The sequence below is a fragment of the Rhizobium tumorigenes genome (assembly GCF_003240565.2).
Lineage (GTDB): Bacteria > Pseudomonadota > Alphaproteobacteria > Rhizobiales > Rhizobiaceae > Rhizobium > Rhizobium tumorigenes.
On sequence record NZ_CP117255.1, the window covers coordinates 1,520,548 to 1,578,218 of the forward strand.

Annotated in this window: 46 protein-coding genes and 1 riboswitch (1 of these 47 running past the window's edge); of the genes, 17 read left to right on the forward strand and 29 right to left on the reverse strand. The window is 62.3% G+C overall.

Annotation, left to right across the window (positions count from 1 at the left end; translation table 11 throughout):
• Positions 1–164, reverse strand: partial view of a hypothetical protein gene (locus tag PR017_RS07610; RefSeq protein ID WP_111221869.1) — the start only. The gene continues 379 nt to the left of window position 1, outside the view; the window shows 164 of its 543 coding nt (coding positions 1–164); its start codon is at positions 162–164; the stop codon falls past the left edge of the window.
• Between the two features lie 229 nt (positions 165–393).
• Between PR017_RS07610 and PR017_RS07615 the strand changes: the two genes are divergently transcribed.
• Positions 394–1,605, forward strand: coding sequence for an NADP-dependent isocitrate dehydrogenase (locus tag PR017_RS07615; RefSeq protein WP_111221868.1), 1,212 nt, complete (start codon positions 394–396; stop codon positions 1,603–1,605).
• Between the two features lie 78 nt (positions 1,606–1,683).
• Positions 1,684–2,130 (forward strand): GNAT family N-acetyltransferase, encoded by a 447-nt coding sequence (locus tag PR017_RS07620; RefSeq protein WP_111221867.1) that lies wholly within the window; start codon positions 1,684–1,686, stop codon positions 2,128–2,130.
• A gap of 74 nt (positions 2,131–2,204) precedes the next feature.
• Here the strand turns inward: PR017_RS07620 and alaS are convergent, their stop codons facing one another.
• Both alaS and recA read right to left on the reverse strand, forming a co-directional pair.
• Positions 2,205–4,865 (reverse strand): alanine--tRNA ligase, encoded by a 2,661-nt coding sequence (gene alaS / locus PR017_RS07625; RefSeq protein ID WP_111221866.1) that lies wholly within the window; start codon positions 4,863–4,865, stop codon positions 2,205–2,207.
• Positions 4,866–5,028: 163 nt separating this feature from the next.
• The gene (gene recA, locus PR017_RS07630) at positions 5,029–6,117 is read right to left on the reverse strand and encodes a recombinase RecA (protein WP_111221865.1); all 1,089 of its coding nucleotides are present in this window, start codon (positions 6,115–6,117) and stop codon (positions 5,029–5,031) included.
• Between the two features lie 240 nt (positions 6,118–6,357).
• On the opposite strand from recA, the gene PR017_RS07635 reads away from it, so the two are divergent.
• The 3 genes from PR017_RS07635 (at position 6,358) to PR017_RS07645 (ending at position 9,253) form a co-directional block, all read left to right on the forward strand.
• On the forward strand, positions 6,358–7,302 hold the full coding sequence (locus PR017_RS07635; RefSeq protein WP_111221864.1) for a carbohydrate kinase family protein: 945 nt from the start codon (positions 6,358–6,360) through the stop codon (positions 7,300–7,302).
• Positions 7,303–7,348: 46 nt separating this feature from the next.
• Positions 7,349–8,275: a pseudouridine-5'-phosphate glycosidase gene (locus tag PR017_RS07640; protein ID WP_111221863.1), complete on the forward strand. Its 927-nt coding sequence runs from the start codon at positions 7,349–7,351 to the stop codon at positions 8,273–8,275.
• A 93-nt stretch (positions 8,276–8,368) separates the two neighbouring features.
• Positions 8,369–9,253, forward strand: a complete 885-nt coding sequence (locus tag PR017_RS07645; protein ID WP_111221862.1) for a DMT family transporter — start codon at positions 8,369–8,371, stop codon at positions 9,251–9,253.
• Between the two features lie 17 nt (positions 9,254–9,270).
• Here the strand turns inward: PR017_RS07645 and cckA are convergent, their stop codons facing one another.
• Positions 9,271–11,877 (reverse strand): cell cycle histidine kinase CckA, encoded by a 2,607-nt coding sequence (gene cckA / locus PR017_RS07650; RefSeq protein ID WP_111221861.1) that lies wholly within the window; start codon positions 11,875–11,877, stop codon positions 9,271–9,273.
• A 333-nt stretch (positions 11,878–12,210) separates the two neighbouring features.
• Between cckA and PR017_RS07655 the strand changes: the two genes are divergently transcribed.
• Complete coding sequence (locus PR017_RS07655; RefSeq protein WP_111221860.1) at positions 12,211–13,311, forward strand: flagellar biosynthetic protein FliO; 1,101 nt, start codon at positions 12,211–12,213, stop codon at positions 13,309–13,311.
• A gap of 89 nt (positions 13,312–13,400) precedes the next feature.
• On the opposite strand, the gene dksA is transcribed toward PR017_RS07655, so the two are convergent.
• A complete protein-coding gene (dksA, locus tag PR017_RS07660; protein WP_111221859.1) occupies positions 13,401–13,820 on the reverse strand; it encodes an RNA polymerase-binding protein DksA in 420 nt (139 codons plus the stop codon).
• Between the two features lie 281 nt (positions 13,821–14,101).
• On the opposite strand from dksA, the gene PR017_RS07665 reads away from it, so the two are divergent.
• The 4 genes from PR017_RS07665 to PR017_RS07680 all read left to right on the forward strand — a co-directional run bounded on the left by PR017_RS07665 (position 14,102) and on the right by PR017_RS07680 (position 17,894).
• Positions 14,102–14,611: a SixA phosphatase family protein gene (locus PR017_RS07665; protein ID WP_111221858.1), complete on the forward strand. Its 510-nt coding sequence runs from the start codon at positions 14,102–14,104 to the stop codon at positions 14,609–14,611.
• A gap of 79 nt (positions 14,612–14,690) precedes the next feature.
• On the forward strand, positions 14,691–16,166 hold the full coding sequence (locus PR017_RS07670; protein WP_111221857.1) for a YcjX family GTP-binding protein: 1,476 nt from the start codon (positions 14,691–14,693) through the stop codon (positions 16,164–16,166).
• Positions 16,163–17,239 carry a YcjF family protein gene (locus PR017_RS07675; RefSeq protein WP_111221856.1) on the forward strand — a complete coding sequence of 359 codons (1,077 nt, stop codon included), beginning with the start codon at positions 16,163–16,165 and terminating at the stop codon, positions 17,237–17,239. The genes PR017_RS07670 and PR017_RS07675 overlap by 4 nt, the downstream gene beginning before the upstream one ends.
• Before the next feature lie 103 nt (positions 17,240–17,342).
• Positions 17,343–17,894 carry a hypothetical protein gene (locus PR017_RS07680; RefSeq protein ID WP_111221855.1) on the forward strand — a complete coding sequence of 184 codons (552 nt, stop codon included), beginning with the start codon at positions 17,343–17,345 and terminating at the stop codon, positions 17,892–17,894.
• Between the two features lie 55 nt (positions 17,895–17,949).
• Here the strand turns inward: PR017_RS07680 and folK are convergent, their stop codons facing one another.
• From folK to folP, 3 genes are read right to left on the reverse strand one after another with little or no spacing between them, the layout of a single operon-like run.
• On the reverse strand, positions 17,950–18,468 hold the full coding sequence (gene folK / locus PR017_RS07685) for a 2-amino-4-hydroxy-6-hydroxymethyldihydropteridine diphosphokinase (RefSeq protein ID WP_240539104.1): 519 nt from the start codon (positions 18,466–18,468) through the stop codon (positions 17,950–17,952).
• Entirely contained in the window at positions 18,461–18,829 is a 369-nt protein-coding gene (folB, locus tag PR017_RS07690; RefSeq protein ID WP_111221853.1) for a dihydroneopterin aldolase, read from the reverse strand. The genes folK and folB overlap by 8 nt, the downstream gene beginning before the upstream one ends.
• Positions 18,826–19,677, reverse strand: coding sequence for a dihydropteroate synthase (folP, locus tag PR017_RS07695; RefSeq protein WP_240539109.1), 852 nt, complete (start codon positions 19,675–19,677; stop codon positions 18,826–18,828). The genes folB and folP overlap by 4 nt, the downstream gene beginning before the upstream one ends.
• A 110-nt stretch (positions 19,678–19,787) precedes the next feature.
• Here folP and PR017_RS07700 point away from each other — a divergent pair, with 110 nt between their 5' ends.
• A complete protein-coding gene (locus PR017_RS07700; protein ID WP_111221852.1) occupies positions 19,788–20,417 on the forward strand; it encodes a DUF922 domain-containing Zn-dependent protease in 630 nt (209 codons plus the stop codon).
• Positions 20,418–20,712: 295 nt separating this feature from the next.
• Here PR017_RS07700 and PR017_RS07705 read toward each other — a convergent pair whose 3' ends face one another.
• Complete coding sequence (locus tag PR017_RS07705; protein ID WP_111221851.1) at positions 20,713–21,033, reverse strand: 2Fe-2S iron-sulfur cluster-binding protein; 321 nt, start codon at positions 21,031–21,033, stop codon at positions 20,713–20,715.
• Positions 21,034–21,193: 160 nt separating this feature from the next.
• Entirely contained in the window at positions 21,194–21,562 is a 369-nt protein-coding gene (locus PR017_RS07710) for an Hpt domain-containing protein (protein ID WP_111221850.1), read from the reverse strand.
• Between the two features lie 471 nt (positions 21,563–22,033).
• On the opposite strand from PR017_RS07710, the gene PR017_RS07715 reads away from it, so the two are divergent.
• Positions 22,034–28,915 (forward strand): apolipoprotein A-IV repeat region-like domain-containing protein, encoded by a 6,882-nt coding sequence (locus tag PR017_RS07715; protein ID WP_111221849.1) that lies wholly within the window; start codon positions 22,034–22,036, stop codon positions 28,913–28,915.
• A gap of 95 nt (positions 28,916–29,010) precedes the next feature.
• Here PR017_RS07715 and PR017_RS07720 read toward each other — a convergent pair whose 3' ends face one another.
• The 10 genes from PR017_RS07720 to PR017_RS07765 form a co-directional block, all read right to left on the reverse strand.
• On the reverse strand, positions 29,011–29,313 hold the full coding sequence (locus PR017_RS07720; RefSeq protein WP_111221848.1) for an RcnB family protein: 303 nt from the start codon (positions 29,311–29,313) through the stop codon (positions 29,011–29,013).
• Positions 29,314–29,470: 157 nt separating this feature from the next.
• Positions 29,471–31,078 (reverse strand): glycoside hydrolase family 43 protein, encoded by a 1,608-nt coding sequence (locus PR017_RS07725; protein ID WP_111221847.1) that lies wholly within the window; start codon positions 31,076–31,078, stop codon positions 29,471–29,473.
• An 84-nt stretch (positions 31,079–31,162) separates the two neighbouring features.
• Positions 31,163–32,194, reverse strand: coding sequence for an L-glyceraldehyde 3-phosphate reductase (gene mgrA, locus PR017_RS07730; RefSeq protein ID WP_111221846.1), 1,032 nt, complete (start codon positions 32,192–32,194; stop codon positions 31,163–31,165).
• A 64-nt stretch (positions 32,195–32,258) separates the two neighbouring features.
• Positions 32,259–33,392, reverse strand: coding sequence for a Gfo/Idh/MocA family protein (locus PR017_RS07735; protein ID WP_111221845.1), 1,134 nt, complete (start codon positions 33,390–33,392; stop codon positions 32,259–32,261).
• A 14-nt stretch (positions 33,393–33,406) separates the two neighbouring features.
• Entirely contained in the window at positions 33,407–34,168 is a 762-nt protein-coding gene (locus PR017_RS07740; RefSeq protein WP_111221844.1) for a sugar phosphate isomerase/epimerase family protein, read from the reverse strand.
• An 87-nt stretch (positions 34,169–34,255) separates the two neighbouring features.
• The gene (locus tag PR017_RS07745; RefSeq protein WP_111221843.1) at positions 34,256–36,712 is read right to left on the reverse strand and encodes a beta-mannosidase; all 2,457 of its coding nucleotides are present in this window, start codon (positions 36,710–36,712) and stop codon (positions 34,256–34,258) included.
• A 95-nt stretch (positions 36,713–36,807) separates the two neighbouring features.
• Complete coding sequence (locus tag PR017_RS07750; RefSeq protein WP_111221842.1) at positions 36,808–37,899, reverse strand: ABC transporter ATP-binding protein; 1,092 nt, start codon at positions 37,897–37,899, stop codon at positions 36,808–36,810.
• A gap of 2 nt (positions 37,900–37,901) precedes the next feature.
• Complete coding sequence (locus tag PR017_RS07755; protein ID WP_111221841.1) at positions 37,902–38,840, reverse strand: carbohydrate ABC transporter permease; 939 nt, start codon at positions 38,838–38,840, stop codon at positions 37,902–37,904.
• Complete coding sequence (locus PR017_RS07760) at positions 38,833–39,729, reverse strand: carbohydrate ABC transporter permease (protein ID WP_111221989.1); 897 nt, start codon at positions 39,727–39,729, stop codon at positions 38,833–38,835. Before PR017_RS07760 ends, PR017_RS07755 begins: the two co-directional genes overlap by 8 nt.
• Before the next feature lie 64 nt (positions 39,730–39,793).
• On the reverse strand, positions 39,794–41,032 hold the full coding sequence (locus PR017_RS07765; protein WP_111221840.1) for an ABC transporter substrate-binding protein: 1,239 nt from the start codon (positions 41,030–41,032) through the stop codon (positions 39,794–39,796).
• A 445-nt stretch (positions 41,033–41,477) separates the two neighbouring features.
• On the opposite strand from PR017_RS07765, the gene PR017_RS07770 reads away from it, so the two are divergent.
• Entirely contained in the window at positions 41,478–42,518 is a 1,041-nt protein-coding gene (locus tag PR017_RS07770) for a LacI family transcriptional regulator (protein ID WP_111221839.1), read from the forward strand.
• Positions 42,519–42,609: 91 nt separating this feature from the next.
• On the opposite strand, the gene gndA is transcribed toward PR017_RS07770, so the two are convergent.
• Positions 42,610–44,037 carry an NADP-dependent phosphogluconate dehydrogenase gene (gndA, locus tag PR017_RS07775; RefSeq protein ID WP_111221838.1) on the reverse strand — a complete coding sequence of 476 codons (1,428 nt, stop codon included), beginning with the start codon at positions 44,035–44,037 and terminating at the stop codon, positions 42,610–42,612.
• 205 nt (positions 44,038–44,242) lie between these two features.
• On the opposite strand from gndA, the gene PR017_RS07780 reads away from it, so the two are divergent.
• A complete protein-coding gene (locus PR017_RS07780; protein ID WP_111221837.1) occupies positions 44,243–44,650 on the forward strand; it encodes an SRPBCC family protein in 408 nt (135 codons plus the stop codon).
• Here PR017_RS07780 and PR017_RS07785 read toward each other — a convergent pair.
• Genes PR017_RS07785 through PR017_RS07800 form a run of 4 tightly spaced genes read right to left on the reverse strand, consistent with a single transcriptional unit; the run spans position 44,647 to position 48,694 of the window.
• The gene (locus PR017_RS07785; RefSeq protein WP_111221836.1) at positions 44,647–45,258 is read right to left on the reverse strand and encodes an ABC-type transport auxiliary lipoprotein family protein; all 612 of its coding nucleotides are present in this window, start codon (positions 45,256–45,258) and stop codon (positions 44,647–44,649) included. The genes PR017_RS07780 and PR017_RS07785 overlap by 4 nt on opposite strands.
• 32 nt (positions 45,259–45,290) lie before the next feature.
• On the reverse strand, positions 45,291–46,661 hold the full coding sequence (locus PR017_RS07790; protein WP_111221835.1) for an MlaD family protein: 1,371 nt from the start codon (positions 46,659–46,661) through the stop codon (positions 45,291–45,293).
• Positions 46,662–46,665: 4 nt separating this feature from the next.
• Positions 46,666–47,487 (reverse strand): ABC transporter ATP-binding protein, encoded by an 822-nt coding sequence (locus PR017_RS07795; protein WP_111221834.1) that lies wholly within the window; start codon positions 47,485–47,487, stop codon positions 46,666–46,668.
• A gap of 46 nt (positions 47,488–47,533) precedes the next feature.
• Positions 47,534–48,694: an ABC transporter permease gene (locus PR017_RS07800; protein WP_111221833.1), complete on the reverse strand. Its 1,161-nt coding sequence runs from the start codon at positions 48,692–48,694 to the stop codon at positions 47,534–47,536.
• A 109-nt stretch (positions 48,695–48,803) separates the two neighbouring features.
• Between PR017_RS07800 and dgcA the strand changes: the two genes are divergently transcribed.
• On the forward strand, positions 48,804–49,787 hold the full coding sequence (gene dgcA, locus PR017_RS07805) for an N-acetyl-D-Glu racemase DgcA (RefSeq protein ID WP_111221832.1): 984 nt from the start codon (positions 48,804–48,806) through the stop codon (positions 49,785–49,787).
• On the opposite strand, the gene PR017_RS07810 is transcribed toward dgcA, so the two are convergent.
• Positions 49,739–50,962: an MFS transporter gene (locus PR017_RS07810; RefSeq protein ID WP_111221831.1), complete on the reverse strand. Its 1,224-nt coding sequence runs from the start codon at positions 50,960–50,962 to the stop codon at positions 49,739–49,741. The two genes, dgcA and PR017_RS07810, sit on opposite strands and share 49 nt — an antisense overlap.
• A gap of 108 nt (positions 50,963–51,070) precedes the next feature.
• On the reverse strand, positions 51,071–51,937 hold the full coding sequence (locus PR017_RS07815; protein WP_111221830.1) for a UDP-2,3-diacylglucosamine diphosphatase: 867 nt from the start codon (positions 51,935–51,937) through the stop codon (positions 51,071–51,073).
• A gap of 235 nt (positions 51,938–52,172) precedes the next feature.
• Here PR017_RS07815 and PR017_RS07820 point away from each other — a divergent pair, with 235 nt between their 5' ends.
• Both PR017_RS07820 and PR017_RS07825 read left to right on the forward strand, forming a co-directional pair.
• Positions 52,173–54,485: an NADP-dependent malic enzyme gene (locus tag PR017_RS07820; RefSeq protein ID WP_111221829.1), complete on the forward strand. Its 2,313-nt coding sequence runs from the start codon at positions 52,173–52,175 to the stop codon at positions 54,483–54,485.
• Between the two features lie 213 nt (positions 54,486–54,698).
• Positions 54,699–55,793, forward strand: a complete 1,095-nt coding sequence (locus tag PR017_RS07825) for a DUF2865 domain-containing protein (RefSeq protein ID WP_240539103.1) — start codon at positions 54,699–54,701, stop codon at positions 55,791–55,793.
• A 4-nt stretch (positions 55,794–55,797) separates the two neighbouring features.
• Here PR017_RS07825 and bluB read toward each other — a convergent pair whose 3' ends face one another.
• Positions 55,798–56,487 carry a 5,6-dimethylbenzimidazole synthase gene (gene bluB, locus PR017_RS07830; protein WP_111221827.1) on the reverse strand — a complete coding sequence of 230 codons (690 nt, stop codon included), beginning with the start codon at positions 56,485–56,487 and terminating at the stop codon, positions 55,798–55,800.
• Between the two features lie 44 nt (positions 56,488–56,531).
• Positions 56,532–56,731: riboswitch (cobalamin riboswitch) on the reverse strand.
• Between the two features lie 38 nt (positions 56,732–56,769).
• Complete coding sequence (locus tag PR017_RS07835; protein ID WP_111221826.1) at positions 56,770–57,600, reverse strand: TolB family protein; 831 nt, start codon at positions 57,598–57,600, stop codon at positions 56,770–56,772.
• Between the last annotated feature and the right edge of the window lie 71 nt (positions 57,601–57,671).

Here is a 57,671-nt window from a genome sequence, read left to right on the forward strand (position 1 = left end):
GCGTCGAACATGTCCTGCCAGTCGCTGTCGCCGCCAGCCCAGTTGGCCACCGTCGCATCCATGATAGTCTTCACCGGAGAAACGGCAGGATCTGCGGCAAAGGCGCCGGGCGCCTGGATAACGACGAGGGCGGCGATGAGGTATGCAGGCAGCGATCGGGGCATGGCAATGTCCGTAAACACACAAGATATCATTGTAAAATCGGCTATATCGGCGAGCCTTACAAGCGCCTCGCACTAGAAAAGCGGTGATTGGCCAGGCAGATTTGACGCGCAAAAAGGCGAATTCTGCGCCCTTCCCGGCTTTGCCTCGGCGCCCCGCGGTGCTATAGCGCTCGAGACTTCAAGTCCAACACACCGGGCCGCCCGGCCATCAGCAGAACGAGGCAGATATATGGAAAAGATCAAGGTTGCAAACCCCGTCGTCGATCTCGACGGCGACGAGATGACCCGCATCATCTGGCAGTTGATCAAGGATAAGCTCATCCTTCCCTACCTCGACCTCGACATCCAGTATTACGATCTCTCGGTCGAAAATCGCGATGCCACCAACGACCAGGTAACGATCGACGCAGCCCACGCCATCAAGAAATACGGCGTCGGCATAAAGTGCGCGACGATCACGCCGGACGAAGACCGCGTCAAGGAATTCAACCTGAAGCAGATGTGGAAGTCGCCAAACGGCACCATCCGCAACATCCTCGGCGGCGTCATCTTCCGCGAGCCGATCATCTGCGAAAACGTGCCGCGCCTGGTTCCCGGCTGGACCAAGCCAATCGTCGTCGGCCGTCACGCCTTCGGCGACCAGTACAAGGCCACCGACTTCAAATTCCCCGGCAAGGGCAAGCTGTCGATCAAGTTCGTCGGCGAAGACGGCGCGGTCATCGAGAAGGAAGTCTACGACGCGCCGGGCGCCGGCGTGGCTCTCGCCATGTACAACCTCGACGAATCGATCCGCGATTTTGCCCGCGCTTCGCTGAACTACGGCCTGATGCGCAAGTGGCCTGTCTACCTGTCGACCAAGAACACCATCCTGAAGGCCTATGACGGTCGCTTCAAGGACATCTTCCAGGAAGTCTTCGACGCTGAATTCAAGACGCAGTTCGATGCCCTGAAGATCACCTACGAGCACCGCCTTATCGACGACATGGTCGCCTCGGCTCTAAAGTGGTCCGGCGGTTATGTCTGGGCCTGCAAGAACTACGACGGCGACGTCCAGTCCGACATCGTCGCCCAAGGGTTCGGCTCACTCGGCCTGATGACCTCGGTGCTGCTGTCGCCAGACGGCCAGACCGTCGAAGCGGAAGCAGCCCACGGCACCGTGACCCGTCACTACCGCCAGCACCAGAAGGGCCAGGAGACTTCGACGAACTCGATCGCCTCGATCTTCGCCTGGACACGTGGCCTCGCGCATCGCGCCAAGCTCGACGACAACGCAGCACTCGCCAAGTTTGCAGCGACGCTCGAAACCGTCTGCGTCGACACGGTCGAAAGCGGCTTCATGACCAAGGATCTGGCCCTGCTCATCGGCCCCGACCAGCCCTGGCTGTCGACGACTGCCTTCCTCGACAAGGTCGATGAAAATCTCCAGAAGGCAATGGCATAAGCCATTTTCTTAATGTGATCGGCAGACGGCGGGGACTTCCCCGCCGTTTCCATATCTGCAGCCCGGAGACCGGATCCGATGCCCAACACCATTCGTCCGCTGAAGCTTGACGACCGCACCGCCTGGGAGCCGCTGTGGCAGGCCTACCAGCGCTTCTACGAGGTCGAGATTCCGCCGGAAACGACAGACCGGACGTGGGCGCGATTTCACGATCAGAGCGAGCATATGCAGGCGCTCGGCGCTTTCGATGACGCCGGACGTCTGGTCGGCATCGTCCACGCCATCTTCCACCGCTCGACGTGGATGCCGGAATGGACCTGCTATCTGCAGGACCTCTATGTCGAGAACGATCAACGCGGCAAGGGCACGGGTGCAGCCCTTATCGAGGCTGTGGCGGACCTCGCCCGGGCCAACGATGCCGGTCGCCTGTACTGGATGACCCATGAAACCAATACCGCAGCCCAGCGCCTTTATGACCACATCGCGGCGCGATCCGGCTTCATCCAGTATCGCAAGGCCCTGTAGCAAGCCTTTGTAGAACGAAAAACGGCGGAAGCTAATCGCTCCCGCCATTCCAAATCCTAAAATCTCAGCACCTGTCAGACGGCGAGTGCTGCTGCTACGGCCGCGATCGCCTCGTCGGCTTTGGAGCCATCGGGACCGCCGGCCTGCGCCATGTCGGGCCTGCCGCCGCCGCCCTTGCCGCCAAGCGCCGCAGACGCGATGCGCACCAGATCGACCGCGCTGAAACGGGCGACCAGATCTTCGGTGACGGCTACGACGGCGCTCGCCTTGCCATCCTCGGAGACGCCGACGAGCACGACGACGCCTGAGCCGAGGCTGGTCTTGCCTTCGTCGGCCATGCTCTTCAGATCCTTCGGATCGACGCCGGCGATAGCCCTTCCGAGGAACTTGACGCCGCCGATGTCGCGGACAGCATCGGCGCCATCGCCCTGCCCGCCGCCCATCGCAAGCTTGCGCTTGGCATCCGCGAGCTCACGCTCCAGTTTGCGGCGCTCATCCATCAGGGCTTCGACGCGGGTGACGACCTCGGCAGGCTGCACCTTGAGCGCTGCTGCCAGAGCCTTGACGCGGTCATCCTGCTCGGCCAGATAATCGCGCGCCGAAACGCCCGTGACGGCCTCGATACGGCGCACGCCGGCGCCGACGGCGCTCTCAGAGAGCACCCGGATCAGGCCGATCTGGCCGGTCGCCGTCACATGTGTTCCACCGCAGAGTTCGATCGAATAGGGCTTGGCAGCCTTCTCGCCGCGCACCGCCGTGCCCATCGAGACGACGCGGACCTCGTCGCCGTATTTTTCGCCGAACAGCGCCATCGCGCCTTCGGCAATCGCATCGTCGACGCTCATGAGGCGCGTCGATACCGGCGCGTTCTGCAGTACGATCTCGTTGGCCATTTCCTCGACGACCTTCAGTTCCTCGACGGACATAGGTTTCGGATGCGAGAGATCGAAGCGAAGGCGTTCTGGCGCGACCAGCGAACCCTTCTGGGCCACATGCGTGCCGAGCACCTCGCGCAGCGCCTCGTGCAGCAGATGGGTCGCCGAGTGGTTGGCGCGCAGCCGGCCGCGCCGGTCATGATCGACCGTCAGCACGACGGGGTCGCCGACCCTGATGGTGCCGGTTGCGACGGTTGCCACATGGGCAAACAACCCGTCGCCGCGCTTCTGCGTATCGGACACGGTGAGCTTGACGCCCTCGCCGGCAATCACGCCGGTATCGCCCATCTGGCCGCCGGACTCGGCGTAGAAAGGCGTCTGGTTGACGACGATCTGCACCGTCTCGCCTTCGGCAGCGCTGTCGAGAGACACGCCATCGCGGACGATCGCCTGGATGACGCCTTCAGCCGTCTCGGTGTCGTAGCCCAAGAATTCAGTCGCACCGTTCTTGTCCTTCAGTTCGAACCAGACGGTCTCCGTCGCCTTGTCGCCGGAGCCGGACCAATGGGAGCGTGCCTCCGCCTTCTGGCGGGCCATCGCATCGGTAAAGCTGCCGACGTCAACGGCGATGCCGCGCTCGCGCAGCGCATCCTGCGTCAGGTCAAGCGGGAAGCCATAGGTGTCGTAAAGCTTGAAGGCCGTCTCGCCATCGAGCATATCGCCCTTGCCCATGGTGGCGGTGGCGTCGGACAGCAGCGACAGACCACGGTCTAGGGTCTTGTGAAAGCGGTTTTCCTCGAGCTTCAGCGTTTCCGAAATCAGCGATTCCGCCCGCACCAGCTCAGGATAGGCGCGGCCCATCTCCTGCACCAGCGTCGGCAGCAGCTTGTACATCAGCGGATCGCGGGCACCGAGCAGCTGTGCATGGCGCATGGCGCGGCGCATGATCCGACGCAGCACATAGCCGCGACCTTCGTTTGACGGCAGTACGCCGTCGGCAATCAGGAAGGCCGACGAGCGCAGGTGATCGGCGATGACCCGGTGGCTGGCCCGGTTATCGCCGATAGCCATCACGCCGGTTGCTTCCTCGGAGGCCTCGATCAGCGCCCGGAAAAGATCGATGTCGTAATTGTCGTGCTTGCCCTGCAGCAGCGCCGCGACGCGCTCCAGGCCCATGCCGGTGTCGATCGACGGACGCGGCAGGTCGACCCGCTCGTCCTTTGAAAGCTGCTCGAACTGCATGAAGACGAGGTTCCAGATCTCGATGAACCGGTCGCCGTCTTCGTCGGCGGAACCGGGAGGCCCACCCCAGATATGGTCGCCGTGATCGTAGAAGATTTCGGAACAAGGGCCGCAAGGGCCTGTATCGCCCATCGCCCAGAAGTTGTCGCTGGTCGGAATGCGGATGATGCGGTCGTCGGACAGGCCGGCGATCTTCTTCCAGAGGTTAAAGGCATCGTCGTCGGTGTGGTAGACCGTCACCAGCAAGCGCTTGGCGTCGATGTCGAATTCCTTGGTGATCAGGTTCCAGGCAAGCTCAATGGCCTGCTCCTTGAAATAATCGCCGAACGAGAAATTGCCCAGCATCTCGAAGAAGGTGTGATGGCGGGCGGTGTAGCCGACATTGTCGAGGTCGTTGTGCTTGCCGCCGGCGCGCACGCATTTCTGTGCCGAGGACGCTGTCTTGTAGGGGCGCTGTTCCAGCCCCGTGAAAACGTTCTTGAACTGCACCATGCCGGCGTTGGTGAACATCAGCGTCGGGTCGTTGCGCGGCACGAGCGGGCTCGACGGAACGATCTCGTGCCCATTCGTCTTGAAGTAGTCGAGGAAGGTCGACCGGATTTCATTTACGCCGCTCATGCTATGCCCTTATCGCTGCCGTCGGCAGTCCCCATACAAAATCCACTGGCTTTTATCGCTCGCTCTCGATCCTGTCCAGCCGCACGAACGAAAGCGGCCGCACATCCCGAAAGACGTGCGGCCGGCAGCTTCAACCTACCCTTCGACCTTGCGGCCGGGACCGTTACATATCGGCGGCAACGTCGCCGTCGTTGGCATCGGGACCGCCGTTCACCAGCAGCTTGTCGGCGATCAGGCCGGCACTCTGGCGCAGCATCGTTTCGATCTCCTTTGCCAGTTCCGGGTTGTCGCGCAGGAAAATCTTGGCGTTCTCGCGACCCTGCCCGAGACGCTGGCTGTTATAGGAGAACCAGGCACCTGACTTCTCCACGATGCCGGCCTTGACGCCGAGATCGACGAGTTCGCCGGTCTTCGAGACGCCTTCGCCATACATGATGTCGAACTCGACCTGCTTGAAGGGAGGCGCCATCTTGTTCTTGACGACCTTGACGCGCGTCTGGTTGCCGATGACCTCTTCGCGATCCTTGACGGCACCGATGCGGCGGATGTCGAGGCGAACAGAGGCGTAGAATTTCAGCGCGTTACCGCCAGTCGTCGTTTCCGGCGAACCGAACATTACACCGATCTTCATGCGGATCTGGTTGATGAAGATGACCATCGTGTTCGACTTCGAGATCGACGCGGTCAGCTTGCGCAGCGCCTGGCTCATCAGGCGAGCCTGGAGGCCTGGCAGGCTGTCGCCCATTTCGCCTTCGATTTCAGCCCGAGGCGTCAGGGCCGCAACGGAATCGATGACCAGCACGTCGATGGCGCCGGAGCGTACCAGCGTGTCGGTGATCTCGAGCGCCTGCTCGCCGGTATCTGGCTGCGAGATCAGAAGGTTCTGGAGATCGACGCCGAGCTTGCGGGCATAGACCGGGTCGAGCGCATGTTCGGCGTCGACGAAGGCGCAGATGCCGCCCTTCTTCTGGGCTTCGGCAATGGTCTGCAGCGCCAGCGTCGTCTTGCCCGAGCTTTCCGGCCCATAGATCTCGACGATACGCCCCTTCGGCAATCCACCGATGCCAAGTGCGATATCGAGGCTCAGGGAGCCCGTGGATACTGTCTCGATCTCGACGATGCTTTCATTCGAACCGAGCTTCATGATCGAGCCCTTGCCGAATGCCCTCTCGATCTGAGAGAGTGCGGCTTCGAGCGCCTTGCTTTTGTCCACCGATTTTTCCTCTACGAGCCGCAAACTATTCTGTGACATGAGATCCACCTTTAGGTTATTGAAGCCGCACAGGCAATGAAGCAGTTGATGTCGTTTTTGTACTTGATTTGTTCCGGTTCCGCAAGGGGCCTTCAAATAATTGAAACAAAAAGGTAAAATGACCTTTGTTCTATTTTTGTTTTCCTTTTTTGCCGCAAAGACTTAGGCGATCCCCAGCAGGCTTTCCCGGGTTCGCAAATGCGGGTCGATTCGGCTCTTTCGAAATGACCGGGGCTGGGTATGTCTAAGCAGATTCTCGTGCTCGGCGGCGCTCACATCGACAGGCGTGGCCGCATCTTCGGAGAGACCGATCCAGGCGCCAGCAATCCGGGCGCTTGGTTCGAGGAACCGGGCGGCGGCGGCTTCAATGCGGCCCGCAATCTCGCCCGGCTTCACCACGACGTGCGGATGATCTCGCCTCGCGGCGGCGATGCTCTTGGCGACATGGTGGCGGCCGCCGCTCGCGAGGCTGGCGTCGACGACCGCCCGTTCGTCTTTCTCGATCGCACGACGCCGAGCTACACGGCGATCATCGAAAAAGACGGAAACCTGGTCATCGCGCTGGCCGATATGGAGCTCTACAAGCTCTTCAGCCCTCGCCGCCTGCTGATCCGCGCCATCCGCGATTCGTTCGCATCGGCGGACCTTATTCTTTGCGACGCCAATCTGCCGGCCGAAACACTGGCAGCGATTGCCCGCAAAGCGGTCGATCTCGGCAAGCCGCTGGCAGCCATTGCCATCTCCCCGGCCAAGGTAGTGCGCCTCAAACCCTGCCTTGCCGATATCGACTATCTGTTTCTCAACCAGTCGGAAGCCGCCGCCCTCACCGGCAGCAGGCCGGACGATCCGCTGCAGTGGGTGAGCCAGTTGCAGGCCCTTGGTCTCAAGGGTGGCGTCATCACGCGAGGGCAGCAGCCTCTCGTCGCCTTTGACGGCCGCATCACCCTCACCCTGGAGCCGCCGACTGTGGACGACGTCGCCGACGTCACCGGCGCCGGCGACTCTCTGGCGGCCGGGGTGCTTTCGGCGCTGATGGACGGTCTCGATCTCGCCGAGGCGGTGCGCCACGGCGCCGCAGCGGCCGCGATCACGGTTCAGTCGCCGTTTGCAACGGCCGCCAATCTGTCGCCGGAGCATCTTCGTCAGGTTCTCGCCCTTGTCGGCGCGCCCAAAATACTGTCATGAAGGCCCATCCCGCCCATCAAACCCGCACACTCAGGTGGACAAGACCATGACCAAACCATTTTCCGCTCTGTTGCCGATCTCATATTCAAGTGAAGTCGCAGCCGCCAAGGCACGCGGCGCACCGATCGTCGCGCTCGAATCGACAATCATCACCCATGGCATGCCCTATCCCGGCAACATCGACATGGCCCGCAGCGTCGAGGCGATCATCCGCGAAGAAGGCGCCGTGCCGGCAACCATCGCAGTCATCCACGGAACGTTGCACATCGGCCTTGAGCCGGCCGAGCTCGAGAGCCTCGCCCAGACCACGGACGCGATGAAAGTGTCGCGCGCCGATTTAGCCTTTGCCATCGCCGAGCGCCGCACCGGCGCAACCACGGTTGCTGCCACGATGATTGCAGCAGCAAGGGCCGGTATCAAGGTGTTTGCCACCGGCGGCATCGGTGGCGTGCATCGCGGCGCCGAGACCAGCTTCGATATCTCGGCCGACCTTGAGGAACTGGCCCGCACCGGCGTCATCGTCGTCTGCGCCGGCGCCAAGGCCATCCTCGACATTCCGAAGACGCTGGAAGTGCTGGAAACCCGCGGTGTTCCCGTCGTCACCTTCGGCAGCCCGGAATTCCCGGCCTTCTGGTCGCGAGCCTCCGGCCTGCCAAGCCCGCTGACGCTGAACAGCCCGGCAGCAATCGCCAATTTCCAGACGGTGCGCGAGCAGCTGGGCATCGATGGCGGCATGCTGATCGCCAATCCCGTGCCGGAGGAAGACCAGATCGAGCGCGAGGAGATGGAGATTTACATCGAGCGAGCGCTCGACAGCGCCGAGCGCGAGGAAGTGGTCGGCAAGGCAGTCACGCCCTACCTGCTCAGCACCATCTTCGACATCACCGGCGGCCGCAGCCTGAAGACCAACATCGCGCTGGTCGAGAACAATGCGCGCCTCGCTGCCGAAATCGCCGTCGCTCTGGCGGATTAAGCAGAGACATCATTTGCCGAAGCTGCCGCGCCGGTCTCCGGCGCGGTTTTTCGTTTTAAGGGCTCCAGTAGGAAACCTCCCGTGCCAGATATCATGCCCCCAGCCGCTGCAGTACAGCGCGACAGCCGCATAGCGCTGGCAGCCCTGATTGTTGGCGGTGCTGCCATCGGGGGCTCGCCGATTTTCGTACGCCTGTCTGAGGTGGGTCCGCTTGCCACGGCATTCTGGCGGGTGGCGCTGGCGCTCCTGCCGCTACTTCTCGTCTCACTCGCCAGCCGCCGGAAGTCCGCCGTCCAACCGAGTAACTTGTCGGAATGCTTCATGCTCGTCCTGCCGGGGCTGTTCCTCGCCACGGATCTCGTCACCTGGCACCTCTCCATCCACATGACCTCCGTTGCCAATGCGACGCTGCTTGCCAATCTGGCGCCGATTTTCGTCGCAGCCATCGGCTGGCTGTTCCTCGGCGCGCGGATCACCAAGCTTTTTCTGCTCGGGCTGGCGACTGCGTTGGTCGGTATCGTCACCCTGAAGGGCGGCCTTTCCGGCCTAGCCAACGGCGATCTCAGGGGCGATGGCCTGGCAACAGTCGCAGCGCTGTTCTACGCCGGATATATTCTGGTGATCGGCAGGCTCAGAACCCGGTTCGACACGCTGCAGATCATGGTCTGGAGCACGGCCGCCGCAACCATCTGTCTTTTCCCCGTAGCCTTCATGATCGAGGGAGTCATGCTGCCACCAAGCCTGTTCGGCTGGCTCATGCTGATAGGGCTGGCCTTCATCAGCCATGCCGGTGGCCAGGTGGCGATCACCTATGCGCTCGCCTATCTGCCTGCCGCATTCTCATCGCTGACGTTGTTGCTGCAGCCGGTGGTCGCCGCGGTACTTGCCTGGGCGCTGCTGAGTGAAACCATCGGCCCGCTGCAGGCGGTCGGTGGCGCCATTGTGCTGGCCGGCATCCTGATCGCCCGACGCGGCTGAAGCGTCACGCTTGCCGATCAGCTGTCCAGCATCTCGCGAACAGCGACCGCCAGTTGCTTCAGCGAAAACGGCTTCGGCAGGAAGCCGAACTTCGAATCCGCCGGCAGGTTGCGCGCAAACGCATCCTCGGCATATCCCGACACGAAGATGAACTTCATATCCGGATAGATCTTGCGCAATTCGCGCAGCAGCGTCGGCCCATCCATTTCCGGCATCACCACGTCGGAGACGACGACATCGACCTTGCCTTCGAGTTCCTCGAGGATTTCCAGCGCCTCGACGCCGGATCCAGCCTCGTGCACGGTGTAGCCGCGCGTTTCCAGCATGCGCTTGCCGCCGCGCCGCACGGCCTCCTCATCCTCGACCAGAAGCACGACCGCCGATTTGCCGGTGAGGTCTGCCTGCTCGACGTCGGCAAGTGCGGCGCCCTCGCCCATTGGCGGGGCGTGCGGCGCTTCCTGCGGGCTTTCGCCGGGCAACAGGATGTCCATCACGTGACGCGGCAGGAAAACGCGGAAGGTGGTGCCCCTGCCAACTTCGGAATCGGGCTGGATGTAACCGCCGGACTGCTTGACGATGCCGTAGACCATGGCAAGGCCGAGTCCCGTGCCCTTGCCGACATCCTTGGTGGTGAAGAACGGCTCGAAGATCTTGTCCATGATTTCAGGCGCGATACCGGTGCCGTTATCGGTGACTTCCACCAGCACCATGTCCTCGTTCGGCAAGTAGGCAGAGTTGAATGCGGCCATATCGTCCGCTTCGACATTGCGGGTGCGCAGCAGCAGCGTGCCACCGTCCGGCATGGCATCGCGAGCGTTGACGCAGAGGTTGATCAGCACCTGCTCGAATTGCGACAGATCCGTTTTCACCGGCCACAGATCGCGCCCGTAGTCGACCTCCAGCTTGACGCGGGTACCCGACAGCAGCCGCTCGACCAGCATGCGGAGATCGCCGATGACATCGGTCAGGTTGATGATTGTCGGGCGCATTGTCTGCTTGCGCGAAAAGGCCAGCAACTGGCGCACGAGCACGGCCGCACGATTGGCGTTGCGCTTGATCTCCATCAGGTCGGCAAAGCTTGCATCGGCCGGCCGAGCCTGCAGCAGCAGATGGTCGGACGATAGCAGGATCGCGGTCAGCACGTTGTTGAAATCATGGGCGATGCCGCCGGCAAGCGTACCCACCGCATTCATCTTCTGCGTCTGCGCCATCTGCGCCTCGAGCGCCTTCTGCTCCGTCACCTCGACGGCGTAGACGATGGCAGCCTCTTCCGGCGCCTCGTCGCTCTGCTCGATGACCGCATTGATGTAGAAGCGGAAATGCCGTGTCTCATCCTTCGGATTGCGGGAATCGATCGACGGAATATCGCCTTGCCGGTCCTTGGCAGCGGCAAATGCCTGCGCCAGCAGCGGCCGTTCGCTTTCGCTGAAGATCGTCTCCAGCGTCGCGCCGCGCTCGATATCGTCGCGCGAAACAACGTTGGAAAACAGCTTCAGGAACGGTGCGTTGGTGCGAAGTATACGCCCTGTCCCGTCGACCGAAGCAATCGCCATCGGCGTATTGTTGAAAAAGCGGGTGAAACGCATCGCCGCAACCGAGGCAGACTGGTCGTCGTCATCATCCTTCTGGCGGCCGAGAACGATCGTCCGGCTTTCGCCGGGGGCACCGTCGCGCATCGAGGTGACGCTGTGCACAAGACGGGCGGGCAGGCTCTGGCCATTGCCCTTGCGCAGGTCGAGATCGAGGGTAACGGTCTTCTTGAGGCCGGGCTCTGCCTGCACGGACTGGATGAGCGCGAGCCCCTCGCCGGCCACCAGGTCGCCGACTGTGATCGATCCCGGCGTGAACTTGGTGAGATCGAGACCCAGCCATTCCGCCAGCGTCGCATTGAGATAGAAGATCTCGCCCTTTCGTCCGGCCGAAAAGAAACCGGCAGGTGCATGGTCGAGATAATCGATGGCGTTCTGCAATTCTTTGAAGAAACGCTCCTGGTCGTCACGCTCCGAGGTGATGTCGGTGATCTGCCATACGTGCAGCGCCTTGCCGCGCGCCTGACCCGGTGGCAGCAGACGCGCTTTCAGGCGATACCAGTGGGCGCCGGAGCCGCTGGAGCCGACGGGACCGAGCGGCTTCATCAGCCGGAATTCCTCGCTGCCTTCCTTGCCTTCGCGCAACTCGTTCGAAAGCCGGTACAGGGCCTGGTTGGATTCGCGGTTGCGCGACAGCAATGTGTCGAGCGACTGGACCTCGGTGGTCTTGCTGGCGCCGGTCAGGTTGCCGTAGGCGAGATTGGCGTAGACGATACGGCCCTTGTCGTCGGTGATCAGCGTGCCATCGGGCTGGCTGTCCAGGAACGAGCGCGCAAGGCTGTCGGACTGGGTCTGCGGCATCACTTCGACGAAGCCGATGATCGATGAAACCAGGAAGAAGATGCCGACCATGGCAAGGATTCCGAGCGCACCGAGCACGATCTCGTTGTCGAGCTCGTTCTTGAACACGACAAATGCCGCCGCCGCGGCGATCAGCACCAGCGCCAGAAGAATGATCCGAAGCACGATACCGGAACGAACCCCGCGATCGACCAGCGGCATGCTATACTCGTCGGACTGACGCAGCTTGGTCATGAACCCCTCGTTGGCCCGCGCCGCATTCCGTCAATGTGTTGACGGATTTGGAATCAGGACTTTGACCTTCTTAGCAAGTTGCGGCATCGGCAAAAAGCGGCCGTTGGTGGAGAAAGGCTTGAATTCACAAGGAACTGCGCCAGCTTTCTTCAGAATATCGTTCAGAGTGATGACATCGGCGGTATTTTGGGTGCCGGCATCACAGAATGACCAATGGCATCTTGTTTAGGCGGGGATCATGTCCCAATGATTGCCGCCGGACACAAGCCTGGTCTGGCGGCTTCAGAGCCGTAGGCCAGACGGTGTAAACGTTGAAATCGGAGTATCGAAACTATGCTGGACGAGATCGCTGGAACCTATGGCAGCCGCCTGTTCGTCGCAGCCGGCGGCGTAGCGGCCGCCCTCCTCGTGCTGGTCGCTATATTGTGGCTGGTGCGCAACAGGGCGCCCTCGCCATTCGTGCGCGGCGGCAAGGGTCGCCAGCAGCGGCTGCAGGTTCTGGATGCCGCAGCCATCGACGCGAGACGCCGGATCGTCCTCATCCGCCGCGACGGCGTGGAGCATCTCGTCATGATCGGCGGCCCCACCGATATCGTCATCGAAAGCGGTATCGGCGATACATCGAGGATTGCGGCGCCCGCCCAGCCAATCGCCAGCGCCCCGCCCGTCCAAACAATCACGGCTCCGGAACCGGCCCCACGGCAGCTCGAAGCCTCGACGGAACCGTCGCCTATCGTCGGTCGGCGCCGGGAGCCGGCTGCTCTCTCATCCCCGCCACCCGCACCGCCGGTGCCAACAACCGAGATCGAACGACCTGCTGCCGCAGTCTCGTCGCCGGTGGCAGCGCCGGAGCCGAGGCAGCAGTTCACGCCGCTAAGCCCCACGCCTGGGCCGGAGGTCGAGACCGCCTATGTGGCTCCCAGAGACGAGCGCCCGCTTGCGGCTTCAGCACCCGTCCAGGCAATGCACGTGGAACCGGTTGTCTTCGAACGACAGGCGGAGGCGGACGCCGCCGATATTCTCGATGCCGCTCGTAGCCGTGTCCTGCCGGCGGAACGCACAAGGGACAATAGGCCGGCATCTGCGCGCGAGGTAATGCCTTCAGCTCCAGCGCCAGCGCCGATGCTCGCGCAGGATGCCTACAGCGAATCCTATGAAGTCCCGACACCTGAAGTGGCCCAGCCTAGAAAACTCGGCAGCGATTTCGAAAGAGTTTTGGAAGCGGAGATGACCAGCAACCTGACGGCAGAGCGTGTCGTCCAGCCCATAGCGCCGCCACCCTCTGTGCGCCCAGAGCTGGCGCCACGTCCGGAACCCGTTCCGCCGCAGCAGCGCCGCGATCCCGACATGGCGCCGGTTGTCGGCGGCGACGCTGCCCTGCAAAAGGAAGTTGCCCGCATCTTCGGGGAAATGAGCGTCAACCGTGAGAAATAAAGCGTGGGCCTCACGGCGCCACGCTGAAAAAACAAAAGGCACGACCGGTATGGGTCGTGCCTTACTAACGGAGATGGATCTCTCGATCCCTATTCGTCGCGGTAGACTTTTTCGCGGCGCTCGTGGCGTTCCTGCGCTTCGATGGACAGAGTGGCAATCGGGCGTGCGTCTAGGCGCTTGAGGCCGATCGGCTCACCCGTTTCTTCGCAATAACCGTAAGTGCCATCGTCGATCCGCGACAGGGCTGCGTCGATCTTGGAAATCAGCTTGCGCTGGCGGTCCCGGGCACGAAGCTCGATGGCCCGGTCCGTTTCGGACGAAGCACGGTCGGCGAGATCGGGGTGATTGGCGCTTTCCTCAGCGAGATGCTCGAGCGTTTCACGCGCTTCTCTCAGGATATCGGTTCTCCAGACAACCAACTTGGACCGGAAATAAGCCTTCTGCCGTACATTCATGAACTCCTCGTCTTCCGAGGGAACGTAACTGCTAAGATCGATCTTCTCACTCAACGCGATTCTCCTGAAGAACATCTCATATGGCGCGGGGTATACAGCAAGCGACCGTGCCGGTTCAAGCCTAATACAGCCGCCGAACAGATTTTTAAATCTGTCACAAAAAATGGCTAAAGGTCTAATTTTTCATCATTTATTTTGGCGAAGCTTTTGAGCCGAAGCTATAAGGCTTCTGTGGAGCAAGCTTTGTTTTCGCCGTTGCTTGGAATGTCGCGGTTGACGGACGGGCGCCACGAACGCAAGGTCGATCGATAAACTTCACGATGGAACGGACCCCCATGACCCGTATTTTGCCGCCACCGTCCCGCATCTACCTGTTGCGACACGCCGAGGCAGCGCAGGCACAGCCGGGCGAGCGCGACTTCGACCGGGCCCTGAATGACAACGGTTTCGCGCAGGCGGAAATCGTCGCCGACAAGGCTGCGGACAAGGGCTACAGGCCGGATCTGGTGGTTGCCTCGACCGCGTTGCGCTGCCGCCAGACCACGGATGCCTTCAAGCGCGCCATCGGCGCCACCACCGAGGTCCAGTATGTCGACGGCCTCTACGACGCCTCGCAGGAGACCTATCTCGACATCCTGTCGGCCCAAACCGGTGGCGACTCCATCATGCTTGTCGGCCATAATCCGATAATTTCGCAGGTGCTTGAGGCCCTGATCGGCCACGATGCGATGCAGAAGTCCCTGCCCGGCGGCTTTCCCACAGCGGGATTCGCCGTCCTTGACTCAATCCAAAGTCCAGACGGTTCGACGGCGACCTGGATTCTCAGCGATTTCATTCGCGAATAGACGGCGAGCGGCGGAAGACTGCTTCTTTTCATGGCATCCCTCCCTATATTGCGGTTGACTTCAATGCAGGGATGCCGCTTTGCCGCCGAGCCTCACTTCCTTCACCGACGACGCGCTGATTGCCTTTGACAATATCGCCGACCGGGCTGCCAATCTCGTCAATCCGACCATTCGCCTTGGCGTGACGGGCTTGTCGCGCGCGGGCAAGACGGTTTTCATTTCCTCGCTCGTCCACAACCTCCTGAACGGCGGTCGCCTGCCGCTGTTCGAGGCCATGCAGTCCGGACGCATCTCGGCCGTGCGCCTCGAGCAGCAGCCCGACGATGCCGTCCCGCGCTTCCAGTACGAAGACCACATCCGGGCGCTGGTGAAGGACCGCATCTGGCCGGATTCGACGCGTGCGATTTCCGAATTGCGCATCACGCTGGAATACCAGAGCGCCAGCGGCTGGAACCGTATTTTCTCCCCCGGCCGGCTGTCGATCGATATCGTCGATTACCCCGGCGAGTGGCTGCTCGATCTGCCGCTGCTTGCCAAGGACTACCAGACCTTCAGCGAGGAGACGCTGGCTTTGGCGCAAACCGGCGTCCGAGCCGAATTGTCCCGGGAGTGGCTGGCGCGCTCCGCCTCCACGGATGCGGCGTCTCCTGCCGACGAAATGCGCGCCCGCGATCTGGCCCAGGCGTTCACCGCCTATCTTCGCGCCTGCAAATCGGATGAACGCTCCCTCTCTACCTTGCCACCGGGACGTTTCCTGCTCCCCGGCGATCTCGACGGATCGCCGGCGCTGACGTTTGCCCCTTTGCCGACACCTGCGCCGGGCAAGGCTGGCAAGGGCTCGCTTTGGGCGATGATGGAGCGGCGCTACGAGGCTTACAAGTCCGTGGTCGTCAAACCGTTCTTCCGCGAACACTTCGCCCGGCTGGACCGGCAGATCGTCCTCGTCGATGCCTTGCAGGCCATCAATCGCGGCCCCGAGGCAATCCAGGACCTCGAGCGGGCGCTGGCCGACGTGCTGGCCTGTTTCCGCCCCGGCACGAACAGCTTCCTCTCCTCCTTTGTCGGCCGCCGCATCGACCGGGTGCTGGTTGCAGCCACCAAGGCCGACCACCTCCACCATGAAAGCCACGACCGGCTGGAGGCCCTCACCCGCCGTCTCGTCGAGAGGGCAACCCAGCAGATCGGCATGACCGGTGCCGGCATCGACGTGATGGCGCTGGCCTCGATCCGGGCCACCCGCGAGGCTACGGTCACGCGCGACGGACAGGTGCTCCCGGTGATCGTCGGAACGCCCATTGCCGGCGAGACGATCAATGGCGACGTCTTCGATGGTGTCCGTAATACCGCCGTCTTCCCCGGCGACCTGCCCCGCGATCCGCAGCAATTGTTCGCGCTTCCCGGAACCGACAGCGACCCCGGTCCGCTGCCGGATGTCAACGTCGTGCGCTTTCGGCCACCGCTGCTCGACCGTTCACCGACCGGCGTGGTTCTCTCGGTGCCGCACATCCGGCTCGACCGCGCCATGCAGTTCCTGTTCGGAGACCGCCTCGCATGACCCAACCGATCGAAAACGATCCGCCGCATTCCTCCCGCAGTCCGGCAGCCTTCTCGATGGAACCGGAGCCGCCGGCGACCGATTCCCGTCAGGCCATGCCAGCGCGCCGTCCGCAAAGCTTCGACGCAGACATCGTCCTCACCCCTGACGAGGAGGATCCCTTCCTCAATCCGTCGTCGTCTCTCGAAGGTACGCTGCCGAGCCTCAAGCCCCGCCGCCGCTTTTCCTTTGCCAAGGTTGCGCTCAGTGCGTTCGGCATCCTGCTTTCCTTGGCCTTCGGCCTGTGGACGGATGAGCTGATCCGCAATCTCTTCACCCGCGCCGACTGGCTGGGCTACACTGCGTTGACCGTGCTTGGCATCGGCATCCTCGCGGTGATCGGAATGGTCGTCCGCGAAACCGCCGGCATGATGCGGCTGGCAACGGTACACGCCATCCGCGCCGAGGCGGAGGCCGCAGCGCTGGAGGTAAAACCTGCGCGTGCCCGGGCGCTGGTCGATCGGCTTTCGACGCTGTTTGCCGCCAAGCCTGCGACAGCCAGGGGCCGCGCCGCACTGAAGGCGACGGAAGGCGATATCATCGATACGCCGGGCCTGATTTCGCTTGCGGAGCGTGAACTGCTGGGGCCGCTGGACCGCGACGCACGGGCGCTGATCCTCACCGCCTCCAGGCGCGTCTCGGTCGTCACCGCCGTCAGCCCGCGTGCGATCGTCGACCTGCTCTACGTGCTTTTCGAATCCACCCGGCTGGTGCGCGCCATGGCCGACCTTTATGGCGGCAGGCCTGGAACACTGGGCATGTTGAAGCTGATGCGCGATGTTGTCGCCCACCTGGCGGTCACCGGCTCGATCGCCGTCGGCGACGGCCTCGTCCAGCAGATCGTCGGCCATGGGCTGGCCTCGAAACTCTCGGCCCGGCTCGGCGAAGGCGTCGTCAACGGGCTGATGACGGCCCGCATCGGCATTGCTGCGATGGACCTCTGCCGCCCGCTGCCATTCCGGGCATTGAAGCGCCCGGGCATTGGCGATTTCATCGGCGACCTCTCGCCTGGTGCGGCCAAAAGGCAGCCCTGACAGGCCATTCTTTAAGGCCTGCACCCCAAAAGAAACGAGCTGTTAACCATTCTGAGGCAAAGTCGGAGCTTAGTTTCCGGTACACCTTTGCCAAGGAAAGCCCATGTTTTCGCGTAAGTTTATTGTTGTATGCGGCCTCGCCGTCATGGCCCTCTCCGTCGTCGACTGGGCGCAATCGGCCAATGCCTCGTCCCGCGACAAGGCTTTCTTCCAGTCGGTGTCCGGCGCATGGCGCGGTCCGGGCGAGATCGTTGCCGGCAAATACAAGGGCACCAAATTCACCTGCAATCTGATCGGCACGCCAAGCCAGGGATCCGCGACAGGCGTCAAGCTCGACGGCACCTGCCGCGTCGGCGTCTTCCAGCAGCCGATGTCCGCCGAGATCACACAGAGCGGCAGCACCTACAACGGCAAGTTCCTCGACGGCGCCGCCGGCAAGGGCCTCGACGTCACGTCCGGTTCGGTCAACGACAATACGGTCGTCGTCGGCCTTAACCGCCAGAAGCTGAACGGCGCCATGATTGCCCGCCTGCAGGACGACAAGTCGATGAACGTGACGATCTCGGTCAAGGTCGACGAGCAGATGGTCCCAGTCATCGGCCTCAGCCTGAAGCGCGAGGCTGTCGACACCATGACCGTCGGCGCCATCAAGTAATCGCCGTCATCCAGTGGATTTTTCAAAGGCCGGGCCGGTGCTCGGCCTTTTTGCTCTACCTGCGTTGCCACCAGCCGACATCTGCATCCGCTACTTCGATGCCGCCGATATCGGCGTTTGCAAGCCATGCCGTAACGGTGTTTCCGGCCACCACCAGGTCTGCTGCAATATCCGCAAGCGGCATAAGCACGAAGCCGCGCTCGGTCATGCGGGCGTGCGGGATCTGCAACTTTGAGGTATCGAGCCTCACAGCCCCGTAGGTGAGGATATCGATGTCGATCGTCCGGGGTCCCCAGCGCTCGATCCGCTCCCGCTTCATGCCGCGCTCGATATCGAGACAGACGTCGAGCAAGGTCTCCGGTGGAAGCGAAGTGCTGATCGCCGCGCAGGCGTTGAAAAAGAACGCCTGGTCCGTCTTCCCCCACGGCGGCGTGCGGTAGAGTTTCGACACCGCGACGATGCTGCAATCGGCGCGCCGGTCGAGGGATTGTAAGGCCGTGGCCATCGCCCGGACCGGATCGGCAATATTGCCGCCAAGACCAAGCATTGCGGTGGTGAAATCAGTCTCAGGCAAAATGCTCGATGCTCACTTGAACGTAGTCGAGAACGCCCGGGACAGGTGCGTTCGGCTTGCGGACGGTGACCTTGACGCGCTTGATCTGCGGAAACTTTTCGCACAGGCCCTTGGCCACGTCGAGCGCCAGCGCCTCGATCAGGTAGCGACGCTTGCCGGTGACGATTTCCTCGATGACGGTGAAGGCGACGCCGTAGTTGACGGTGCCGTCGATCGAATCCGTCACCAGCGCCTCGCCGGCGGCGACGTCGAGTTCGGCGTCGACGAAGAATCGTTGTCCCAAAAACTCCTCCTCGTCGTGAACGCCGTGGCGGGCAAAGAATGCACAGTTCTGCAGGGTGATGGTGTAGATACCGCTCATGATGTTTTTATTCCTGATTTCGCCTGCATCTCCAGCATAGCATCGACGACGGCAAGTGCGTCCCTGTTGATTGCGACATTATGCACGCGGAAAATCGCGGCGCCCTGCATTCTGAGCAGCACCGTTGTTGCAACCGTCCCTGCATCCCGCTCCTCCGCCTCCCGTCCGGTCAACTGGCCGATGAAGCGCTTTCGCGATGTGCCTGCGAGGAGCGGAAGACCAAATCGCTTCAGCTCGGCAAACCGCATCATGAGTTCCAGGTTTTCATCGCCGTCCTTGGCAAAACCGAAGCCGGGATCGAGCACGATCTTGCTGCGATCGACCCCGGCAGCATCGGCAATTTTCAGCGATCGCTCGAGAAACACCACTTGGTCAGCGATAACGTCCGGCAGTTTCCGACGTTCGCGACCGGTGTGCATGATGCAGAGGCCGGCACCGCTTTCGGCGGCAAGTGCTGCAATATCCGGTTCGCGCTGCAGCCCGAATACGTCGTTGACGATGTGGGCACCGGCGGCAACTGCCAGCCGCGCCGTCTCTGCCCTGTAAGTATCGACGGAGATCAGCGCCTCGGTCTTGCCGCGCAGGGCTTCGATCACCGGCAGCACCCGAGCCTGCTCCTCTGCGGCGCTGACGGGTTCGGCGCCCGGCCTCGTAGATTCGCCACCGATGTCGACGATGTCAGCACCCTCGGCGACACAGGCAAGCGCATGGGAGACTGCCGCATCGACGGACTGGAAACGGCCGCCGTCGGAAAAGGAGTCCGGTGTGATGTTGACGATCGCCATGATCGCGCTGCGGCTGAGATCAAGACGACGACCATGGCCCACATGCCAGATTTTATCGCGCATCGCTGTCACGAACGTCCGCTCCGTTGAAATTGAAAAAAACCTTCGCCCGATGTTGCGCTCGCAGTGGCTATGCCGCAAGCTTCCGTGAAGTTCAACTGGTCCGATCACGAATGCCGACTGCATCGCGCTTTGCTTGCCTCCCACTCGCCGTTTTGCTGTCATGCGGCGTCTTGCGGAGCGCAGAAGCGGAGGTGGTCGCGCACAAGACCTTTTCGTATTTCGATATCAGTGGCAACACGGCCGACGAACTCGACGCGGCGCTCAATGCCGGCGGCCCAACGGCGATGGGCGCCAGCAGCCGCCATCCCGGTGCAACGCGTATCCGCTTCGGTGGCCAGGCGACCTATGTGGAGAGCGGCGGCCGCTGCCATATCGGCGGCGCCCGGGTCACGGTGGACATCGTCGTCATCCTGCCGCGCTGGCGGGATCGCCGTCACGCGCAGCCCCGTCTTTCCGCCGTCTGGGACAGGCTATCGGCCGACATCAAACGCCACGAGGAGCGTCATGCCGAGATTGCGAGGTCGCATGCACGCAGCCTGGAGAAGGCCATCCTCTCGCTGCCAGCAGAGCGGACCTGCGACTTGCTGCAGGACAAGGTGAGCGGCGAATCAGTGCGCAACACCGTCCTGCACGATCAGGATCAGGCACGGTTCGACCGCGTCGAGGCTACAAACTTCCAGAACCGCATGCAGCGTCTCGCTCATCGCCGCCACGGCGAAAAATCGGAAAAGATGGAGTAAAATTAGATCGTTAACAAAGCGAGTTCACAGCTGTCGATCACCGCAACTGTGCGAAATATGACACGCTGGAGCCGAGATAGCACGGGACAAGTCGGCTTTACGCTTTACCACAGCCATAATGTAGTATCATCTTACGTATAGCATCGCCGATGGTATTGCGTTCCGGTTTTCCTGGGTTCTCCCGGCGTATCCGAAGCCGCATGCGCTTCCTCCCTCGCCTGTCGGCGATACGCCCGCCTGGCCTCGCTCCGCAAAAAGGGCGAGGTTTTTTTTGGGCGCTGTTCGCCGGGCTGTATCAGGCTTGGCGCTCCGGCACATGAACAACGAGACCGTCCAGCGCCGACGTCAGCTTGATCTGACAGGAAAGCCTCGAGCTCGGCCTGACATCGAAGGCGAAATCGAGCATATCTTCTTCCATCGCGGCCGGCGGTCCCGCCTGCTCTATCCAGGCATCGTCGACGTAGACATGACAGGTGGCGCAGGCGCAGGCGCCGCCACACTCAGCTTCGATGCCGGGCACGGAATTGCGCACCGCGTTTTCCATCACGGTCGAGCCTTCGTCGGCATCGAAGTCGAAACGCGCGCCGTCGAAAGCAACGATTGTCAGTTTGGTCATGAGATAATCCGGAATACGCGAGTGATATTGGCAGGGTCGGATTTTCTTCCAACAATTCCAAACAGCAGTCAACATCGCCGGCTCCGAAAGCCACCGGCTAGGCCGGATACCGGTCAGCGATGTTGCCGTCCCTTATGGGGACGACGCAACAAGTCCAGGCTTAGCGGCAAAGCTTGAGAATGAAGTTTTCCGCCTCGACGACGGCGGTGCCGACAGCTGCCATGCAGGCAGCATCGCTGGAGTGCGCTTCGAACGCCTCGGCAGACTGTGCGACCTTGAAGGCGCCGACGGCGCTTGCGGCACCCTTCAGACGGTGTGTCCCTGCCTTCACCTGGTCGGCATTGCCGCTGCCGATATCCTGAAGGCAGCTGCGTGCCTGGCGGGCGAACATCTGCAGAACCTCGATTTCGAGCACCTTGTCGCCCATGGTCTGCCGCGCGAGATGGACCAGATCGATCGGCTTTTCCCGCGACGGCCCCATGCCGCGCGAGTTGTCAGGGGCTTCAAATGCAATGTTCAAGGCGGCCATGGGCCCATTCTCCGGTTGTCTCTTGTTCGGTGTGTTGCTGCATCCTTGCGGCCGCGGCATGGCCATCCCGTTAAATTCCGGCACAACAAAGGCGGAAAAATGCACGTATGGTTAACGACCGTTAAACACGGTTAAATTATCGGCTTTTCGACAATGCCTTGATTTAAAAGGTGTTAACAACACGCTAACACTTCCGGAGGTTTGCCATCCCATAATTGTAACAGTGCTGCTAATGTGTCAGGACGGTACTGGTGTCTCGTGCCGCGGCGTCGCCTTTGCCCGACGCTCGGAAAGTGGTAATGTTTTGGTACCGCCCATTGTGCAAAATTGCACATCGCGCGGATTGTAATGTGGATGCCGATGCCTTGTTAAGGAAATCGGTAGTACGGCTGGCGAGATGTTGCGTATCGGATCTTGGCGGATTTTCGAAATGCAGGGTCGGCCGGAACGAGTGTAACGAGGCGTATCCGTATGGCGAACAACAAATACAGCGAGTCGGTTGAAGACAAGGCTTTCAAAGCTTTGGACGAAGCGCTGCAAATCGATTTCAGCGATGACGGAATACCAGCTCGCACCGGACCTGCGCCGCGTGCAACGGAGGCAGATTTGGCCGAGACCTCGAATGCACGTGCACGGCAGGCAAAGGAAGACGCGGCCCGCAAGGCTGCCGCGGCCCGCGGAAATGTCGGGCGACCGGGCGATACCCCTCGCAATCAGATGTTCGAACCCGCCAACGATACCAGCAGGGCCAGCCCCCAGTCGATCCTCCGCTCGCTGGACAACGCCTCCATCGGCGGCGCCATCCGCAATGCGACGATCTTCTCGATCATCTGGCTGATTGCCGGCATCGGTCTGACAAGCGTCATCTATTCCCCGCCGATCTGGCAGATCCGCTCGCTTGCCGAACTCGTGGCCCTGCCCGGCGTGATCGCCTGCATCATCGGCATACTTGTTCCGATCCTGCTTTTCTATGCCTTTGCCATCATGCTGTCGCGCGCCCAGGACATGCGCAACGCCGCCCGTTCCATGGCTGAAGTGGCGCTGCGTCTCTCCGATCCCGAAACGATCGCCTCCGAGCGCATCATGACGGTCGGTCAGGCCGTACGCCGCGAAGTTTCCGCTATGAACGAAGGCATCGAACGGACCATCGCCCGCGCCACCGAACTCGAGACCCTCGTCCATTCCGAAGTCAACGCGCTCGAGCGCAGCTATGCCGACAACGAAATGCGCGTGCGCGGCCTCGTCCACGAACTCGGTTCCGAGCGTGACGCCATCGTCAATCACGCCGAGCGCATCCGCTCGTCGATCTCGGGCGTACACGAGCAGATCAAGGAAGACATGTCGCTCGCCACCGAGGAAATCGCCATCAGACTGGCAACCTCGGGCGAAGCTTTTGCGACATTGATGGACACGCGCGCCGCCGCACTTTCGGAAAAGTCTAACGCAGCCCTGCAGTCGCTCGGCTCGCTGCTGGCGGCCAAGACCGACAGCCTCATCGAAAACCTCAGTGCTTCCGGCTTCGCCCTCAATCAGGAATTCGACACGCGCCTCGAATCCCTGTCGACCACCCTTTCCGAACGCGGCAAGAAGCTGCTCAGCCAGTTCGAGACACGCGCCTCGACGCTCGATGCCAACACGGACAAGCTGAATGCCGCGCTCAACGACCGCGCCCGCCAGCTGAACGAGACCCTGATCGCACGCACCCGCGAAATCAGCGACAGCCTGAACAGCGGCGAACGCGGTATCACCGGTACCCTCGACAACGTGCTCGCAAAACTCAACAGCGCGCTTGACGAAAAGGGCGCCAGCTTCCGCCAGAGCCTGCAGTCGAGCGTCGACGACACCGTGATGGACCTCGACCTCCGCTCCGGCTTTTTCGAAGAGCGCCTGCAGTCGACGGTCGCGCAGGTGTCGACAAGCTTCGACGAACGCGTCGCTGAATTCGCCACCGCCTTCGACAAGCGCGCCGGCTCGCTCGACAGCAAGCTGATGGAAAGTCTTGCACGCATCAACGAAACGCTGGCCGGCGGCTCGGACGCCATGGACGGCATTCTTACCTCTAGCATCGAGCGCATCGGCTCCTCGCTGACCGATCATTCATTTGCACTCGCCACAGCCCTGTCGACCGGCCATGAGGTGCTCGAAAGCGCCATCGGCTCGAAGGCAGCCGAAATCACCTCGGCGCTCGAAAGCCGCACCAGCGAATTCACCGCTGCGCTGCGCGGCGCGACTGGCGACGTTGCAGCCGTGCTCGGAACGGGCTCCGAAGAACTGCAGGCAGCCCTCAACGCCCGCACCGAGCAGCTGACGTCGGCACTTCGTGGCGCCACGCTCGAACTCTCCTCATCCCTCACCAACGGCAGCAACGAACTGAGCAGCACAATCGCAGCCCGTTCGGCCGAGTTGACGTCGGCGCTGACAGCCGCCACGACCGACGTTTCGTCGGCCGTCATTTCGGGCACCGAGACGCTGAATGCCACGTTCGAGGGTCGCGCCGAAGCACTGAGCGAGGCGCTGGCCGCCCGCTCCGGCCAATTCACCAGCGTCATCGAAACAGCGACGTCGGAACTGACGACAGCTCTGTCTTCCGGTACCCACGAGCTGACATCGGCCTTTGTCGGCCGCACGCAGGCACTTAACGACACCCTGTCGGCGCGTACCGGCGAAATCACCCAGACACTCGGCTCAGCCCACGAGCGCATCGATGCCGTCATGGCCGAGCGCAGCGGCGCGCTTTTCAATGCTCTGTCGGACAGCCAGTCGCGCTTCGAACAGACCCTGGCCAGCCGTTCCGAGACAATCGTCAGCGCCGTTTCAGACAGCCACGAACGCCTGACCGAGGCACTGGACGAGCGCACCATGACGCTCGCCATCTCGCTCTCCGATAGCCAGGAACGCCTCGAGCAGACCCTTGCCAGCCGTTCCGAGACGCTACTCGGCGCCGTATCGACGACCCACGAACGCCTGACCGATGCCCTGGACGACCGCACGATGGCTCTCGCCATCTCGCTGTCGGAAACGCAGGAGCGCCTCGACCAGACATTGACGAGCCGCACCGACGCCTTCACCAGTGCCGTTTCCGACAGCCGCGACCGCCTGACCGAAGCGCTGGACGAGCGCGCCATGGCTCTTGGCATCTCGCTGTCCGAGACGCAGGAGCGCCTCGAACAGACCCTGACCAGCCGCACGGACGCCTTCGCCGCTGCCGTTTCCGATGGTCGCGAACGTCTCACCGAAGCCCTGGACGAGCGCGCTATGACGCTTGCGATCTCGCTGTCGGAGACCCAGGAGCGGCTCGAAAACACGCTCAGCACCCGGGGCGATGCTATAGCAACCTCGGTTTCCAGCGGTCACGATCGCATGCTCGAAACCCTGGATAGCAAGACCCGCGTCCTCGCGCAGACATTGGCCGAAAACCAAGCCTTGCTCGACGAAACACTGGGCGTCAGCGTCGAGGCGATCAATGCTGTCGTCTCCAGCAGCCACAGCCGCCTCGGCAATGCTCTCGACGACAAGACCATGGCGCTCGCCATCTCGCTCGAAGAGTCACAGAACCGTTTCGACAGCGCGCTCGAAGCCCGCACCAACGCCATTCTCGACAGCGTTGCCGGCGCCGAATCGCGCATTGCAGGCACTTTCGGCAAGGAAGCCGAGACGATCCGGGCTGCCTATGTCGACAATCACGACCGCCTCGACCAGGCCCTCGGTGCCCACACCGAACGGCTGGCCAGCGTCCTCAACAACGGCGGCGAACGTCTCGAAACGGTGGTCGGCCAGTCGACCGCGCGCGTCGAGAATGCCCTTGCCGACACCACAGGCCGCCTCGAGGCCACCATCGGCACCGGACTGGCGCAGATGGATCACAGCCTCGAAAACGCCCACGAGCGCCTCCGCACCACGCTCGACCAGCGCGGCAATGCCATCCAGCAGACGTTGCGCGAAGCCCACGAGCAGATCGACGGTACGCTTGCCGAACAGGCCATGACCATCGGCACATCGATCGCTACCAGCGTCGGCATGATGGAAATGTCTCTCGAAGAGCACGAAGCCTCGCTGCGTGGCGCCATCGACACCAGCGCCCGGTCGCTCGAGGAACGCCTGCAAAGCAGCGCCGGCACCATCGCCGGCAGGTTCCAGGACGCCGCCGGTGAAATCACCCGCTCGGCGGAAACCTTCTCCTCGCACCTCACCTTGTCCGTGGAAGGCATGACCACGCGCTTCGAAAATACTGGCTCGCGCGTCGAGTCCGGTCTCGTCGGCATCGAACACCGGATCCGCGACGGTATCTCCGGCGTCGTCGAACAGGTCGACGCGGCCGGCAACCGGCTGGCCGAGAGCCTCTCCGGCAGTGTCGAACAGATCGACCGCGCCACCAGCGAGGCATCTGCCCGCCTGACGGAGACGCTCGACGGACGCACTGCCAACCTCAGCAACGCCATGGAAACCGGTACCGCCCGTATCGACGAACGCCTGTCGACCATGGATCGCGCGCTCAATCTCGGCCTCGATGCCGTCAACCGCACCATCGAGGGCAAGGCCACCGCGCTCGCAACCACGCTGCGCACGGCAGTTGCCGACGCGGCGCAGGGCATGGACAACGAAGCCACCCGCACCGCAGAGCTGCTTGCCAGCACTGGCCAGCAGTTTGCCGACAATCTCGGCAACCGCAGCGAAGACTTCACCCGTACGATGGAAGAGCGCTCGCAGGACATCGTCCATCGCGTCTCCGAGACCCAGAACCGTCTCGCAGGTCAGGCAGCAGCCGTCGCCCAGACGTTCTCCGAGGCCGGCAACATCATCGTCAACAAGGTTGCCGAGGCTGAGGGCCTTGTCGGCAACCAGGTAACGGCGCTGTCTGCCGCTCTCTCCGAGGTCGAACAGTCGCTCGAGGCCCGCGGCGCATCGCTGCGCTCGGCCCTTGCCGGCACCGGCGAGGAAATTGCATCCACCATGGCCCGCGTCGAACGCGCGCTCGAGGATCGTAGCACCGCCATCCGCACCAGCCTCGACGAACGCAGCCGCGATATCGATGCGACGCTTTCGGATGTCGACAAGACACTCGAAGCCCGCACCCAGCAGATGCGCTCCACACTGGCCGGAACGGGCGAACAGATTGCTTCCAGCCTGACACGCGTCGGCGAAGCCCTCGAGGAACGCACCAACGCCATCCGCACCAACCTCGATGACCGCGCCCGCGATATCGATGCGACGCTTGCCAATGTCGACAAGGCGCTGGAAGCACGCGGTTCGTCCATCCGCACAAGCCTCGACGACCGCAGCCGCGACCTGAACTCCATGCTGGCCGGCCGCTCTGCGGAACTGGTTCGCATCATCGACGAAAAGGCCCGCCCTGTGGTCGACGCCTACGCCGCCACTGGCGAACAGGCAGCCGAGCGCATCGCGGCGGCAGCCCAGCAGGCAGCCGAACGCCTGCGCACCGAGAACGCCGCCCTGGTCAACGCCATCGCATCGCGCACCAACGAGACACTGGCCGCCATTTCCGCCCGCACGGAAAGCGTCACCAACACGGTCGACGCGCTGGAAACGAGCCTGCTTTCCAATGTCAACGGCCTCATCGAACGGCTGGGCGACAACAACTCGGCGATCGTTGCCATGCTCAACCGCGCCACGCATGATCTGGCCGAAGTCGACACCCGCCTCGGCTCGACCAGCACGCGCTTTGCCGAGAGCGCCGGCAAGGCTTCCGAACTGGTCTCCGCCTCTACCCGCCTGCTCGAAGGCAAGATCGACAAGCTCAGCGACATCTCGGTCCACACCCTGTCGCAGGTTGGCGGCATCATCAGCCGCTTCGACGAGCACTCCAAGGTCCTGACCCAGGCATCGCAACTTCTGGGCGCCGCCCAGTCGAACCTGATGTCGACACTGGAAGAGCGCGAAAGCGCTTTGGAAGGCCTCTCGGTCGGGCTGGTTCAGCGCTCCGAGGAAATCGAAAAGACCCTGCGCGCCGTCGGCTCCATCGTGGAGACCGCATTCGACCGCGCCGAACAGCGCTCCAACCAGGTGTCCGGCAATCTGCGCCAGGGTGTCCAGGCATCCGTGGCCGATATCGGTCGCGTGCTGTCCGAGACGGAAGCCCGCGCCCAGCAGACGGCCGAGACGATGCGCGATGCGCTCGCCAAGGCCGGCCAGGAAGCAAACGACGCGATCGAGGGCACCTTCGCAAATGCCGAGCGTCGTTCCAACGAACTCACCAGCCGCCTGCGCGGTGGGCTGACTGCGTCGATGTCGGATGTCGAGAACATGTTCTCGGAAGCCGGCAAGACGACTGACAATGCCGCTTACTCCATGCGCGAAACCCTGCGCGTTGCCGTCGAGGAAGCCATCGGCCGCTTCTCGGGCGCCACCGACGAGATCCGCCGTTCGGCCGGTGATATCCGCAAGGAACTCGACCTCACCCGCACGGAACTGAAGCGCGGTGCCTTCGACCTGCCGGAAGAAGCCAAGGAAAGCGCCGCTGCCATGCGTCGCGCCGTGGCCGAGCAGATCAAGGCCCTGCAGGACATCTCGCAGATCGTCGGTCGCTCGTCGCAGCAGCTGGAAATCTCGCCGCCCGTGACACGGGCGTCCGCCCAGCCGCAGCGTGTGGCTCCCCAGCAGGCAGCCGTCGCGCCGCAGCCTCAGCCAGTCGCTCCGCAGCCGCAGCCACAACCACAACCGGTAGCACAACAGCGCCAGCCAGTGGCCCAGCAGCCGGCACCGCAGTTCCTGCAACAGCCGGAAGCCGCCGCCCCGCAGCGTCCGATCGAGCCGATGGGCCTTCGCGGCACCATCGCTGCCGACCGCGCACCACAGGCACCACGCCAGCCCGCAGCAGCGCCGACACCTGCCCGTCAGGACCAGGCCGGCGGCGGATGGATCAGCGACCTGTTGCGCGGCGCATCGCGCGACGACGCGGGAGACACAGCACCGGCCCGCGCACCCGCCCCGCGCGCTCCCGCCGAGACCGCCGCCCAGGCACCTCGCTCCGGCGATGCAAGAAACCCGCGTCACGTCGTGGAATCGCTGAACTCTCTGTCGGTCGATATCGCCCGCGCCATCGATCACGACGCATCGGTTGACCTCTGGCGCCGTTACCAGCGCGGCGAACGGGATGTCTTCACACGCCGTCTCTACACGCTGAAGGGTCAGCAGACCTTTGACGAGATCAAGCGCAAGTATGACCGCGAGCCGGAATTCCGCACCGCCGTCGACCGCTACATCGGCGACTTCGAAAAGCTGCTCGCAGACGTCGCCAGCACGGATCGCGACAAGTCCGTCACCCAGTCCTACCTGACCTCGGACACCGGCAAGGTCTACACCATGCTCGCCCACGCCGCCGGCCGTTTCAGCTGAAAACAGCACCCCGCATAAACTGAAAAATCCCTGGTCATGAGCCAGGGATTTTTCAGTTTGACGATAAGTAGTCACGCAGCAGTCCGGCCGGCGCTCTACCGTGCGGCCACGACGCTGAGGATGAGGCCGCTGGTGGAGCCTACCATCAGGAAGCTTCCACCGATGCGGACCCATCGATAACCATGGGGCGGCGTTTTCAGGCGGTAGCGAGTGTAGTCGAGAGGGACGGCGTGGTTGCGGTCGGAGGGCGAAAGCCGATGGCCACGCGTCCAGCTGCCCTTGTGCAGAACGGGCCGATGAACGTCTTTTGATGGCGTCACGGCAAGGGCTGCAGGGGCTTGCGCCGCCGGTGCAATCAGGCACGCCGCAGCAAGCAGCGCGGTGATCGTCTTCTTCATGGGCTTTCCTCGTAGTTTTAAGTCTTTTAGACGCGCAGCCTTATCTGAAAAAGGTGACGGATCGCGGTCAAATATATTAAATTTTGTCAATGCAGTCAGGCGCGACCCGCGGTGGGGCAGGCCGGCCAGGCAAACATTGCCCACGACGTCAGTCAACCTAGAGGATGTCGTAGTTGAACCAGTCGAAATCTGCGGCTTTCGCCCGACCAGAGAGATCGAAGGCAAACATGCCGACAAAGGCGCCGGTGAACGAGCCGTGCTCGCCTCGCCCGCCCTCGTCCGAGATCACGCCAGCGTCGAGCACCGGCCCGATCGCCTGCCATGCACCCATGCCCTCGGCCTGCCAGTAGAACTGCAGGTCGTTATCGCGCACCTCCAGCGAGAGCTGCAATCGTCCCTCTGGAACGGCGACGCCACTGCCGATGGGGAAGGTAAGACGTCCCTCCGGATAGTCGCCCGGGCATGAGAGAATGGTCAGGCACCTCCCGAGTTCTTCATGCACGGTGACGGCGAGCGCATGGAACTTGAAGCGGTTATAATAATGGGTCAGCCCCGCTACCTGCTGGTAGGTATCCGGCGCAAACTCGATCACGGTTTCCGCCCTGAAGCTGTGATGCTCCTGCCGACGGGCAACCAGCGACTGCTCGAACCATGAGCCGATGCTTTCGCGGCCGAACAGCCGCAGATGGCCCGGCCGCTCGGTGAGGCTGAACAGCCGCTCCGGCCGTGGCGTGCGAAGCCACTGGAAATCGGCCGGCAATGTCGGTCCATCGAAATTCGCACCGCTGCGTCGCGGCTTGTCGAGGGGAACAGCACCGGCGAGGCCCTGTACGTCCACGTCGCCCACCACGGTGCCGTTTGCGAGATAGAGCCAGTCATCTTTCCAGACGCATTTCTGCAGGGCCGTCTCGCGACCGAGCGTGCAGCGACGCAACGGCGCCAGCGGACGGCCACAGAGATGGGTGTGATAGGCCTCGCCGTCAGGGGTCTCCACATATTGGCCATGCCCGGTGCGCTGGAGCGCAGCATCCGGGTGACCCTTCGCGGTCATCAGGTGGCTGTCCGGATGCAGTTCATACGGGCCGCCGATATCGCGCGACCGGGCCATGGTGACGGCATGGTCGTAGCCGGTGCCACCCTCGGCGGTCGTCAGATAATACCAGCCGTTGCGCTGGAACAGATGCGGACCCTCGACGAGACCGAGCGGGCTGCCGGCAAAGATGTTGCGGATCGGCCCTTTGAGCGACTTGCTGGCAGCATCGTATTCCTGCAGCAGGATACCGTCGAAGGCCGGCGATTTCGGCGAGCCGCCAAAGCTCTCGCTGCGGTGGTTCCACTGCATGTTGACGAACCACTTGCGACCGTCGGCATCGTGAAACAGCGACGGGTCGAAGCCCGATGAATTGACATGGACCGGATCCGACCATTCGCCCTCGATGGTCTCTGAGGTCACGATGTAATTATGAGCGTCCTTGAAATTGCCGTCGAGCCGTTTGACGTCGGTATAGACCAGCCAGAAAAGCCCATCGGCATGGGACAGGCATGGCGCCCAGATGCCGCAGCTGTCCGGATTGCCGCGCATGTCGAGCTGAGCCTGTCGCTCGAGCGGCCGGCGCACCAACGTCCAGTTCACCAGGTCGCGCGAGTGGTGGATCTGCACACCCGGATACCACTCGAAGGTCGATGTCGCGATATAGTAGTCGGCACCGACGCGGCAGATAGACGGGTCGGGATTAAAGCCGGGCAAAATAGGATTGTGGATCATCGGTCTACCTCCTCCAAGGATGAAAGCGCCGCCCGCAGGCGGCGCCTCAGTTCGAACTATCGGCGTGAAATCACCGAGCGGCGACTATTCCAGCTCGGCCGACTTGGCCCAGAGGTTGATATCGGCTTCCTTGGCATAGACGTCGATTTCACTCAGCTCCTCGGCAGTGAAATCAGCGTTGTCGAGCGCCTTGACGCAATCGACGATCTGCGACGAACGGCTGGCGCCGATCAGCGCCGAGGTCACCCTGTCGCCGCGTAGAACCCAGGCTATCGCCATCTGCGCCAGCGTCTGGCCGCGCCTTTCGGCAATCGCGTTCAGCTTGCGGATATTCTCGAGGATCGACGGGCGGATGAATTCCCGCTTCAGGAAATGGTCCTGCGCGGCACGGCTGTCTTCCGGAATGCCGTTCAGATACTTGGTCGTCAGCATCCCCTGCGCCAGCGGCGAAAAGACGATGGAGCCCATGCCGACGTCGTCCAGCGTGTCGAGCAGCTTGTCGTCCTCGACCCAGCGGTTGAGCATGGAGTAGCTCGGCTGGTGGATGAGGCATGGCGTACCCAGCGATTTCAGGATCTCAGCCGCCTCGCGGGTCCGCTGCGAGTTATAGGACGAGATACCGACATACTGTGCCCGCCCGGAGCGAACGATGTAGTCGAGAGCGCCGCAGGTTTCCTCGAGCGGGGTGTCCGGATCGAAGCGGTGCGAATAGAAGATGTCGACATAGTCGAGGCCCATGCGCTTAAGGCTCTGGTCGCAGGAGGCGACGAGGTACTTGCGGCTTCCCCACTCGCCATACGGACCCGGCCACATGTTGTAGCCGGCCTTGGAGGAGATGATCAGCTCGTCGCGCAGGCCTGCAAAATCCGTGCGCAGGATTTCGCCGAACGCCGTTTCGGCCGAGCCCGGAGGCGGGCCGTAATTATTGGCGAGATCGAAATGGGTGATGCCGAGATCGAACGCGGTGCGGCACATGTCGACCTTGCGGTCATGGGAGGTGTCGCCGCCGAAATTATGCCAGAGGCCGAGCGAAACGGCCGGCAGCTTCAGGCCGGATCGGCCGGTGCGGTTGTACTTCATCTTGGAATAGCGGTCTTCCGCCGGTTGCCAGCTCATCGATATCTCTCCCATGCTCGAACGCGGGCTGTTCAGCCCGCGCGCACAATAGCTCCCGCCAGTGTTACTTCAAGAGTGCCTGCGCCTCTTCGATGCCGAGCGCTGCCGGCTGGCTGCAGGTCGTCGTCAGTTCGATAAACCGGTTCTCGGCGCCGGATGTGAGGATCGACGTCATGACATCGACGCCGTGCAGCGTCCGGTCTAGCGAGCACCGGGCATCGCGCCCGTCGATCAGCGAGGCCGCCATGTCGGCGAGCCCGGCGGTGCGATAATTGGCGCGCGGACCCTGCGGACTTTCCTGGTTGGCGATGCCGAAAGGGTGCTCCCATGCATCCAGTGTCTTGATATCCTTGTTGCGACCGCTGGCTTCGACCGTTCCACCGAAGAAGTTCGGATCGGGCACGTAGAGCGAGCCCTCGGTGCCGTAGAGCTCGATGCTGCCATGCCGATGCGACCAGACGTCCCAGCTGGCCGTGAGCGTGATGGTCGCACCGCTGACGAATTCCAGCAACGCCTGGATGGTCGTCGGCGTCTTCACCGGAATGATTTCGCCATGGCGTGGCTGGCTGGTGATCGTGCGGGTCTCCGACGCCATCGAGGTCATCGCTCCGACGCGCTTGACGGGCCCGATCAGGTTGATGAGATCGGCGACATAATACGGGCCGAGATCGAGGATGGGCCCCGCGCCAGGCAGGAAGAAGAAGTCCGGGTTCGGATGCCACATCTCCATGCCAGCGCTCATGACATGGCAGGTACCCGACGTGATCCGGCCGATGCCGCCGTCGTCGATGAACTTGCGCGCCAGCTGGTGGGCGCCGCCGAGAAACGTGTCCGGGGCGCAGCCGACGGCGAGCCCTTTTTCCGTCGCAAGACGCCGCAGCGTCTCGCCCTCTTCCAGCGTCAGCACAAGCGGCTTTTCCGAATAGACGTGCTTGCCGGCTTCGAGGATCCGCTTGGAGACCGCGAAATGGGCGTCCGGGATGGTCAGGTTGACGATAACATCGAGCTCGTCATTTGCGAGCAGCTCGTCGATCGTTTGTGCCCTGACGCCAAATTCCTCCGCCCGGAGCTCCGCCGCACCCATGTTGATGTCGGCGCAGGCGAGCACCTTCAATCCTCTGAAGAGCGGCGATAGCGTGAAATAGGTCGTTGAGATATTGCCGCATCCAATGATGCCGACACCGAGTTCCTTGGCCATGATGAGCCCTCCGATCAGTAGGTCTTGAACGATGCGATAGAGCGCGTCACGACGCGGTCGAGATCGTTGGGATTATCATGCTCCACCACATAATGGCGGGCGCCCGTCGACTTCAGGGCCTGCATCAGCTTGGCCCAGTCGAGCGTGCCGTGGCCAACGTCGGCCCAACCGCCCTCGTCCGTGTTTTCGCCGGCCGGTGCGATGTCCTTGACATGGACGGCGGTGATGCGCGGACCCAGCGTCTCGATCCATGCGAACGGATCGGCGCCGCCGCGCACCACCCAGGCGAGATCGGCTTCCCACGAAAGGCCGGGGCCACCCGCCATGATGTGTTCCATCGGCGTCGAGCCATCGGCAAGCTTGACGAACTCGAAATCATGGTTGTGCCAGCCGAAATCGAGGCCGGCATTCTTGAACCGGCGGCCCGCCGCCTCCAGCCGGGCGCCAAATGCATGCCAGCCCTTTGCGTCCGAGGGCCGCTGGTCAGGCATGATGTGGGGTGCGTAGATCGACTCGATGCCGAGCACGCCGGCAATCTCGAGGGCACGCTCCGGGTTGCTCTCCAGCAGGTCGAGGCCGAAGTGTCCGGTCGGCATGGTCAGACCGTTGCTGTCGAGATCGGCACGCATCGCCTTCAGGCCGGCATCGTCGAGGCTGGCATACATCGCGCCATAGCCCTCGACCTCCGTGTAACCGGCCTTGGCAACCTTGGCGAATACGTCGGAAAAGGGCGGGAACTCGCGGGCGCTGTAAAGCTGAAAACCAAGTGTCGTCATTGCTTTCTCCTCCATGGCCGTTCGGCCTGTCGTCTTGGCCGGCTTGCGCCGGTCGGGGTGCCGCCGATGGCAGCAACGTGATTGGGGTCAGTCCAGCGATTGGCAGGACTGCAGGTCGTAGAAACGGAACTCCGGCATGGCGTCGGACGCCATCGGCAGGAACGGCATGAACCTGACCAGCCGCGTCTCGCCGGCCGTAAGATCGAATGCGTTGTCGGAATAACGCCCGTCCGTCTCGCTCTCGATCATGACGAAAAGTGCAAGTCCGCTGGCGGTGAGCGTCATTTCGACCGCCCCGTCCTCCGTGCGCTCGATGCGCCGGACGCTGAGGCCCGATGGCTCGAGTTCCAGCGCCTTGTAGGTGCCGTGGACGTAATGCCCCTGCCCGCCCATGCCGTTCGAAGCGGTGAATGTCCATCCGAGAACGCAGCCGGGAGCAATCGCCGCGGCATCGACCTCGAAGGCGATGACGGCAGCATCCGGACCGCAGGTCGCCTGCACCGACGTCATCGGCCTAACCTCGCCGGACATGGTGATGACGTGCAGAGCGAGGTCGATGCTGACCTCGTCAAGCGTGTCGTTGACGACGGACATCCGGATCGTCCCCTTGTCCTCGGTGGGGATCGCGGCGACAGCGACCGGCTGGAAGAAGCGTCGCACCATGTAGTGCATCGCCTTCCAGCGCCCGCCATAATCGAGGCTGGACCAGGACGCGACGGGCCAGGTGTCATTCAGCTGCCAGTAGATCGTCCCCATGCAATGGGGCTTCAGCGAGCGCCAGTAATCGACCGCCGTCTGGATCGCCAGCGCCTGCTGGATCTGGCTGAGATAGACGAAATTGGCGAAATCCTTGGGAAAGCGGAAATAGCGGAACATCGTTGCCGCGATCCGCTCGTTGCCACCGGCGTTCTTCTGGTGAAGCTCCATCACCGGCGATGCGACGTTCATGTCCTTCGGCTCGGCATAGGTCCGGATGACCGGCAGCGAGGTGTAGGACTGGAAGCCGAATTCCGAGCAGAAGCGCGGGCGCACGGAGCGGTAATTGTCAAAGCTCTTGTTCTCGTGCCAGACCGACCAGTAGTGCATGTCGCCGGAGCCATCGGCATGCCAGGCATCGCCGAAATCGAGATAGCCCGAGGCCGGGCTCGACGGCCACCAGATCGCCTCCGGCGCCGCCTGCTTCATGGCAAGCTCGATGGTCCGGTTGAGCCGGTCGTATGAGACCAGGTAGCGGTCGCGATCCTTGCGCGATTCCTCGAACCAGGTGAGCGCGCCCACCAGTTCGTTGTCGCCGCACCAGAGCGCGATCGAGGGATGGCTGGCCAGCCGCTTCACCTGATACGTCACCTCGGCCGCGACATTGTCGAGAAAGTCCCCGGTCGAGGGATAGAGATTGCAGGCGAACATGAAGTCCTGCCAGACCATCAGGCCGAGCCGGTCGCAGATGTCGTAGAACCAGTCGGCCTCGTAGAAGCCGCCGCCCCACACCCGGATCATGTTCATGTGCACATCGGCTGCAGACTGCAGCAGGTCCTCGGTCTTTTCCCGGCTCGAGCGCGAGAACAGCGCATCGGCGGGGATCCAGTTGGCACCGCGGCAGAAGATCTCGCGACCGTTGACCTTGAAGGCAAACCGGCTGCCGGCCGCATCCTTGTCGGTGATCAGCTCGATGGTGCGAAGCCCGATCTGCCGTGTCACCACCTCGTTTCCGGTTTCGACCGACAGCCTATAGAGCGCCGGCTCGCCGCTGCCGGCCGGCCACCAGAGCCTCGGTTCGTCGATATGGAAGACGTGGGTAATGGCGGTCTCGCCGGCCACCACGCCGCAATCAAGCCGCACCCGCTCGCCGTCCAGTTCGAAATAGAGCTGTGCCACCCCCTGCCGGCCGGCAAACAAGGCCGCCGTCACCAGCAGATCGACGGTTCCGTCGTCGTTGTGCATCTGGCGCGTCGTCACACTCTCGATCCGCGCCGTCTCCAGCCGGCGCAGAGCTACCGTGCCGTAAAGTCCGAGCGGCGCGATGGCGATGTTCCAGTCCCAGCCGAAATGGCTCTGCGGCTTGCGCAGCATGTTGCCGTTGGCGATGGGAGAATTGCCGGGATGGTAGGGAATGTAGAAGGGCTGCTTCTCCTGCAAGGCGGTGCCAACTGCAATGCTGGAATGCAGCACGATGCTGAGCGTGTTTTCGCCTGGTCGCAGAGCCTTGGAAACATCGGGACGGTAGCGGCGAAAGCAGTTGTCCGCCTCAAGCACGACGGTGTCGTTGATCGAGATCGTCGCTACCGTGTCCAGAGAGTCGATATCCAGATACCAGTCACCGTCGACCTCGCCGAGCACAAAGCGCCGCTGCAGCACCCAGTCTCGATGCGCCACCCATTGGACGACCTCCTCGTTGCGCCCAACATAGGGGTCGACAATGATACCTGCCGCCTGCAGTGCCGAATGGACATCGCCAGGGATCTGGATTTCTGCCCGGTGGTCACTGCCCGGTGATGTCAGCTGCCATGGGCCGGCGAGATCGATCGAAGTTTCGGTATCCGTCATGCCGTCATTTCCTAAGTTCAACGCCGAAAGCGCCTCTCGCTCTTTCTTCGCTCAGTCGTTTGCCAGCAGGGCATGACTGAACGGAGAAGTCGCCCCTAGATCCGCAATTCTGTCGCAGCGTCGAAGACCGAGGCCACAGACATGTCGAAAATCAGCTTGATCGCCGCGCCCGGCTTGAAGCGTCGCGCGCCGTTGATGCGCACCGACATGATGTGGCCGGCATGTTTGATCCACAAAAGATTGTCGGCCCCCATCGGCTCTTCGATATCGACGACCGCATCGTGGACTTCAGCACCGGGACCGGCGGCCTCGTTCACCCCGATATGCTCCGGACGCAGCCCGAGCACGACCTTGCGCCCCGCCACAAGCGGCTCGGAGGCAGCATAGCCGTCGAGCGTGAAGTCCACGCCGTTGGTCGAGAAAGCCACCTTGCCGTCGCGCTCGACCAGCTCGCCACGCAGGAAGTTCATCGACGGCGAGCCGATGAAGCCGGCGACGAAAAGGTTGCGCGGCGCATTATAGATCGTGGTGGGATCGTCGAGCTGCTGGATGACGCCGTTCTTCATGATGGCGATGCGGTCGGCGAGCGTCAGAGCCTCGATCTGGTCATGGGTGACGTAGATCATCGTGTTCTTCAGCGCATGGTGCAGCCGCTTGATTTCGACCCGCAGTTCGGAGCGCAGCTTTGCATCGAGGTTGGACAGCGGTTCGTCGAACAGGAAGACATCGACATCGCGCACCAGCGCCCGGCCGATGGCAACGCGCTGCCGCTGGCCGCCCGAGAGTTCGGCCGGCTTGCGCTTCAGCAGCGGCTGGATCTGCAGGATCTCGGCGGCCCTTGCGATGCGCTTTTCGATCTCCGCCTTCGGCAGACGCGCCACGCGCAGGCCGAAGGACAGGTTTTTTTCGACCGTCATCTGCGGATAGAGCGCGTAGGACTGGAACACCATGCCGATGCCGCGATCCTTGGGCTCTTCCCAGGTGACGTTCTTGTCCTTGATGAAGATCTGACCGTCGGAGATATCGAGTAACCCGGCAATGCAGTTCAAAAGCGTTGACTTGCCGCAACCGGACGAGCCGAGAAGCACCAGGAACTCGCCGTCTTCGATTTCGAGGTTGAGGTTCTGCAGGACATTGACCGCGCCGAAATTGAGCGACAGATCGCGAATGGAAACACTGGATGTCATGATCAACCCTTTACTGCGCCGGCGGCAATGCCCCGGACGAAAAGCCGTCCCGAGACGAAATAGACGATCAGCGGAACGAGGCCGGTGAGGATCGTTGCGGCCATATTGACGTTGTATTCCTTCACGCCCTGAACGGAATTGACGATGTTGTTCAACTGCACCGTCATCGGATAGAGATCCGGCGTCGTGTAGACGACCCCGAACAGGAAGTCGTTCCAAATACCCGTGACCTGTAGGATCATCGCGACGACGAAGATCGGCAGCGACATCGGCACCATGATCTTGAAGTAGATGCCCCAGAAGCCTGCGCCATCGACGCGGGCCGCCTTGAACAATTCCTGCGGCAGGGATGTGAAGTAGTTGCGGAAAAGCAGCGTCAGGATCGGCATGCCGAAGACCGAGTGCACCAGCACCAGTCCCGTCAGCGAGCCGTAAAGCCCTATCGAGCGAAGCATGATGACGATCGGGTAGAGCATGACCTGATAGGGCACGAAGGCGCCGAAGATCAGGATCGTGAAGAACAGCTGGGCTCCCTTGAAGCGCCAGTTGGCGAGCGCATAGCCGTTGACCGAGGCGATTGCGATCGAAATCAGCACCGACGGCAGGGTGATCCTGACCGAATTCCAGAACCCGCGGCTCAGTCCGTCGCAATTGAGACCGGTGCAGGCGGATGACCACGCCTTCACCCAGGGCTCGAACGTGATCTCCATCGGCGGCGAGAAGATGTTGCCCATCCGGATCTCGGGCATGCCCTTCAGCGACGTGACGATCATCACGTAGAGCGGCAGGAGATAGTAGGCAGCGACAACGAACAGCGTGCCGTAGAGCATGATGTTGCGGGGCGAAACGATCCGCCGGGGCTTGGCACCGCTCGGGCCGGAAAGCGCACGCGGTGCCGCCATGCCGGGGGCCGGTTGATTGACTACGAGCACGTCAGGCATTCTTCCGGCCTCCGCCAAATTCGAGATAGGCCCATGGGACGACGACGATCACCACCGAGATCAACATCATCGTCGAGGCCGCGAAACCCTGGCCGAGATTTTGAGCCAGGAACATGAGGTCGTAGACATATTTGGCGGGAACTTCCGACGCGATCCCGGGCCCGCCCCCCGTCTGCGCGACAACCAGGTCGTAAAGTTTAACGATGCCGCTGGTGATGATCACCAAAGTGGTGATGAAGACCGGGCGCATCATCGGGATGATGATCAGCAGGTAGGTTTTCCACATCGGGATGCCGTCCACCCGGGCCGCCTTCCAGATATCCTCGTCGATACCGCGCAGGCCGGCGAGCATCAGGCACATGACGAGCCCGGTGCCTTGCCAGAGACCGGCGATCAGCACACCGTAGATGACGATCCTCTGGTCATAGAGCGGATCGAAAGTGAAGGTCGAAAAGCCCATGCCGCGCACGATGTGCTGGATGCCGAATTCCGGGTTGAGGATCCATTGCCAGACGAGCCCGGTGACGATGAAGGACATCGCGAACGGGTAGAGGAAGATCGTTCGGAAGGTGTTTTCGAACCGTATCTTCTGGTCCATCAGGGCGGCCAGGATAAAGCCAATCAGCAGGCTGAAGATCAGCGACAATATTCCATAGATCGCCAGGTTCTCGATGGAGATCAGCCAGCGCTGTGTCCCCCACAGCCGGCGATACTGGTCCAGACCGACAAAATTGAGCCGGGGCAGAAGCTTCGAGTTGGTGAACGAATAAACGACGGTCCAGATCGTTCCGCCGGTGAAGACGCAGAGCGCCGTCAGGATCATCGGGATGGAAGCGACCTTGGCGTTGAGATTTTTGAAAAGCTGCCTCGGGCGAGCATTCTGGGGCATGGGGGCCTCGCGGTCCTGTCTCGGAAAGAGTGGCCGGCCCTGCGGGGCCGGCACCAAAGCGAGCTTATTCGGCGCTGCCGATGATTTCGGCATAGCTCTTCTGCCCATCTTCAGGCTTGATGCTGGCGTCGTTGAAGAACTGCGTCATCAGGTTGTTGAGCTGCGTCGTCGTGTCCGGAGTAATCAATTCGTCCGTACTTTTGACGACATTGCCCTTGTTCAGGACAGCCAGACCCTTTTTCATGCAGTCATTGGCGGCCGTCAGGTCGACGTCGCCACGAACCGGCATGGAACCCTTCTTGAGATTGAAGGCGAGCTGGCCTGCAGGCGACATCATCACGGAAGCGAGCACTTCCTGCGCCTTGGACTGGTCGGCGTCGGCAAGCTTGGGGAAGTAGATCGAATCGCCGCCTGTGCTGATATACGGATCGGCGGCACCGAGACCGACGAGGCAGGTATAGTCCTTGCCGGCGACCTGATTGGCCACCTGGAACTCGCCCTGCGCCCAGTCGCCCATCGACTGCGCCCCGGCCTTGCCGGTGATCACGAGGTTGGTTGCCTGGTTCCAGTCCTGCACGTTGGAACCCTTGGCCAGCTTGCGGGCGTCGTCCGCAGCCTTGAAGATCTTGGCCATTTCCGGACCGGCCGCTGCTTTTGCGTCCTTCTTCTCATAGACATTGAGATAGAGGTCCTTGCCGCCGAGGGCGAGAAGCAGGTTGTTGAACAGTCCGGTGACCTGCCAGGACTGCTGACCCAGCGCCAGCGGAAGAATGCCGGCCTTCTGCAGCGCCGGACCGGCCGCGACGAACTCATCCCAGTTCTTCGGAACAGCGACGCCAGCCTTTTCGAAAGCGGCGTTCGACAGCCACAGCCACTGCCAGGCATGGATGTTGACCGGGACGCAGTAGATCTTGCCATCGACGGTGCATCCATCGAGAAGCGATGGCGGGTTGATGACCGACTTCCAGTTTTCCTTCGTCGCGACATCGTTGAGATCGCGCATCAAGCCGGCCTGGACGAGTTCTTCTGCCTGACGACCATGATTGAACTGCGTGGCACCCATCGGCTTGCCGCCGGTAATGCGCGAGACCATGATTGGCCGGGCCGTATCACCGGAACCGGCAATGGCACCGTCCACCCAATGGTTGCCTGTCGCATCGAATGCTTTCGCAAACTCCTTGACCGCCGCAGCCTCCCCGCCGGACGTCCACCAATGCGTCACTTCAAGATCTGTAGCCTTCGCCGAAACGGCCGAAAGCGCCACGGAAGCCAGCATGGCAACCGTCAAAAAACGCATATTCATGAGTTCTCCTCCCTCACTGAAACGTTACAGTAAAAACGTAGAACAATCGTTTTGAGGGCGCAACCACCTGGGCGCAATTTTCTCAGAAAAACGCCCACCCTCCTCATTATGAGTATCGTCTAAGCAAAAACGAGCGTAGCGCATAGAAAAACGGCACGTCAATTTCAAGCCTTAAATGACCACCAATACGTTGATTCAATGTGTTTTTCTACGAGACGCGACCCCTCCATTTTAGTGGTTATTTCGCATTCGCACAAATTTGCGGCATCGCAGCAGACATAGCGAAGGTGGAGGAGTTCGCCGAAGAAAAGTAAAATATGGGGTCGACATCGCAGCTGTATCGTTACAGATTTAGGGCTTCAGATTGCCACCGGCCCATCCGTTGACGCTTGCGGTCCAAGCGCCGTCATACTAAGGCGTCCCATCAGGAACGGCGTTGGACAGCATGGACAATCAAGAAAATTCAGAAGGAGACCGGCGCCCAGCTGCGATCCGCGAACGACCGACCCTGAAAACCATCGCTTTCATGACGGGCCTCGGCATCACGACCGTTTCGAGGGCGTTGAAGGACGCCTCCGATATTGGCGCGGAAACGAAGGAACGGGTCAAAATGGTCGCCCGCCAGCTCGGCTATCAGCCGAACCGCGCGGGTGTGCGCCTGCGCACCGGCAAGACCAACGTCATTGCCCTCGTGCTCAGCATCGATGAGGAAATCCTCGGTTTCACCAGCCAGATGGTGTTCGGCATTTCCGAGGTCCTGTCCGGAACGCAGTATCACCTCGTGGTGACACCCTATTCCCACGACCGCGATCCGATGATTCCTGTCCGATACATTCTCGACACCGGGTCGGCCGACGGCGTCATCATTTCTCGCACCGAGCCGGACGATCCGCGCGTTCGGCTGCTTGCGGACCGCAACCTGCCCTTCGTCACCCATGGCCGCACCGACATGGGCATCGTCCACCCGTTCCACGATTTCGACAACGAGGCCTTCGCCGAAGAGGCGGTCCGGGCGCTCACCGCCAAGGGCCGCCGCCGCATCGCCCTGCTCGCTCCGCCTGCGCGGCTGTCCTACTACACCCACACGCGCGACGGTTTCCAGAGCGGCTTGCTCCACTACGGTGCTGAGGAAGTCCCGCTGAAGATCACCATCGATGCGCCGCTGGAAGACATTCGCAACGCTGTCGAGCAGCTGATGCGCTCTGCAAATCCGCCGGATGGTATCGTCTCCACGGCCGGCGGCGGCGCTATTGCCGTCAATGCGGGCATTGAGGCAGCCGGCATGCGGCTCGGGCACGATATCGACATGGTCGCCAAGCAGTCGAGCCATATCCTGAACTGGATCAGGCCCGAGATCGTCACGATCTACGAGGACGTGCGTCACGCCGGCCGCGAACTGGCGCGCTCGCTGATCCGCAGCATCGACGGCACCGGGCCGGCCGAGCTGCAAAGCATCAGCGCCCCCGTATGGCCGGACGCCTCATAGACGACGTAGGGATTTGGTCTAACCCGACGAAAAAAGCCCGCCGAAACGCTCGGCGGGCTCTCTCATATTTTCGATGGTAGATCGGCCGAAATCAGCCCTGTGCGCCGCTGCCCCACGGACCGTGGTGGATATCCTTGCCATCGACCCGGTCGAACCCGTGTGCGCCGAAGAAATCGCGCTGGGCCTGGATCAGGTTGGCGGTACCCCGCGCCTGGCGATAGGCGTCGAAATATCCGAGTGCCGAGGCGAGTGCTGGAACCGGCAGACCGGCAGTCACGGCGGCGGAGACGATGCGGCGCAGCGATGGCAGCGATTCCTTGACCATGTCGGAGAAGGCCGGCGTCACCACCAGGTTGGCGGCATCCGGCGCCTTGGTGAAGGCGCTGGTGATTTCATCGAGGAATTGCGAGCGAATGATGCAGCCGGCGCGCCAGATCTTGGCAATCACCGGCATCGGCAGCGACCAGTCGAACTGGCGCGATGCCTCGGCCATGACGGCGAAGCCCTGCGCATAGGCGCCGATCTTTGCCGCGAACAGGGCCATTTCCAGATCGTTCAGCAGATCCGCGCCGAATGTCATCGGAAATTCGTTCGTCGGTGCGCCGAAGATCTTTTCGGCAGCCTCGCGCTGCTCCTTCATCGACGACAGGCTACGGGCAGCCACGGCCGCCTCGATGGCAGTCGCCGGGATACCCATGTTCTGCGCTTCGATCACCGACCACTTGCCGGTGCCCTTTTGGCCGGCCTTGTCGAGGATGATGTCAGGCATCGCAGTCCCGGTGGTCGGGTCCTTCGCCGCCAGCACCTTCTCGGTGATCTCGATGAGGTAGGAGTTCAGACGACCCTTGTTCCAGTCGCCGAAAATCTTGCTGATCTCGTCCGCGGTCTTGCCGAGACCGTCGCGCAGGATGCCGTAGATCTCGGCGATCATCTGCATGTCGGCATATTCGATGCCGTTGTGGACAGTCTTGACGAAATGGCCTGCACCGTCTGTGCCGAGCCAGGCGCAGCAGTCCTCGCCGTTGTATTTGGCCGAGATCGAGGTCAGCACCTTCTCGACGCGCTTGTAGCTTTCCTCGGTGCCGCCGACCATGATCGACGGGCCGTGGCGGGCACCCTCCTCGCCGCCGGAGACGCCCATGCCGATAAACGTCAGCTCGGTGTCCTTGAGCCGGTCGAAGCGGGCCATGGTGTCGCGGAAATTAGCGTTGCCGGCATCGATCATGATGTCGCCCTTGGACAAATGCGGCTGCAGAGCCGCCATCTGCTGGTCGACGGGTTCGCCGGCCTTGATCATGATGATGATCGGCCGTGGCGGCCGGATGGCCTCGACGAACTCCTCGATCGTCCGGCATGGGATGATCTGCTTCTTGAGGTCTCCCGCACTCTCGTAGAACTCGTCGGTAACTGAGGTGGTCCGATTGAACACGGCGATACGGTTGCCTTTTTCGGCGATATTGAGTGCGAGGTTGGACCCCATGACCGCGAGGCCGATGAGACCGATTTCTGCCTTTTCCACGACAACTCTCCCTTGTTGAAACCTGGACGGACTTTGTCGCACCACCATCGGCCATGGGCAAGCCTTGCCATGTTCAAAACGGATCGATTGACAGAACCAGGCAGGATTACCGTAGGATCGGGCAAGGGGTTTTGCGGCCGCAGATTGCGGCACTTCGCCTATATCGCGGAACCTCACAGGAACAAGGCGACGCCAGGAGGGAAAGATGTCCGCAATGACGGCAAAGATTGTCCACGTGACCATCCATCGCGACTGGCGGGCGGTCTACGACTTCGCGTCGAAACCGGAAAACATGCCCCTTTGGGCATCCGGCCTGGCGACCGCCCTCGTGGCCGACGGTGCTGACTGGATCGCGGCCGGTGCGCTTGGCGCTGTGCGGATCACCTTTACGCCGCCGAACGACTTCGGCGTCATCGACCATACCGTCACCGGGCCTTCCGGCCGGCAATTCTACAATGCATTGAGGGTCGTGCGGAATGGCGCCGGGTGCGAAGTTATGTTCACCCTGCTGCGCGTCGAAGGCATGACGGATGCGCAGTTCGAAGCGGATGCCGAACACGTCGCCAGGGATCTGGCGACGCTGAAGGGGCTGATGGAGCGCGAAGCGCCCTAGATGCTTTTCAGCGTCCAGTCGACGATCTGAGCCGACACGGATGCGAAGGCCTTGTCGAGCGACTTGACATAGGCGTCGTTGGTCGTGCCGGTCGTCGGAACGGCAACGCGGAAGACGTCCTGCTTGCGCACGGTGCCGGTCTTGTCGTTGAGGATCTTGGCCGAGATCTCGACGACAGCTGCCTGCTTGGAGGTATCGATCTCGAACGCGCGGATATCGGTCACGACCTGGTAATCGATTGCCAGACCCTGGCCGGGAACGCCGACGCCGCCGACCTTGCCGGAATTCTCGAATGCTTCCACCAGCTTCGACTGCACCATGCGGCTGAGCTTGTCGCTCCACTGCGCCTTGGCGAGATACTGCAACTCGGAGCCGCTGACCCGCACAACGATCTGGTTGCTGTCGATGGCGCTGAGTGCCGTCGGTGCAGGTACCAGGATCTGCTTGCCATGGGCTGCCGGACCCTTGCCGCTGACATTGGCAGCCAGATCGAACGTATCGTTCTTGGCGCCACCACCACAGGCCGTCAACAGCACCGCCACCAACGGCAAAGCCACTGCGGACCTGCGTGCGGTCAACCAACCCTGAACCGAACCATATTCGAACATGCTGCGCCTACCCCTTGAAACCTTACCGCCGGTCAATGCCGTGTCCGCCCGTTATACTGCTTGACGGTGTCGCCACCGAACAGCAGGCGCTGCGGGTTCTTGTCGAAATTGCTGATCGTGTCGTTCAGATTCTGTACCGTCCGCCTTGTATCGTTGACCAGCGTCTGCACGTCGTTCAGGCCACCGGCCGAAAAGCGCTGCAGGTTGTCGGCGATCGGTCCGATCCGCGAATTGATGCTGTCGGCGACCTTCTTGAACGATTCCAGCGTGTCACGTGCTTCCGTAAACAGCGACTGGGTGTTGTCGGTTCCCAAGAGCGCATCGACCTTGATCAGGATGCCATCGACGCGAGTCGAAGCCGAATTCAGCTTGTTCGCCATCTGCGACACATCCTGGATCGTCTGGCTGATCTCGGCCTGCTTGGCTGACACGCTGGCGGTGATATCGCGGATCGAGGCGACGGCGACGCGGGCATCCTTGGTCGCCTGCGAGATATCGTCAACCGAGCCCTTGATCTTCGAAGGATCGATCGAGGCCACCAACTGGTCGACCTTGTCGAGCGTCAGCTGAGCCTTCTTGCCGAATTCGTTGTAGGTATCCGACGTTTCCTTGATGCTGGTGATCGTCGCCTTCAGGTTGCTGGACGCATCGGCCACATTGGCCGTCAGCTTGTCGACGTTCTTGACCACGTCGTTGATGCTTTGGGCATCGACGGCACGCACAAGCTTCTCGACGGCGTCGAGCGTCGAATTGATCTTGCCGGAGACGCTGCTGAATGTCTTGGAAAGTTCGCCGGCGCTGGCCAGGAACTGATCGATGTTGCCAGCATTGTCGGCAAGCGCCTTGGAGAAGGTGTTGGCGTTCTTGACTGTATCGGTGAGCGGCCCACGGGCATCCTTCACGAAGCCCTGGAAATCGCCGATAGTGTCGTTGGCGCGGTCCATGATCTTGTCGGCGGTCGCCAGCAGGTTGGTGACGCTCGACTGGTCGGCCAACAGAACGGCCCGCTTGCCCGTATCGAGCGAGCGCTTGAGGATGTTCTCGTCGCCGGTGCGACCACCGGAGAGTTCGATATAGGCAGCGCCCGTCAGGCCCTGGATTTCGAGAACCGCCTTGGTCGTCTCATAGACCGGCGCATCGGCCCGGACTTCGGTGAAGGCCAGAGAGTAGCGGGGGTCGTCGGCATCGATCGAAAGCGTCTTGACGCTGCCGACCTGGATGCCGTTGAAGCGCACTGGCGAGCCGACGCTGAGACCGTTGGCGGATCCCGGGATACGCACGATCAGTTCTGTCATCGTGCCGCCACGGCCGTATTCGGCCATCCAGTAGACGAAGCCGAATGCTGCGGCGATGACCAGGACGGTGAAAATTCCGACGATCGTGTAGTTTGCTCTGGTTTCCATGATCTCAGTTCTTCTCGCGGCGCTGGTTGCCGGTTTCTGCAGTCTCTTCATGGCGGACGACGGTGCGAGCCCGTTTGCCGCGGAAATAGGATTTTACCCAAGGCTCGTCGCAAGCAAGCATATCATCGACCGTTCCCTCGATCAGGACGCGCTTCTCGCCGAGGACGGCTATGCGGTCGCAGACGGAAAACAGGCTGTCGAGGTCGTGGGTAACCATGTAGACGGTAAGGCCTAGCGTATCGCGCAGCTTGGCGATCAGTTCGTCGAATTGCGCGGCACCGATAGGGTCGAGGCCGGAGGTCGGCTCGTCGAGGAACACCAGATCCGGATCGAGCGCCAGCGCCCGTGCCAGCGCCGCACGCTTGATCATGCCGCCCGACAGTTCCGACGGATATTTGTCGGCGGCATCCGAGGCGAGACCGGCAAGACGGATCTTCATGTGCGCAAGCTCGTCCATCATCGAAACCGGCAGGTCGAGATATTCGCGCATCGGCACCTGGATGTTTTCCTTCACCGTCAGTGAGGAAAACAGCGCCCCTTGCTGAAAAAGCACGCCGAGACGCATGTCGAGCTTGTTGCGGTTCGATTCGTCGAGCGAATCGTAGTCTGTGCCGAGAATTTTGATCGTCCCGGCGCTGCGCGGCAGAAGCCGCAGCACGGTGCGCATGAGCACCGACTTGCCGGCACCGGACGGACCGACGAAGCCGAGGATTTCGCCGCGATAGATATCGAGATCGAGCTTGTCGAGCACGATTTTCGGGCCGAAGTTCACCGTGACGCCACGCGCCGACAGCACGACGTCGCGGCCATCCGCGGCGCGTTCCATCTGTGTGTCATCCCGGTCTGGCTGAGGCGCGTCCAAATGCTGGTCCTTAAAAATCGATTGCGGCGTAGAAGATGGCAAACACACCGTCCATCATGATGACGACGAAGATCGACTTCACAACGGAAGATGTGACGTGCTGACCGAGGGACTCGGCGCTGCCGCCGACCTTCAGGCCTTCGACTGCGGCGACGATACCGATCACCAGCGCCATGAAAGGCGCCTTGATCATACCCGAAATCACCGTCGATACGCTGATCGCCTCGTGCAGACGGGCAATAAACGTCGCGAAGGTTATGCCCGAATAGGTGTAGGTGACGGTCGCGGCACCCAGTAGCGATGCAAAGTTGGCCAGAACCGTCAGCAGCGGCAGGGCAATGGTCAGCGCCACCAGCCGCGGAAAGATCAGCACGCCGATCGGGTTCAGGCCCATGACCTTCAGCGCATCGACTTCTTCGCGCATCTTCATCGAGCCGATTTCGGCCGTGATCGCGCTGCCCGAACGGCCGGCGATCATGATGGCGGTCAGCAGCACGCCGATTTCGCGCAGCTGCAGGATGCCGACCAGATCGACCACGAAAACTTCCGCACCGAAATAGCGCAGCTGGAAGGCGCTCTGCTGGGCGATGATCGCACCGATCAGATAGGACATTACCAGGATGATCGGCACGGCGCGAACGCCCATGTGATCGAGCTGGTTGACGATGGATGCCGGAGAAACGCCACTGCCGCGACCAAGCTTCAGCTGCGCACCGCGAACGGCCGAGCCGAGGATGTACATGGCGGCCACGAAGAAGCTGCCGAGCTCAGCGACTTTCTCACCCATCGGCGAGAATATCCGGTCAAGCAGCGGCACTTTCGGTTTTTCCTGGGCCGCGATCTCGCTTGCATCCTCGTCGAACGATTTCAGCAGTTCGTCGATGTGGTCGTTCGATCCTTCGATCGTGACGGTCGCATCGTGCGATTCCTGGCTGAGCTTCAGCCTGCGGATCAGCAGCACGCCCGCAGTATCGACATCGGACAGGCCAGTGAGATCGATAACGACGTCACCGCCGCTCGTGCGCTTGGAAAGGTCGTCTATTCGTCGCAGCACGCCGTGGATGCTCGCGCTGCGCCAATTGCCTGCAAGCCGGTAACGATGACCGGAACCATCGGCTTCATCGTCGATCGTCGGCGCATCCGGTATGTTTTCAGCTACGCTCAAACTCATGCGTCTTTCAGATTGGCGGCATCATGCCGACTCAGCGATGTATCGCATCCCGGTCATTACGCGACTATACAGAAACGATCTACAGTCTCGTGCCGCAGAAAGAGCAGATATGTCACGCCTTCTCAATGTCCAAATGAATTCCTGGCCGATCGCCGGCACATTCACCATTTCGCGTGGCAGTAAGACCACAGCGGAGGTCGTCACATGCAACATTAGCGAGAGCGAATGGCAGGGAAGTGGCGAATGCGTGCCTTATCGGCGCTACGGCGAGACAATCGAAAGCGTCATTTCGGAGATCGAGTCGGTCCGGACTGCCGTCGCATCGGGCATGACTCGCGAAGAGTTGGCGGTCGTCATGAAGCCCGGCGCTGCTAGAAACGCCGTCGACTGCGCGCTCTGGGATCTCGAGGCAAAGCGCACCGGTATATCGGTGGCGCGGACCATCGGCCTTTCGACGATGGAACCGCGCACGACCGCCTTTACGATTTCGCTGGGCGAGCCCGAGGTTATGGCGGCGGCAGCCGGCGCACAGGCGCACCGCGCCCTGCTTAAAGTCAAGATCGGCACCTCCGATGACGAAAGCCGTATCTGCGCGGTACGCATGGCAGCGCCGCAATCGGCGATCATCCTCGATGCGAATGAAGGATGGACGGAAGACAATCTTGCCCGCCACCTCGAGATCTCCGCCGAGGCCGGGATTGCCTTGGTCGAGCAGCCCCTGCCCGCCGGCAACGACAGGCTGCTGGCAACTATCAGAAGGCCCGTCCCCGTCTGCGCCGACGAAAGCGTCCATCACACCGGCGATCTCGAAAGCCTGCGCGACCGCTACGACGCCATCAACATCAAGCTCGACAAGACAGGCGGGCTGACGGAGGCACTCCGCATGAAGGCAGAGGGCGAGCGTCTGGGCTTCCGGATCATGGTCGGCTGCATGGTGGGCACATCGCTGGCGATGGCACCGGCGCTGATGCTGGCGCAGGACGCAGCCTTCGTCGATCTCGACGGACCGCTGCTGCTTGCCCGCGACCGCGAACCGGGATTGCGCTACGAGGGTTCGCTGGTCTTTCCGCCGCTCTCGGAATTGTGGGGCTGAAGGCGGGAGGCGACGACGATCATGGCGAGCCCGGCAGCCGCGATCAGCGCCATCAGGTAGAAACCCGAGGTGCCGAGCCAGCCGTAGACATAGCCGGAGGCGATGGTCGCGATGCCGAGGCACATGCCGTTATAGAAGAAGTAGACGCCCTGCGCGGAGGCCTCCTGCGTCTCCTGCACCGTCGCCACGATGCGGCGCTGCACCCCGATATGGACGCAGGCATAGGTGAAGGCGTGAAAGCACTGCAGCACGAAGTGACCGGCAAAGCCGAGGTCCATCGGAAAGACGATCCACCGGCAGACGCACATCGCCGCGCCAAAGCGCATCAGGGTCCAGGCACTGAACCGGCGCCCCAGCCGTTTGGAGAGGAAGAAGATCGTCACCTCGGCCGCCACCCCGGCGCTCCAGAGTATCCCCACCTGCGTGCCTGAAAAACCGATCTGGTGCCAGTAGATCGAGGCGAATGTGTAGAAAAGCGCATGGCTTGCCTGCTGGACCGAAACGCCGATCATGGTCAGCAGCAGGCGCGGGTTCCTGAGCGCATTGCCGATGGGCGGCGCCTTGATGTCGAGAGGCAGGCCGCGACGCCGCGTTGGCCCGATGCGGGGACAATAGAGCGCCATCACAGTCGTCAGGATGAAGCCAATGACCATCAGCGGCAAAACCATCCTGCCGCCGAACGCGCCGATCACCTGCCCGCCGATCAGCGTCGAGACAATGAAGGCGATCGATCCCCACACCCGGGTCGAACCGTAATCGATGCCCCAGCGGCGGACCCCCGAGATAGTAATCGACTCGACCACCGGCAGGTAAGGCGCATAGGTGGCGCCCTGCAGCGCATAGACCAACAGGACGGTCGCGAAGTCGTCGGTCCAGAACAGCGCGATCGCGGTCAACAGCGACAGGCCCCCGGACCAGAGAAGCACGGTCGCCCGCTCCCGCATCCTGTCGGCAAACAGCGCCACGACTGGCGCCACCAGCACGCGCACGACCATCGGCAGGGCGAGAATGATGCCGATCTGCTGGTCGTTGAACTTCAGTGTCGCGAGGAACAAAGGAAAGAACGGCAGGGCGATGCCGTTGACGATCAGCGGGGCACAATAGGACAGGGCGCTGCGCAGCCGGAAATAGGCAGGAGCCTCCCTGCCCGTCGAAGTCATCGTTGCGGGAATCATGACAATGCCTGATTTGGAACCGCTGATTCCCCTACCACGCATTCGCCATCGCGCCTACGGCGCCTTCAGGTCGGCGGGAAATTCAAAGAGCTGGAAGGCCTTGTCGGCTCACTCGGCGGCGGTCAAACCGGATGCCGCTTTTGCTTCGGCCATCATCAGCGCAAGGTCCATGGCCGGGCGCGACGGCAGGCGATCCTGGCGGCTCTCTGCAACGGCCGCAGCAGGCTTGGCGTCCAGGATCTGGCGCCAGGTGATCAGTTCGAAACTGCCATCCTCGTGCTCGGCAATCGCCGTGCAGCTTTCCACCCAGTCGCCGGTGTTGATGTAGCGCAGGCCATCGATGTCCTCGATGACGGCGTGGTGGATGTGGCCACAGATGACCCCGTCGGCATGGTTGCGCTTTGCCTCTTCGGCCACCACGCGCTGGAACTCGCCGATGAAGTTGACCGCATGCTTGACCTGCTGCTTGGCCCAGGCCGAGAACGACCAGTAAGGCATGCCAAGCCGGCGACGAATGCTGGCGAGCGCGATATTCAACACGATGGCGACGTCGTAGGCCCAGTCGCCGAGATAAGCGAGCAGCCGGGCGTTGCGCACTACGACATCGAACTCGTCGCCGTGCAGCACGAGATAGGTCTTGCCGTCGGCAGTGGTGTGGATCGCCCGTTGGGCGACCTCGATACCGCCGAAATGGCTACCCGGGAAATCGCGCAGGAATTCGTCGTGATTGCCGGGGATGTAGACGATGCGCGTGCCCTTGCGCGCCTTGCGCAGGATCTTCTGGACGACGTCGTTGCAATCCTGGGGCCAGTACCAGCTGCGCTTCAGGCGCCAGCCGTCGATGATGTCGCCGACGAGGTACAGGGTATCGGCTTCGTGATAGCGCAGGAAGTCGAGAAGATAGTCCGCCTTGGCGGCCTTCGATCCCAGATGAACGTCGGAAATGAACAGGGTTCGGAAGTGTCGAGTGTCCATCAATGTCTCCACGAACGTAATGCCCGTGCCCCAATCTTCGCTGTGCCCGGAATAATCAGACTCGTGTTTCAGGAAGATGACATCACATCCAATTCGAGCGCGAAGATGGCGTAGCTTACCCTGCCGCGCATCGGCAAAATCTTGCCGCCCCGCCACAATTCCGTACTGTGCACCCCCGAGGATTGTTGTATGCAGTGACGTGAAATCGTTAGACGAATGGTAATGGAGAAGCGTGATGGACCCGCAGGATGCATCGAAGGCACAGAAGAACATGACCAGCGGTGACCTCGACGAACAGGCGCTTTTCTTCCACCGCTATCCCCGTCCGGGCAAGCTGGAGATCCAGGCGACCAAGCCGCTCGGCAACCAGCGCGACCTGGCGCTCGCCTATTCGCCGGGCGTCGCCGCTCCCTGTCTCGCCATCCGCGACAACCCGGAAATGGCCGCCGAATATACCTCGCGCGCCAACCTCGTGGCCGTCATATCCAACGGCACGGCTGTTCTCGGCCTCGGCAACATCGGTCCGCTCGCCTCCAAGCCGGTGATGGAAGGCAAGGCCGTCCTGTTCAAGAAGTTCGCCGGCATCGACGTCTTCGATATCGAGATCGAGGCACCGACCGTCGACGAGATGGTGTCGACGATCTCGGCACTGGAGCCGACCTTCGGCGGCATCAATCTCGAGGACATCAAGGCGCCCGAGTGCTTCGACGTCGAGCGCCGGCTGCGCGAGATGATGAAGATCCCGGTCTTCCACGACGACCAGCACGGCACTGCGATCATCGTGGCCGCCGCCATCCTGAACGGCCTGGAACTGGCTGGCAAGACGATCGAGAACGTCAAGATCGTCGCATCCGGTGCCGGCGCTGCCGCCCTCGCCTGTCTCAACCTTTTGGTCATTCTCGGCGCCAAGCGCGAAAACATCTGGGTCCACGATATCGAGGGCCTGGTCTACACCGACCGCAACGTGCTGATGGACGAGTGGAAGTCGGTCTATGCCCAGCCGAGCGACAAGCGGACGCTGGCCGAATCGATCGGCGGCGCCGATGTGTTCCTCGGCCTGTCGGCCGCTGGCGTGCTGAAGCCGGAACTGCTGGTACAGATGGCCGAAAAGCCGCTGATCATGGCGCTCGCCAATCCCAACCCAGAAATCATGCCGGAACTCGCCCGCGCCGCCCGGCCCGACGCGATGATCTGCACCGGGCGCTCGGATTTCCCGAACCAGGTCAACAACGTCCTCTGCTTCCCCTACATCTTCCGCGGCGCGCTGGATTGCGGCGCGACGACGATCAACGAGGAAATGAAGATGGCCGCAGTGCGCGCCATCGCAGCCCTTGCCCGCGAAGCGCCGTCCGATGTTGCCGCCCGCGCCTACACAGGCGAGACGCCGATCTTCGGCCCGGAATATCTGATCCCCTCGCCCTTCGATCCCCGCCTGATCCTGCGCATCGCCCCGGCCGTCGCCAAGGCTGCGGAAGATAGCGGCGTGGCGCTTCGCCCGATCACCGATTTCGACGCCTACCTCGATACGCTCAACCGCTTCGTCTTCCGCTCCGGCTTCGTCATGAAGCCGATCTTTGCGGCCGCCAAGCTCGCCCAGCCGAAGCGCGTCGTGTTTTCCGAAGGCGAAGACGAACGCGTGCTGCGCGCCGCCCAGGTGCTGCTCGAGGAAAACACAGCCGTGCCGATCCTCATCGGCCGCCCCAGCGTCATCGAGACACGCCTGAAGCGCTACGGCCTGAAAATCCGCCCGCACACCGATTTCGAAGTCATCAACCCGGAAGACGATCCGCGCTTCCGCGACTACGCCGACCTCTATTTCTCGCTTGTCGGCCGCAGCGGCGTCATCCCGGAGGCAGCCCGCACAATCGTCCGCACCAACACCACCGTCATCGGCGCACTGGCGCTGAAGCGTGGCGACGCCGACGCACTGATCTGCGGCCTCGAAGGCCGCTACGAGCGGCACCTGCGCGTCGTCCGCCAGATCATCGGCAAGCGTAACAATGTCCGCGACTTCTCGGCCATGAGCCTGCTGATCTCGCAGCGCGGCAACACTTTCTACACGGACACCTACGTCAACTTTAATCCGACGGCGGAAGAGATTGCCGAATCGACTGTGCTGGCAGCCGAGGAGATCCGCCGCTTCGGGATCACGCCACGCGCCGCCCTCGTCTCGCATTCGAACTTCGGCTCGCGCGAATCGGAGAGCGCCACGAAGATGCGCAATGCCCTGCGGCTGATCCGGCTTGCAGCCCCGGATCTCGAGGTCGATGGCGAAATGCATGGCGACAGCGCGATTTCCGAGCATCTGCGCCGCCGGGTCATGCCGGACAGCACGCTGACCGACGAGGCCAACCTTCTGGTGTTCCCGAACCTCGATGCGGCCAACATCACGCTTGGCGTAGTCAAGGAGATGATCGACGGGCTGCATGTCGGCCCGATCCTGCTCGGAACGGCCCTGCCGGCCCATATCCTGTCGCCCTCGGTCACCTCCCGTGGCGTCGTCAACATGGCAGCCGTGGCCGTGGTCGAGGCGTCGCAGCCCGGCTGATACTGACGGGATCGCCGGGCATCGGCCCGGCGGTCGACCACCTCACGCCGAGCGCAGGGCTGGCGCAAGTCTATGGGCGCCAGATCTTGCGCGTGATAATGGATGAAATGCGCCTGCGCCCCGGCTGAGGCGGAAACCATCCGAACGGAGCAGGCCAAAGGCGTGACAGTGGGCTGGAAACATTCTTTTTGGGCGCTTGCCGCATCCTTGGCGATGGCAGCGCCACTGGCTGCCCAGACAAACGCAATCTGCGACGACCTGCGCGGCCAGATGGCCAATCTCAGCGAAACCGTCGGGACGAACCGCCAACTCCGGCAATACCGCACCGCCATTGCCGAGCAAGTGTCCGAGTTGCGAAAGGTCGAAAACGACCTTGAGGACAACGAGTGCTCGTCCGGCAGCATGGTGATCATAAACGGTGACGACGACGGCACCTGCGGACGGATCGAGGACACCCTGCAGCGCATGCAGCAGAACCTGCAGGAGCTCGTCGCCAAGCGCGACCAGATGCAGCGCGGAGACGTTTCGGAAGGACCCACGCGCAACCAGCTTTCCGCAGCGCTGCGCGCCAACGGCTGTGAAGATCAGGACAGCGGCGATACCATTATCACCAACCGCCCGCCCCCTCAGGCTGGCATCGAGCCCAGCTACCCCGCAACCCCGGGGGCAACCACGCTGGACAGCAGCGGCGGCCCCTCCGGCAACGAACCAGCCCCGCAGTCGCCGATCCAAAGCTACGCATTCGGTCAATCCTATGGTGGCGGCAATGTCCGCACGGTTTGTGTGCGCACCTGCGATGGCGGCTTCTTCCCGATGACCCAGAATGCATCGCCCGGCGATTTCCAGCGGGATGGCGAAACCTGCGCTAGGATGTGCCCGGGCGTGAAGACCGAGTTGTTCTTCCACCGCCTGCCCGATCAGGAAACATCGGCGATGGTATCGGCCTCCTCAGGCACGCCCTACAGTGCCATGCCCTACGCCTTCGCCTTCCGCAAACGGCCGCCGAACGAAAAGACCAGCTGCACCTGCAACCTGCCGGCCTATTACGAGGAAATGCGAAAGCAGAATGCACTGACCAAGGCTCCGGCCGCAGGCACGCAGCAAGGCTCGATCACGACGATCATCCCGAAAGCGTCGCCGCCGGCACTGCCGACGGCCCCCGCAAAGGGCGATGCGCCGCCGGTAGAACGGCCCTACGATCCGTCCGCCGGCAACATCCGCCAGGTCGGCCCGGCATTCCTGCAGCCCGACCAGCGCAAGCTAGACCTCACCCGTCCGGCCGCACCCGGCGAGCAGCCCCAACAATAGGCCCTCAGCCCTGCGGCTGGCCCCAGCCATTCTCGAACACCAGATCCTCCAGCGGCAACCGCTGCCGCCAGCCTTTGACGGCGAGTTCCGGTTCGCCATAGAGCTCGTCGACGAACCCCAGGCAGAGCCAGGCGATGATCTCGATCCGCTCCGGTATGCCGAGCAGCGCCCGGATATCGGCATCGTGAAAAATGCTGACCCAGCCGACCCCGACACCCTCGGCGCGCGCCGCGAGCCAGAGGTTCTGCACGGCGCAGACTGTCGAGTAGGCATCCATGCGTGGATTGTGGGTGCGGCCGAGCACGACGGGCCCGGCGCGATCCGGATCGCAGGTGATGCAGATGCTGAGCGGCGCCTTGCGGATACCCTCGAGTTTCAGCGACCGGTAACTCTCGCGGCGAGCACCCTCGAACTGTAGTGCTGCCTCACCATTGGCGCGCTCGAAGGCTTCGAAGGCCTTCTCACGGATGGCGGTGTCGCGCACGAGAATGAAATTCCAGGGCTGCATGAAGCCGACAGAAGGCGCGTGATGGGCAGCACGCAGCAGTCTTGCGATCAGGTCGTCCGGCAGCGGCTGCGGCAGGAACTGGTCCCGCACGTCCCTGCGCGTTTCGATCGCGTGGTAGATGGCGTCGCGCTCGGCGACGGAAAAAGCGTGTGCCCGGACGAGATCGTCCCTGCAGTCAGGTCGCATCGTTTCTATCCCCAACAATGCCAACCGCCCGCCGTCCTCGCGGGATCAGTCTATCTTATCAGGCCGGTCTTCTGGCTTGGCTTCATCTGGCGATGCTGCCTTCCCGGTCGGAACCAGTGGCATATCGGAGAACTGACCGTCCCCCGTGCATCTCCATCCGCCATACAGCGTTGGGCACGCGCCGGATTTGCACCGGCTTCCCGATTCTCCCGCCTGGGCGGGCACCTGATGAAGGAGATATGCGCGATCTGGCTGGCGATGGCAAGCGGATCGCGGGCCTGCTCAGCGCTCCGGTTCGTACCGGACAAAAGCGAACTCCTCGCCATCGGGCGACCAGCTCGGCACGTTGATCGTCCCCTGGCCTCCGAACAGCTCGAACAACGTCGTGATGTTGCCGCCATCCATGTCCATCAGCCGCAGGCGGACGTCGAGATCGCGCGGATGATCGAAGACGTCGCCATCGTAGGAGAGCAGCACCACCTTGTCGCCCTTCGGCGATGGATGGGGAAACCAGTTGCCGAACGCATCGTCGGTCACCTGCTGCAGGTCGCGACCGTCAGGTCGGATACGCCAGATCTGCATACGGCCGGTCCGGCTTGAGTTGAAATAAATCCATGCGCCATCGGCCGACCAGTCCGGCCCGTCGTTGCGGCCCTCGCCATGGGTCAGCCGCGTCTCCGCGCCGCCCTCGACCGAGGCCGTGTAGATGTCGAACAGATCGCCGCGAATGCCGCAGTAGCTGACATGCTTTCCGTCGGGCGACCAGCCGTGCCAGTAGGACGGCAGGTTTGTCGTCACCTGCGTGGGGACGCCGCCTTCCGCCGGGACGAGATAGATGCAGGACTTGCCGTACTGGACCTTGTCGCAGAGCGCGATCAGCGTGCCATCGGGCGAGATGCCATGGTCGTTGTTGCAACGGCTGGCAAAGCCTGTGTCGACGCGCTCGACAGTGGCGAGCCCGTCGAGAGACAGGCGGCAAAGAAGCCCGTCATCGTTGACGAGCAGGTAACGTCCGTCCGGCGCAAAGTTCGGCGCCTCGACCAGCCGATCGGTCTGCCAGACGACCCGGCTTCGACCCGTTGCAATGTTGAAGATCTCGACCGAACTGCGCATGTCTCACCCATCCTCGAAAGCCGCCAGCCAGAACAAAACAGCGACCGTGGAGGTTTTAACGGCTCGCCCAC

What these genes read in the sequence shown, in the direction of transcription:
- PR017_RS07635 (WP_111221864.1), top strand. Translation starts at nt 6,358, where the DNA reads ATGTCTAAGCAGATTCTCGTGCTCGGCGGCGCTCACATCGACAGGCGT.
- PR017_RS07770 (WP_111221839.1), top strand. Translation starts at nt 41,478, where the DNA reads ATGGACAATCAAGAAAATTCAGAAGGAGACCGGCGCCCAGCTGCGATC.
- PR017_RS07825 (WP_240539103.1), top strand. Translation starts at nt 54,699, where the DNA reads ATGGCAGCGCCACTGGCTGCCCAGACAAACGCAATCTGCGACGACCTG.
- PR017_RS07715 (WP_111221849.1), top strand. Translation starts at nt 22,034, where the DNA reads ATGGCGAACAACAAATACAGCGAGTCGGTTGAAGACAAGGCTTTCAAA.
- dgcA (WP_111221832.1), top strand. Translation starts at nt 48,804, where the DNA reads ATGTCACGCCTTCTCAATGTCCAAATGAATTCCTGGCCGATCGCCGGC.
- PR017_RS07720 (WP_111221848.1), bottom strand. Translation starts at nt 29,313, where the DNA reads ATGAAGAAGACGATCACCGCGCTGCTTGCTGCGGCGTGCCTGATTGCA.
- folB (WP_111221853.1), bottom strand. Translation starts at nt 18,829, where the DNA reads ATGAGCGGTATCTACACCATCACCCTGCAGAACTGTGCATTCTTTGCC.
- PR017_RS07760 (WP_111221989.1), bottom strand. Translation starts at nt 39,729, where the DNA reads ATGCCCCAGAATGCTCGCCCGAGGCAGCTTTTCAAAAATCTCAACGCC.
- PR017_RS07790 (WP_111221835.1), bottom strand. Translation starts at nt 46,661, where the DNA reads ATGGAAACCAGAGCAAACTACACGATCGTCGGAATTTTCACCGTCCTG.
- PR017_RS07810 (WP_111221831.1), bottom strand. Translation starts at nt 50,962, where the DNA reads ATGATTCCCGCAACGATGACTTCGACGGGCAGGGAGGCTCCTGCCTAT.
- PR017_RS07645 (WP_111221862.1), top strand. Translation starts at nt 8,369, where the DNA reads ATGCCCCCAGCCGCTGCAGTACAGCGCGACAGCCGCATAGCGCTGGCA.
- PR017_RS07820 (WP_111221829.1), top strand. Translation starts at nt 52,173, where the DNA reads ATGGACCCGCAGGATGCATCGAAGGCACAGAAGAACATGACCAGCGGT.
- PR017_RS07735 (WP_111221845.1), bottom strand. Translation starts at nt 33,392, where the DNA reads ATGGCCAAGGAACTCGGTGTCGGCATCATTGGATGCGGCAATATCTCA.
- PR017_RS07640 (WP_111221863.1), top strand. Translation starts at nt 7,349, where the DNA reads ATGACCAAACCATTTTCCGCTCTGTTGCCGATCTCATATTCAAGTGAA.
- folP (WP_240539109.1), bottom strand. Translation starts at nt 19,677, where the DNA reads ATGCGCGATAAAATCTGGCATGTGGGCCATGGTCGTCGTCTTGATCTC.
- PR017_RS07665 (WP_111221858.1), top strand. Translation starts at nt 14,102, where the DNA reads ATGACCCGTATTTTGCCGCCACCGTCCCGCATCTACCTGTTGCGACAC.
- recA (WP_111221865.1), bottom strand. Translation starts at nt 6,117, where the DNA reads ATGTCACAGAATAGTTTGCGGCTCGTAGAGGAAAAATCGGTGGACAAA.
- PR017_RS07765 (WP_111221840.1), bottom strand. Translation starts at nt 41,032, where the DNA reads ATGAATATGCGTTTTTTGACGGTTGCCATGCTGGCTTCCGTGGCGCTT.
- PR017_RS07740 (WP_111221844.1), bottom strand. Translation starts at nt 34,168, where the DNA reads ATGACGACACTTGGTTTTCAGCTTTACAGCGCCCGCGAGTTCCCGCCC.
- PR017_RS07725 (WP_111221847.1), bottom strand. Translation starts at nt 31,078, where the DNA reads ATGATCCACAATCCTATTTTGCCCGGCTTTAATCCCGACCCGTCTATC.
- PR017_RS07675 (WP_111221856.1), top strand. Translation starts at nt 16,163, where the DNA reads ATGACCCAACCGATCGAAAACGATCCGCCGCATTCCTCCCGCAGTCCG.
- bluB (WP_111221827.1), bottom strand. Translation starts at nt 56,487, where the DNA reads ATGCGACCTGACTGCAGGGACGATCTCGTCCGGGCACACGCTTTTTCC.
- mgrA (WP_111221846.1), bottom strand. Translation starts at nt 32,194, where the DNA reads ATGAGCTGGCAACCGGCGGAAGACCGCTATTCCAAGATGAAGTACAAC.
- PR017_RS07750 (WP_111221842.1), bottom strand. Translation starts at nt 37,899, where the DNA reads ATGACATCCAGTGTTTCCATTCGCGATCTGTCGCTCAATTTCGGCGCG.
- PR017_RS07620 (WP_111221867.1), top strand. Translation starts at nt 1,684, where the DNA reads ATGCCCAACACCATTCGTCCGCTGAAGCTTGACGACCGCACCGCCTGG.
- PR017_RS07710 (WP_111221850.1), bottom strand. Translation starts at nt 21,562, where the DNA reads ATGGCCGCCTTGAACATTGCATTTGAAGCCCCTGACAACTCGCGCGGC.
- PR017_RS07780 (WP_111221837.1), top strand. Translation starts at nt 44,243, where the DNA reads ATGTCCGCAATGACGGCAAAGATTGTCCACGTGACCATCCATCGCGAC.
- PR017_RS07795 (WP_111221834.1), bottom strand. Translation starts at nt 47,487, where the DNA reads ATGGAACGCGCCGCGGATGGCCGCGACGTCGTGCTGTCGGCGCGTGGC.
- PR017_RS07655 (WP_111221860.1), top strand. Translation starts at nt 12,211, where the DNA reads ATGCTGGACGAGATCGCTGGAACCTATGGCAGCCGCCTGTTCGTCGCA.
- PR017_RS07680 (WP_111221855.1), top strand. Translation starts at nt 17,343, where the DNA reads ATGTTTTCGCGTAAGTTTATTGTTGTATGCGGCCTCGCCGTCATGGCC.
- PR017_RS07800 (WP_111221833.1), bottom strand. Translation starts at nt 48,694, where the DNA reads ATGAGTTTGAGCGTAGCTGAAAACATACCGGATGCGCCGACGATCGAC.
- PR017_RS07745 (WP_111221843.1), bottom strand. Translation starts at nt 36,712, where the DNA reads ATGACGGATACCGAAACTTCGATCGATCTCGCCGGCCCATGGCAGCTG.
- PR017_RS07785 (WP_111221836.1), bottom strand. Translation starts at nt 45,258, where the DNA reads ATGTTCGAATATGGTTCGGTTCAGGGTTGGTTGACCGCACGCAGGTCC.
- PR017_RS07815 (WP_111221830.1), bottom strand. Translation starts at nt 51,937, where the DNA reads ATGGACACTCGACACTTCCGAACCCTGTTCATTTCCGACGTTCATCTG.
- PR017_RS07615 (WP_111221868.1), top strand. Translation starts at nt 394, where the DNA reads ATGGAAAAGATCAAGGTTGCAAACCCCGTCGTCGATCTCGACGGCGAC.
- PR017_RS07755 (WP_111221841.1), bottom strand. Translation starts at nt 38,840, where the DNA reads ATGCCTGACGTGCTCGTAGTCAATCAACCGGCCCCCGGCATGGCGGCA.
- alaS (WP_111221866.1), bottom strand. Translation starts at nt 4,865, where the DNA reads ATGAGCGGCGTAAATGAAATCCGGTCGACCTTCCTCGACTACTTCAAG.
- PR017_RS07705 (WP_111221851.1), bottom strand. Translation starts at nt 21,033, where the DNA reads ATGACCAAACTGACAATCGTTGCTTTCGACGGCGCGCGTTTCGACTTC.
- cckA (WP_111221861.1), bottom strand. Translation starts at nt 11,877, where the DNA reads ATGACCAAGCTGCGTCAGTCCGACGAGTATAGCATGCCGCTGGTCGAT.
- PR017_RS07835 (WP_111221826.1), bottom strand. Translation starts at nt 57,600, where the DNA reads ATGCGCAGTTCGGTCGAGATCTTCAACATTGCAACGGGTCGAAGCCGG.
- PR017_RS07700 (WP_111221852.1), top strand. Translation starts at nt 19,788, where the DNA reads ATGCCGACTGCATCGCGCTTTGCTTGCCTCCCACTCGCCGTTTTGCTG.